This window comes from Streptomyces sp. NPDC051133 (genome assembly GCF_040682635.1).
GTDB lineage: Bacteria > Actinomycetota > Actinomycetes > Streptomycetales > Streptomycetaceae > Streptomyces.
Genome location: NZ_JBFBBK010000020.1, coordinates 1 through 57,671 on the forward strand (window position 1 = coordinate 1; position 57,671 = coordinate 57,671).

General features: G+C 73.0%; 50 protein-coding genes and 1 pseudogene (1 of these 51 running past the window's edge). 34 read left to right on the top strand and 17 right to left on the bottom strand.

Features of this window, described 5'->3' with window-relative positions; all coding sequences use genetic code 11:
- Positions 1–192 precede the first annotated feature (192 nt).
- Both AB0N17_RS21300 and AB0N17_RS21305 read left to right on the top strand, forming a co-directional pair.
- Entirely contained in the window at positions 193–1,560 is a 1,368-nt protein-coding gene (locus AB0N17_RS21300) for a nucleobase:cation symporter-2 family protein (protein ID WP_366012976.1), read from the top strand.
- A gap of 69 nt (positions 1,561–1,629) precedes the next feature.
- Entirely contained in the window at positions 1,630–2,259 is a 630-nt protein-coding gene (locus tag AB0N17_RS21305) for a TMEM175 family protein (protein ID WP_366012977.1), read from the top strand.
- 257 nt (positions 2,260–2,516) lie between these two features.
- On the opposite strand, the gene AB0N17_RS21310 is transcribed toward AB0N17_RS21305, so the two are convergent.
- Positions 2,517–3,314: a helix-turn-helix domain-containing protein gene (locus AB0N17_RS21310; protein WP_366012978.1), complete on the bottom strand. Its 798-nt coding sequence runs from the start codon at positions 3,312–3,314 to the stop codon at positions 2,517–2,519.
- Positions 3,315–3,409: 95 nt separating this feature from the next.
- Between AB0N17_RS21310 and AB0N17_RS21315 the strand changes: the two genes are divergently transcribed.
- The gene (locus AB0N17_RS21315; protein ID WP_366012979.1) at positions 3,410–4,264 is read left to right on the top strand and encodes an NAD(P)H-binding protein; all 855 of its coding nucleotides are present in this window, start codon (positions 3,410–3,412) and stop codon (positions 4,262–4,264) included.
- Here AB0N17_RS21315 and AB0N17_RS21320 read toward each other — a convergent pair.
- Positions 4,251–5,702 carry an MFS transporter gene (locus tag AB0N17_RS21320; protein WP_366012980.1) on the bottom strand — a complete coding sequence of 484 codons (1,452 nt, stop codon included), beginning with the start codon at positions 5,700–5,702 and terminating at the stop codon, positions 4,251–4,253. The two genes, AB0N17_RS21315 and AB0N17_RS21320, sit on opposite strands and share 14 nt — an antisense overlap.
- A 90-nt stretch (positions 5,703–5,792) precedes the next feature.
- Here AB0N17_RS21320 and AB0N17_RS21325 point away from each other — a divergent pair, with 90 nt between their 5' ends.
- Positions 5,793–6,194 (top strand): helix-turn-helix domain-containing protein, encoded by a 402-nt coding sequence (locus AB0N17_RS21325; protein WP_366012981.1) that lies wholly within the window; start codon positions 5,793–5,795, stop codon positions 6,192–6,194.
- Between the two features lie 12 nt (positions 6,195–6,206).
- Here AB0N17_RS21325 and AB0N17_RS21330 read toward each other — a convergent pair whose 3' ends face one another.
- From AB0N17_RS21330 to AB0N17_RS21350, 5 genes are all read right to left on the bottom strand, one after another.
- A complete protein-coding gene (locus AB0N17_RS21330) occupies positions 6,207–6,629 on the bottom strand; it encodes an acyl-CoA thioesterase (RefSeq protein ID WP_366012982.1) in 423 nt (140 codons plus the stop codon).
- A 53-nt stretch (positions 6,630–6,682) separates the two neighbouring features.
- Positions 6,683–7,342, bottom strand: a complete 660-nt coding sequence (locus AB0N17_RS21335) for a hypothetical protein (RefSeq protein ID WP_366012983.1) — start codon at positions 7,340–7,342, stop codon at positions 6,683–6,685.
- A gap of 113 nt (positions 7,343–7,455) precedes the next feature.
- Positions 7,456–8,055: a histidine phosphatase family protein gene (locus AB0N17_RS21340; protein ID WP_366012984.1), complete on the bottom strand. Its 600-nt coding sequence runs from the start codon at positions 8,053–8,055 to the stop codon at positions 7,456–7,458.
- Between the two features lie 35 nt (positions 8,056–8,090).
- Positions 8,091–9,251: a serine hydrolase domain-containing protein gene (locus tag AB0N17_RS21345; protein ID WP_366012985.1), complete on the bottom strand. Its 1,161-nt coding sequence runs from the start codon at positions 9,249–9,251 to the stop codon at positions 8,091–8,093.
- Positions 9,252–9,349: 98 nt separating this feature from the next.
- Positions 9,350–10,558 (bottom strand): pyridoxal phosphate-dependent aminotransferase, encoded by a 1,209-nt coding sequence (locus tag AB0N17_RS21350; protein WP_366012986.1) that lies wholly within the window; start codon positions 10,556–10,558, stop codon positions 9,350–9,352.
- An 81-nt stretch (positions 10,559–10,639) separates the two neighbouring features.
- On the opposite strand from AB0N17_RS21350, the gene AB0N17_RS21355 reads away from it, so the two are divergent.
- Complete coding sequence (locus AB0N17_RS21355; protein WP_366012987.1) at positions 10,640–11,266, top strand: winged helix-turn-helix transcriptional regulator; 627 nt, start codon at positions 10,640–10,642, stop codon at positions 11,264–11,266.
- A 78-nt stretch (positions 11,267–11,344) separates the two neighbouring features.
- Here the strand turns inward: AB0N17_RS21355 and AB0N17_RS21360 are convergent, their stop codons facing one another.
- The 3 genes from AB0N17_RS21360 to AB0N17_RS21370 are packed head-to-tail and all read right to left on the bottom strand — an operon-like array spanning position 11,345 to position 14,952.
- Positions 11,345–12,145, bottom strand: coding sequence for a hypothetical protein (locus AB0N17_RS21360; protein ID WP_366012988.1), 801 nt, complete (start codon positions 12,143–12,145; stop codon positions 11,345–11,347).
- Positions 12,145–13,407, bottom strand: coding sequence for a VWA domain-containing protein (locus AB0N17_RS21365; protein WP_366012989.1), 1,263 nt, complete (start codon positions 13,405–13,407; stop codon positions 12,145–12,147). The genes AB0N17_RS21360 and AB0N17_RS21365 overlap by 1 nt, the downstream gene beginning before the upstream one ends.
- Before the next feature lie 9 nt (positions 13,408–13,416).
- Entirely contained in the window at positions 13,417–14,952 is a 1,536-nt protein-coding gene (locus tag AB0N17_RS21370) for an IucA/IucC family siderophore biosynthesis protein (protein WP_366012990.1), read from the bottom strand.
- A gap of 87 nt (positions 14,953–15,039) precedes the next feature.
- Here AB0N17_RS21370 and AB0N17_RS21375 point away from each other — a divergent pair, with 87 nt between their 5' ends.
- Entirely contained in the window at positions 15,040–16,530 is a 1,491-nt protein-coding gene (locus tag AB0N17_RS21375; RefSeq protein WP_366012991.1) for an IucA/IucC family protein, read from the top strand.
- A 128-nt stretch (positions 16,531–16,658) separates the two neighbouring features.
- Here the strand turns inward: AB0N17_RS21375 and AB0N17_RS21380 are convergent, their stop codons facing one another.
- On the bottom strand, positions 16,659–17,483 hold the full coding sequence (locus tag AB0N17_RS21380) for a CAP domain-containing protein (protein ID WP_366012992.1): 825 nt from the start codon (positions 17,481–17,483) through the stop codon (positions 16,659–16,661).
- A 687-nt stretch (positions 17,484–18,170) separates the two neighbouring features.
- Between AB0N17_RS21380 and AB0N17_RS21385 the strand changes: the two genes are divergently transcribed.
- The 10 genes from AB0N17_RS21385 (at position 18,171) to AB0N17_RS21430 (ending at position 32,396) form a co-directional block, all read left to right on the top strand.
- The gene (locus AB0N17_RS21385) at positions 18,171–19,391 is read left to right on the top strand and encodes an MFS transporter (RefSeq protein ID WP_366012993.1); all 1,221 of its coding nucleotides are present in this window, start codon (positions 18,171–18,173) and stop codon (positions 19,389–19,391) included.
- Positions 19,392–19,832: 441 nt separating this feature from the next.
- Positions 19,833–23,549 carry an amino acid adenylation domain-containing protein gene (locus AB0N17_RS21390; protein WP_366012994.1) on the top strand — a complete coding sequence of 1,239 codons (3,717 nt, stop codon included), beginning with the start codon at positions 19,833–19,835 and terminating at the stop codon, positions 23,547–23,549.
- Positions 23,546–24,841 carry an ATP-grasp domain-containing protein gene (locus AB0N17_RS21395; RefSeq protein WP_366012995.1) on the top strand — a complete coding sequence of 432 codons (1,296 nt, stop codon included), beginning with the start codon at positions 23,546–23,548 and terminating at the stop codon, positions 24,839–24,841. The genes AB0N17_RS21390 and AB0N17_RS21395 overlap by 4 nt, the downstream gene beginning before the upstream one ends.
- Positions 24,838–25,785: a peptidase gene (locus AB0N17_RS21400; RefSeq protein ID WP_366012996.1), complete on the top strand. Its 948-nt coding sequence runs from the start codon at positions 24,838–24,840 to the stop codon at positions 25,783–25,785. The genes AB0N17_RS21395 and AB0N17_RS21400 overlap by 4 nt, the downstream gene beginning before the upstream one ends.
- Before the next feature lie 3 nt (positions 25,786–25,788).
- On the top strand, positions 25,789–27,582 hold the full coding sequence (gene asnB / locus AB0N17_RS21405; RefSeq protein WP_366012997.1) for an asparagine synthase (glutamine-hydrolyzing): 1,794 nt from the start codon (positions 25,789–25,791) through the stop codon (positions 27,580–27,582).
- Positions 27,583–27,608: 26 nt separating this feature from the next.
- On the top strand, positions 27,609–28,442 hold the full coding sequence (locus AB0N17_RS21410; protein ID WP_366012998.1) for a hypothetical protein: 834 nt from the start codon (positions 27,609–27,611) through the stop codon (positions 28,440–28,442).
- Positions 28,443–28,453: 11 nt separating this feature from the next.
- Positions 28,454–29,338, top strand: coding sequence for an aminotransferase class IV (locus AB0N17_RS21415; protein WP_366012999.1), 885 nt, complete (start codon positions 28,454–28,456; stop codon positions 29,336–29,338).
- A 45-nt stretch (positions 29,339–29,383) separates the two neighbouring features.
- Entirely contained in the window at positions 29,384–30,334 is a 951-nt protein-coding gene (locus AB0N17_RS21420) for an AEC family transporter (protein ID WP_366013000.1), read from the top strand.
- A gap of 59 nt (positions 30,335–30,393) precedes the next feature.
- On the top strand, positions 30,394–31,365 hold the full coding sequence (locus AB0N17_RS21425) for a TauD/TfdA family dioxygenase (RefSeq protein WP_366013001.1): 972 nt from the start codon (positions 30,394–30,396) through the stop codon (positions 31,363–31,365).
- Between the two features lie 116 nt (positions 31,366–31,481).
- Entirely contained in the window at positions 31,482–32,396 is a 915-nt protein-coding gene (locus tag AB0N17_RS21430) for a HipA family kinase (protein WP_366013002.1), read from the top strand.
- Positions 32,397–32,451: 55 nt separating this feature from the next.
- On the opposite strand, the gene aceB is transcribed toward AB0N17_RS21430, so the two are convergent.
- Both aceB and AB0N17_RS21440 read right to left on the bottom strand, forming a co-directional pair.
- Positions 32,452–34,077 (bottom strand): malate synthase A, encoded by a 1,626-nt coding sequence (gene aceB / locus AB0N17_RS21435; RefSeq protein ID WP_366013003.1) that lies wholly within the window; start codon positions 34,075–34,077, stop codon positions 32,452–32,454.
- A gap of 184 nt (positions 34,078–34,261) precedes the next feature.
- Positions 34,262–34,864, bottom strand: a complete 603-nt coding sequence (locus tag AB0N17_RS21440) for a nucleotidyltransferase family protein (RefSeq protein ID WP_366013004.1) — start codon at positions 34,862–34,864, stop codon at positions 34,262–34,264.
- A gap of 131 nt (positions 34,865–34,995) precedes the next feature.
- Between AB0N17_RS21440 and AB0N17_RS21445 the strand changes: the two genes are divergently transcribed.
- Entirely contained in the window at positions 34,996–35,310 is a 315-nt protein-coding gene (locus AB0N17_RS21445; RefSeq protein ID WP_366013005.1) for a DUF5955 family protein, read from the top strand.
- A gap of 36 nt (positions 35,311–35,346) precedes the next feature.
- Here the strand turns inward: AB0N17_RS21445 and AB0N17_RS21450 are convergent, their stop codons facing one another.
- A complete protein-coding gene (locus AB0N17_RS21450) occupies positions 35,347–36,030 on the bottom strand; it encodes a DUF6304 family protein (protein ID WP_366013006.1) in 684 nt (227 codons plus the stop codon).
- Positions 36,027–36,824, bottom strand: coding sequence for an IclR family transcriptional regulator (locus tag AB0N17_RS21455; RefSeq protein WP_366013007.1), 798 nt, complete (start codon positions 36,822–36,824; stop codon positions 36,027–36,029). Before AB0N17_RS21455 ends, AB0N17_RS21450 begins: the two co-directional genes overlap by 4 nt.
- Before the next feature lie 273 nt (positions 36,825–37,097).
- On the opposite strand from AB0N17_RS21455, the gene allB reads away from it, so the two are divergent.
- Both allB and alc read left to right on the top strand, forming a co-directional pair.
- Positions 37,098–38,438 carry an allantoinase AllB gene (gene allB, locus AB0N17_RS21460; RefSeq protein WP_366013008.1) on the top strand — a complete coding sequence of 447 codons (1,341 nt, stop codon included), beginning with the start codon at positions 37,098–37,100 and terminating at the stop codon, positions 38,436–38,438.
- Between the two features lie 47 nt (positions 38,439–38,485).
- Complete coding sequence (alc, locus tag AB0N17_RS21465; protein WP_366013009.1) at positions 38,486–39,601, top strand: allantoicase; 1,116 nt, start codon at positions 38,486–38,488, stop codon at positions 39,599–39,601.
- A gap of 65 nt (positions 39,602–39,666) precedes the next feature.
- Here alc and AB0N17_RS21470 read toward each other — a convergent pair whose 3' ends face one another.
- Positions 39,667–40,419 (bottom strand): SDR family oxidoreductase, encoded by a 753-nt coding sequence (locus tag AB0N17_RS21470; RefSeq protein WP_366013010.1) that lies wholly within the window; start codon positions 40,417–40,419, stop codon positions 39,667–39,669.
- Between the two features lie 103 nt (positions 40,420–40,522).
- Between AB0N17_RS21470 and AB0N17_RS21475 the strand changes: the two genes are divergently transcribed.
- The 7 genes and pseudogenes from AB0N17_RS21475 to AB0N17_RS21505 all read left to right on the top strand — a co-directional run bounded on the left by AB0N17_RS21475 (position 40,523) and on the right by AB0N17_RS21505 (position 46,948).
- Positions 40,523–41,338: an AIM24 family protein gene (locus tag AB0N17_RS21475; protein ID WP_366013011.1), complete on the top strand. Its 816-nt coding sequence runs from the start codon at positions 40,523–40,525 to the stop codon at positions 41,336–41,338.
- Positions 41,339–41,414: 76 nt separating this feature from the next.
- Positions 41,415–41,907, top strand: a pseudogene (locus AB0N17_RS21480) (dihydrofolate reductase family protein).
- A gap of 125 nt (positions 41,908–42,032) precedes the next feature.
- Positions 42,033–42,944 (top strand): DMT family transporter, encoded by a 912-nt coding sequence (locus AB0N17_RS21485; RefSeq protein ID WP_366013012.1) that lies wholly within the window; start codon positions 42,033–42,035, stop codon positions 42,942–42,944.
- Positions 42,945–43,030: 86 nt separating this feature from the next.
- A complete protein-coding gene (locus tag AB0N17_RS21490; protein WP_366013013.1) occupies positions 43,031–43,426 on the top strand; it encodes a ribonuclease domain-containing protein in 396 nt (131 codons plus the stop codon).
- Between the two features lie 296 nt (positions 43,427–43,722).
- A complete protein-coding gene (locus tag AB0N17_RS21495; protein ID WP_366013107.1) occupies positions 43,723–44,925 on the top strand; it encodes a histidine kinase in 1,203 nt (400 codons plus the stop codon).
- Positions 44,926–45,008: 83 nt separating this feature from the next.
- Positions 45,009–45,686: a response regulator transcription factor gene (locus tag AB0N17_RS21500; protein WP_366013014.1), complete on the top strand. Its 678-nt coding sequence runs from the start codon at positions 45,009–45,011 to the stop codon at positions 45,684–45,686.
- Between the two features lie 71 nt (positions 45,687–45,757).
- Entirely contained in the window at positions 45,758–46,948 is a 1,191-nt protein-coding gene (locus AB0N17_RS21505; protein ID WP_366013015.1) for a cytochrome P450, read from the top strand.
- A gap of 79 nt (positions 46,949–47,027) precedes the next feature.
- Here AB0N17_RS21505 and AB0N17_RS21510 read toward each other — a convergent pair whose 3' ends face one another.
- Entirely contained in the window at positions 47,028–48,050 is a 1,023-nt protein-coding gene (locus tag AB0N17_RS21510; protein WP_366013016.1) for a Gfo/Idh/MocA family oxidoreductase, read from the bottom strand.
- Positions 48,051–48,168: 118 nt separating this feature from the next.
- On the opposite strand from AB0N17_RS21510, the gene AB0N17_RS21515 reads away from it, so the two are divergent.
- From AB0N17_RS21515 to AB0N17_RS21550, 8 genes are all read left to right on the top strand, one after another.
- Entirely contained in the window at positions 48,169–48,918 is a 750-nt protein-coding gene (locus tag AB0N17_RS21515) for a GntR family transcriptional regulator (RefSeq protein ID WP_366013108.1), read from the top strand.
- Between the two features lie 166 nt (positions 48,919–49,084).
- Positions 49,085–50,089 carry a sugar ABC transporter substrate-binding protein gene (locus AB0N17_RS21520; RefSeq protein WP_366013017.1) on the top strand — a complete coding sequence of 335 codons (1,005 nt, stop codon included), beginning with the start codon at positions 49,085–49,087 and terminating at the stop codon, positions 50,087–50,089.
- Positions 50,090–50,169: 80 nt separating this feature from the next.
- Positions 50,170–51,174, top strand: coding sequence for an ABC transporter permease (locus AB0N17_RS21525; RefSeq protein ID WP_366013109.1), 1,005 nt, complete (start codon positions 50,170–50,172; stop codon positions 51,172–51,174).
- Complete coding sequence (locus AB0N17_RS21530; RefSeq protein WP_366013018.1) at positions 51,171–51,944, top strand: ATP-binding cassette domain-containing protein; 774 nt, start codon at positions 51,171–51,173, stop codon at positions 51,942–51,944. The genes AB0N17_RS21525 and AB0N17_RS21530 overlap by 4 nt, the downstream gene beginning before the upstream one ends.
- Before the next feature lie 116 nt (positions 51,945–52,060).
- Complete coding sequence (locus AB0N17_RS21535; protein ID WP_366013019.1) at positions 52,061–53,206, top strand: ROK family glucokinase; 1,146 nt, start codon at positions 52,061–52,063, stop codon at positions 53,204–53,206.
- On the top strand, positions 53,203–53,784 hold the full coding sequence (locus tag AB0N17_RS21540) for a sugar kinase (protein ID WP_366013020.1): 582 nt from the start codon (positions 53,203–53,205) through the stop codon (positions 53,782–53,784). Before AB0N17_RS21535 ends, AB0N17_RS21540 begins: the two co-directional genes overlap by 4 nt.
- Positions 53,785–53,881: 97 nt before the next feature.
- Positions 53,882–56,740: an SNF2-related protein gene (locus AB0N17_RS21545; protein ID WP_366013021.1), complete on the top strand. Its 2,859-nt coding sequence runs from the start codon at positions 53,882–53,884 to the stop codon at positions 56,738–56,740.
- Between the two features lie 587 nt (positions 56,741–57,327).
- Positions 57,328–57,671 carry the 5' portion of an SWIM zinc finger family protein gene (locus tag AB0N17_RS21550; protein WP_366013022.1) on the top strand. The gene runs 1,543 nt beyond the window's last position, so only the first 344 of its 1,887 coding nucleotides appear in the window; the start codon lies at positions 57,328–57,330; its stop codon lies beyond the right edge, outside the window.

Consider the following 57,671-nt stretch of genomic DNA (forward strand, 5'->3'; position numbering starts at 1 on the left):
GGTTTGGGGGGGTTACCCGGCCCCCCGGGGGGGGGCCCCGCGCCCCCGCCCCCGCCCCGGTACGGTCACCAGTCCCCACCCCCCGCTCGAGTCTCGTCGCCCCACCCCCGTCACGGTCCCGCACGACCACCCGCACCACCTCCATGAAACCCACGTCGCCCCACGACGTGTTACCCGCCCGGAGGAGCAGCCGTGGCCGCCCATCCCGTAGACGAAAAACTCCCCGCCCTCAAGATGGCGACGAGCGGCCTGCAGCACGTGGCCGCCATGTACGCCGGAGTCGTAGCCCCACCCCTGATCGTCGGCGCGGCCGTAGGCCTCTCCGGTACCGATCTGACCTTCCTCACCGGCGCCTGCCTGTTCACCGCGGGCCTCGCCACCTTCCTGCAGACGCTCGGCATCTGGAAGATCGGTGCCCGGCTGCCCTTCGTCAACGGCGTCACCTTCGCCGGTGTCGCCCCCATGACCGCGGTGGTCGCCTCCACCCACGACAAGTCCGACGCCCTGCCGATCATCTTCGGCGCGGTCATCGTCGCCGGTCTTCTCGGCTTCGTCGCCGCTCCGTTCTTCAGCAAGGCGATCCGTTTCTTCCCGCCGGTGGTCACCGGCTCGGTCATCACCCTGATCGGTGTCTCCCTGCTGCCGGTCGCCTTCGGCTGGGCCCAGGGGCCCGACCCCAGCGCCGACGACTACGGCTCGACGACCTACCTCGCGCTGGCCGGCGTCACCCTGCTGATCGTCCTGCTGCTGCGCCGCTTCACCCGCGGCTTCGTCAAGCAGGTCGCCGTCCTGCTCGGCCTGATCTGCGGCACCCTCGTCGCGATACCGTTCGGGGTCACCGACTTCAGCCCCGTCGCCCACGCCGACGTGGTGGGCTTCCCCACCCCGTTCCACTTCGGCGCCCCCCAGTTCCAGCTCGCCGCCATCCTCTCGCTGTGCGTGGTGATGGTGGTCTCGATGACGGAGTCCACCGCCGACATGCTCGCCCTCGGCGAGATCGTGGAACGCCCGGCCGACGAGCGGACGATCGCGGCCGGCCTGCGCGCCGACACCCTCGGCTCGGCGCTCAGCCCGCTGTTCAACGGCTTCATGTGCAGCGCCTTCGCCCAGAACATCGGCCTGGTGGCGATGACACGGATCCGCAGCCGGTACGTCGTCGCGACCGGAGGCGGCTTCCTGGTGCTGATGGGCCTGTGCCCGATGGCCGCCTCGCTGATCGCGGTCGTGCCCCGCCCGGTCCTCGGCGGCGCCGGCGTCGTCCTGTTCGGCTCGGTCGCCGCGAGCGGCATCCAGACCCTCATGCGGGCCGGCCTCGACCGGGACAACAACGTCCTGATCGTCGCCGTCTCCCTGGCGGTCGGCATCATCCCGATCACCGCGCCGGAGTTCTACCACGCGTTCCCGCAGACCGCGAAGATCGTCCTGGACTCGGGCATCTCCACCGGCTGTGTGACGGCCGTGGTGCTCAACCTGCTCTTCAACCACCTCGGCAGGAACCACGAGGCCCAGGACGTCACCCACCCGATGGAGGCGGGGGAGGAGATCGCCGCGGCACACTGAACCGGCGGGGCGGGGCGGGTACGGCAAACGCCGTGCTCGCCCCGCCCCGCGTGGTGCACGCTGGGTGTCATGAACGAGTCCGGCCGCGTCGAGGCCTTCAGCGACGGCGTGTTCGCCATCGCCATCACCCTGCTCGTCCTGGACATCAAGGTGCCCCGGGCGGGGGAACACGGCGGCCTGTGGCAGGCGCTGGGCGCCCAGTGGCCGTCGTACGCCGCCTACGTGGTGAGCTTCCTGGTCGTCGGCATCATGTGGGTCAACCACCACCAGCTGTTCAGCTACGTCGCCCGGGTCGACCGGACGCTGATGTTCCTGAACCTGCTGGTGCTGATGGTCGTGGCCGTCGTGCCCTGGCCTACCGCGATGCTCGCCGAGTACCTGCGCGAGGACACGGCCTCCCACGTGGCGGCGGCGGTCTACAGCCTGGTGATGGTCACCATGGCCCTCGCCTACCAGGCCCTGTGGTGGCACCTGACCCGCACCGGCCACCTCTTCGACGCCCGCGTCGACGTCACCGCGGCGCGGGCGACCCGCGCCCGGTTCGCCCTCGGCTCCCTCGGCTATCCCCTCACGGTCGGCCTGGCCTTCGTCTCCGCCCCGCTCACCCTGGCCGCACACGGCCTCCTGGCCCTGTACTACGGCTTCAACCAGGTGCCGGTCCCTCTCAGGAAGGACCCGGCCACGTCAGGAGGTTCGTGAGCAGCTCGGCCTGTTCGATCGCGTCGTCGAGGGCGTGGTGCGTGTGGCGGCGCCGGGACGGCGACTGCCGAGGCATGGTGCCCTTGGCCAGGCACTGAACTCGGCCAGGGTGACGCCCGGTTCCGCGCCCCGCTCCTTCAGCCGCTCCCGCGCCAGCCCGCCGACCGCCGGCGGCTCGGGCACGAAGTCCTCGCTGACCGGCCGCAGTCCACGGGAGAAGGTCAGCCGCTGCGGGGGCCGTGGCGCGCACCTGGTTCCTACGCCCGGGTACCGGCCCGGCAGGGAGTGGCCGCGGGCAGCCGGCCGGTGAAGTAGGCGCGGGGCGGGACGCCCATCAGGGACCGGAAGTCGGTCGTCAGGTGCGCCTGGTCGTAGTAGCCGGTGGCGGCGGCGAGGTCGGACCAGGGGGCGCTCGGGGCCCGCGTGACGACCGTGCGAACCCGGTCGATGCGGGCGTAGTGCTTCGGCGAGACACCGACGCCTTCCGCGAACAGGTTGCGCAACTGGCGCTCGCTCACGGCGAGTTCGCGGGCCACCTGGCGCACCTGCGCGGGTTTCCGGTCCAGCCGGACCGACAGCGCGTCGACCCCCGCCCGCAGCAGCGCCGTACGGGCGGGGTCCGCCGCGGCCGACAGCAGGGCGGGCAGCGCCTCGGCCAGCTGCGCGGACGCCTCGCGCGGGTCCAGCGGGCGCAGCGCGGCAGCGAGCCGGCGCGGTGTGCCGCCGGGCAGCTCCTCCAGCGGCACGGCCCGGCCGACCAGCGCGGAGGCCGGAACGCCCAGGAGGGGACGGGCGGTGCCGGGCGCGAGACGCAGCTCCACACACGAGAGGTCGGCCTTGCCCGGGTGGTAGGAGGCCCGCACCCGCGGCCCGACGGCCAGGACGTCACGCCGCCCGTCCGCGCTCACCCGGAGCACCACCCGGGTCTCGGCGGCGGGGAGCCGGACGAAGGTCTCCTCGGCCGGGCCGGCCGGGGACAGGGTCCGCACCCCCGTGATCCAGGGGCGCAGCACCTCGGGCGTGGTCGGACCGCGCTCGGCGGTGGCAGTCGGCATCCCTCAAAGGTAGCCGCGTCCCACCGGCCTCCGGGCGGCCGAACCGTGCCGGAATCTACAAGAAGCAGACGGCCCGGCGGGTCCACCGTGGAGCCATGATTCTGGTGACGGGTGCCACGGGCACCATCGGAGTTGAGGTCGTACGACAGCTCGCGGAGCGCGGCGAGGCGGTGCGCGCCCTGACCCGCGACCCCGCGAAGGCCCGGGTTCCCGAAGGGGTGGAGGCGGTGCGCGGTGACCTGCGCGACCCGGACTCCCTGCGGGCGGCGACGGCCGGCGTGACGGCCGCGTTCCTCCTGCGTCCGCCCGGTCCGGACGAGGGGCAGGACACCGCCGTGGTCGCGGCGGCCCGCGCGGCGGGGGTGCGCCGGCTGGTGAAGCTGTCCGCCGTCGGGACGGGCGAGCCCGCGCTCGGCCCCTTCGGCCGATGGCACGTGGAGGGTGAGCGCGCCGTGCGGGAGAGCGGGGCCGAGTGGGTGGTCCTGCGGCCGTCGACGTTCGCCTCGAACACGCTGAGCTGGGCCGGGGCGGTCCGGGCGGGGGAGCCCGTGCCCAACATGACGGGGGACGGCACGTCCGGCGTCATCGACCCGCGCGACGTGGCCGCGGTGGCGGTACGGGCCCTGCTCGACGGGCGGCACGCGGGACGGACGTACACCCTGACCGGGCCGGCGGCGATCAGCCTCCCGGACCAGGTGGCCGTCCTCGCCTCGGTGCTGGGCCGCCCGGTCACCGCCCGGAACCTCTCACCGGACGAGACCCGCGGCTTCCTGCGCACCGCCTGGGGATTCGACGACGCACAGGCGGAAGCCGTCCTGCTCAGCACCGCGTTCGTCCGGGACGGGGGCAACGCGGTGGTCACCGCGGACGTACCCGAGGTGCTGGGCAGGCCCGCCCGGGCGTACCGGGAGTGGGCGCAGGCCCACCGCGAGGCGTTCAGCGCGGGGTGAGGTCCCGGCGCGGGCGCAGCACCGCCGCCGCCAGGACCAGCGCCGCCACCGCGATCCCGGCCGCCACCCGGAACGCCAGCCGGTAGCCCTCCGCCGTGGCCGGGACCAGTTCCGCGCCCCGGTCGAGCAGGGCTCCGGTGCGGCACGCCGCCAGCGCGGTCAGGGCCGCCAGGCCCAGCGAACCGCCCACCACCTGGGTCGTGTTGAACAGGCCGGACGCCAGTCCCGCGTCCTCCGCGCGGGCGCCGGACATCGCCAGGCCGGTCAGTGCGGGCATCGCCGCGGCGAACCCGGCGCCGAGCAGCAGCATCGCGGGCAGCACGTCGGCGGTGTAGGAGCCGTCGGCGCCGGCGCGGCTCAGCAGGGCCATGCCGGCGGTGATCAGCCCCAGCCCCGCCAGCAGCACCCGGTAGGGACCGAACCGGGCCACGGTCCGCGCGGACAGGCCCAGCATCAGCAGGCCGATCACGACCGGTGCCGGGAGGAACGCGGTACCGGTCGCCAACGCGCCGTAGCCGAGCACCCGTTGCAGATACAGCGCGCCGACGAACTGGAAGCCGTACATCGTGGCGATCATCAGGACCTGGACCGCGTTGGTGCCGGTCAGCAGCCGGGAGCGGAACAGGCGCAGCCGCAGCAGCGGGCGGACGGCCCGGGCCTGGCGCAGGGCGAACGCCGTGAACAGGGCGAGGGCGAGGGCCGCGAGCAGCAGGGTGGCGGGCAGGGACGTGTCCCCGGCGCCGACGATCACGTACACGGTGAGCATCAGCGCGCCCGTGACCAGCGCGGCTCCGGGGTAGTCGGCGCCCTTGCCGAGGCCCTCGCCGCGCTCCGGGGGCAGGATCCGCACCGCTGACGTCCAGGCGGCCACGCCGATCGGCAGATTGATCAGGAAGATCCAGTGCCAGTTCAGCGCCTGGGTCAGGGCGCCGCCGAGGAAGGTGCCGAGGGCGCCGCCCGCCGCGCCGACCGCGCTGAACACCGCGATGGCACGGCCCTGTTCGCGCGGCTCCGGGAACAGCGCCACCAGCATGCCGAGCACCACGGCCGACGCCATCGCCCCGCCGGCCCCCTGCAGCGCCCGTGCCGCGATCAGCGTGGCCTGCCCGGTCGCCGTACCGCACAGCACGGAGGCGACCGTGAAGACGGCGAGCCCCGCCGTGAACATCCGCTTGCGGCCCACCAGGTCGCCCAGCCGGCCCGTCAGCAGCAGCAGCCCGCCGAAGGCGATCAGATAGGCGTTGACGACCCAGGCGAGGCCGGCTCCGCCGAAGCCGAGGTCGCGCTGGACCGCGGGCAGCGCGACCGTGACGACGGTGCCGTCCAGGACCGTCATCAGCGTGCCCGCGCACAGGACGGCGAGCGACGTCCAGCGGGAGTACGCGCGTGGCGGTGCCGCCGTCACCGGTGACGGACCGTTCTCGATGGTGGCCGACATGCTCCCCGTTCCTCCCGCATACCTTGGTGCACGACTTGTAACGGGGTTCATCGTGGGTGACCATGGGGTCCGGCGTAAGGAGGCAGTCCGATGTACCAGAGGAACACCGCTGTTACCGTCCAGGAAGTGAACGCGCACGCCTGCCCGGTCCGGGAAGTTCTTGACAGGGTGGCCGGCAAATGGAGCGTGCAGATCCTGGTCGCCGCCGCTCACGGACCCATCCGCTTCACCGAGTTGGAGCGCGGCATCGAGGGCATCAGCCGCCGCATGCTCACCCTCACGCTGCGCAACCTGGAGCGGGACGGCCTCGTGACGCGCACCGTGCACCCCACGGTGCCGCCGAAGGTGGAGTACGCCCTCACGCCCGTCGCCCACGAGCTGCACGAGACGCTGCAGCGGCTGACCGACTGGGCCGAGCGGAACCGGGTGTACATCGCCGAGGCCCGGGCGGCCTACGACGCCGAGCACCGCCCGGAGCCGCTCGACGCGTAGACCGCAGGGCGGCTACAGGCCGAACAGGGCCGGATCGGCGGCGAGTTCGGCGAACCTCTTGCCCGGGTCGGCGACCAGTCTGCGCTCCGTCAGGTCCAGCAGGCCGCCGACCGCGGTGATCTCGGCCGCCACGGTGCCGTCCGTCCTGCGGATCTCCTGCAGGACCCGGAAGGTCTTGCCGTCGCCCCACTCGAACGCGCACGTCACGTCGGCCTCGTCGCCGGCGAGCAGCTCACGCCGGTAGCGGATCGTCGTCTCCAGCGTCACCGGACCCACCCCCCTGCCTATCAGCTCGGTCTGGCTCACCCCGGCCGCCCGCAGCAGCGACCAGCGGGCGTGCTCCGCGTAGTTGAGATACACCGCCTGGTTGAGGTGGCCCTGCACATCGGTCTCGTAGCCGCGGACGGTCACTCGCACGGAAAACGGTTCGGTCACTGCTCGCCCTTCTCGTGTTCGTCTCTGACGGTCCGTCGATCCTGGCATGCCGCTCACACCCGGCGCGGTGAGGCCAGCAGATAGCGCACCCCCGTCCGCGGCTCGGTGCACTCGCCCGGCTGCCAGCCCGCGCCCTCCAGGGTGGCCGCGCAGGCCGCCAGCGTCCCGGGGTCCGGCGCGTACACGGCGACCGCCTCCGGCTGCGGGGTCGCCCGTACCCGGTAGCCGTCCGCGTCCGCTCCCTCCGGGCGGTGCCCCGCCGCCTCCAGGGCGAGCGCGGCGGCCCGCACCAGATGCGCCCGCTCCCAGCCGCACGGACGGTCCACGGCGCCGTCGGGGTTGGTCATCCGGCGCAGCTCCAGCAGCCCCTGCCAGGCGCTGTGCACCTCCCGCAGCCGCGCAGGACCCGACGCGGCCGGCTCCTCGGCACCGCCGGGCCGGGCCGCGAACACCCCGTCGTCCCCGTCCCCCCTGCCGCCCCCGGCCGCCCCGTCCGGCCGCGGCTCCCCGGTGGGGGGCCGCTCGGGCGGGGCCTCGCGTATCCGGTGCCCGGCGGGGGTGAGGAAGTGGTCGTGCGGCGGTCTCGGGTGGCGGAAGGCGAGCCCGCGTTTCACCAGTGCCGCGAGCTGCGCCTCGGTGCCGCGCAGCCGCCCGGTCACCGGGTCGGCGGCGTCGAGCACCCGCCGCTGGGCGGCGGTCGGCGGTCGTACCACGGCGGGCTCCCTCCCGTGCGGGGGCGGCGCCCGGGTCTGCCTCGCGCGGGCGGCTTCCCCGAAGCGTACGACCGGGGTCCGACAACGGGTCCGCGGCGGCCCGTGAGCCGTGGTCAGGCGGGCGGGCGGATGTTCCAGCCCGCCACCACCGGGCGGCTGTGCTCCGTGCCGAGCCGGCACAGCGTGCCCGTCGCCAGCTGGAACAGGGCGCCGTGCCGGGGTGCGAGCCCCAGGCGGCGGGCGGTCAGGACGCGCAGGAAGTGGCCGTGCGCGATGAGCACGACGATCCCCTCGGTGCTCGCCAGGGCGGCGTCGGCCTTGGCCAGCATCCGGTCGGCGCGCTCCCCGACCTGCTCCGGACTCTCGCCCGGATGGTCCGGCGGCCCGGGCACGACGCCGTCCGTGAACAGGAACCAGCCGGGCCGGCCGCGCTGGATCTCCGCCGTGGTCACCCCCTCGTAGCCGCCGTAGTCCCACTCCCGCAGGTCGGCGTCGACCCGGGCGTCGTGGACCCCGATCAGCTCGGCCGTCTCCCGGGCCCGCTGCGAGGGGCTGACGAAGGCGGCCCCGATCCGGTGCGAGCGGATCAGCGGCACCAGCCGGCGCGCTTCCTCCCGTCCGTGCTCGGTGAGGGGTACGTCGGTCCAGCCGGTGTGCCGTCCGGACCGCGACCACTCGGTCTCACCGTGCCGGACGAGAAAGAGGTCACTCACGTCAGCGCCCTTCCCGCTCGCCTGTCAGCACGGTGTCACACGGAGGCCGCCGCCCGCAGCACGGACTGCGCCAGACGGCCGTTCTCCGGGGCGGCGCCCACCCCGGAGGGGAAGGAGAACCGGCGCCGGGTGTAGGCGTAGGCGATGCCGTTCGCCGGGTCGGCGAAGCCCAGCGAGCCGGTCGCACCGCTGTGCCCGAAGGTGCCGGGGTCGAGGAACGGGTAGAGCGCGGGGGTGTGCTCGAAGCCGCGCGCGAAGTGGTTGTCGCTGCCGGTGACCAGGTCCGGGCCGCCCGGGGTGCGCAGTGCGCCGAACAGCGCCGCGGTCGCGGGGGTGAGCAGCGGAGGCCTGCCGTCGACGGTGCTGACGGCGGCCGCGAACATCCCGGCGACCCCGCGTGCGTTGCCCACCCCGCCCGAGGACGCCGGCCCGAGCGCCTTCACCCGGGGGTGATTGCCGAAGGCCACCAGATCGGTGGGCGCCGGCCCGTGCGCGTTGAAGGCGATGCCCCGGATGCTGTCCGCGGCCGCCGCCCGCTCCTTCAGCAGGACGGCCTCCTCCGGAGTCGGCAGCAGCGGCTGCACCTCCACCCAGCGCGGCTCCTGCGCCGCGGGCAGCCCCAGATAGTGGTCGAGCCCGTACGGCGCCCGGATCCGCTCCTCGTACAGCTCCCGGATCGTCCGGCCGGTCACCCGGCGCACCACCTCTCCGGTGAGGGCGCCGATGACGAACGCGTGGTAACCCCAGGAGGTGCCCGGCTCCCACAGCGGCTCGCGCCGCTCCAGCCGGGCCGCGATGAGCCGGTCGTCCGCCAGCTCCTCGACGGTGAAGGGCTGTTCGGCGTCGCCGACGAGGCCGGCCCGGTGCTCCAGCAGCTCGCCCAGCGTCAGCCGGTCCTTGCCGTGCACACCGAACTCCGGCCAGTACGACGCCACTTCGCGGTCCAGGTCGAGCGTGCCGTCCTGCACCAGCAGGGCGACGACGAGGTGCGCGGCCGCCTTCGCGAGGGAGTACAGGGACGTCAGCGAGTCGCCGTCGATGCCGTCGCCGCCCCACAGGTCCACCACGCGCCGCCCGTGCCGGTACACCACGAGCTGTGCGCCCGGATCGTCCCGTTCCCCGGCGAGCACCGCCGCGAACTCCTCGCGTACGCCCTCGAATCCGTCCGCCACCGTGCCGTGCACATCGATCGTCATGCGTGGTTCCCCCTGTCCGCCGAACACCGACGGGGATCGTCAACGGCTCGCGGTCGCGGTGCATTCCCGGTGGCTCACGCGTGTCGTGCCGGAACCGCCTACTGCCGGTATCCGCCCAGGAACCTGCCGATCCTCCCGATCGCCGCCTCCAGGTCGTCCGCGTGGGGCAGGGTGAGGATGCGGAAGTGGTCGGGGGAGGGCCAGTTGAAGCCCGTGCCCTGGACCACCTGGATCTTCTCGCGCAGCAGCAGGTCCAGGACGAACTTCTCGTCGTCGTGGATGGCGTGCACCTTGGGGTCGATGCGCGGGAACGCGTACAGCGCGCCCTTCGGCTTCACGCAGGACACCCCGGGGATCTCGTTCAGCTTCTGCCAGGCCACGTCGCGCTGTTCGTGCAGCCGGCCGCCGGGCACCGTCAGTTCCCGGATGGACTGGCGGCCGCCGAGCGCGGCCTGGATGGCGTACTGGGCGGGCGCGTTGGCGCACAGGCGCATGGAGGCCAGCATGGTCAGGCCCTCCAGGTAGTTCCTGGCGTGCTGCCTGGGCCCGGTCACCACCAGCCAGCCGGAGCGGAAGCCCGCCACCCGGTACGTCTTCGACAGCCCGCAGAAGGTGAGGACGACCAGGTCGGGGGCGAGCGCGGCGGCCGAGTGGTGCACGGCGTCGTCGTACAGGATCTGGTCGTAGATCTCGTCGGCGAACACCATCAGGCCGTGCCGGCGGGCCAGGTCGAGGATGCCCTCGACGACCTCCTTCGGATACACCGCGCCCGTCGGGTTGTTGGGGTTGATGATGACGACGGCCTTGGTCCGGTCCGTGATCTTCGACGCCATGTCGGCCAGGTCCGGGGACCAGTCGGCCTGCTCGTCGCACAGGTAGTGCACGGCCTTGCCGCCGGCCAGGGTCGTCACGGCCGTCCAGAGCGGGAAGTCCGGGGCGGGGATGAGGATCTCGTCGCCGTCCTCGACCAGCGCCTGGACCGCCATGGAGACCAGCTCGGAGACGCCGTTGCCCAGGAAGACGTCGTCGACGTCGACCTCCAGGCCCAGGTTCTGGTAACGCTGGGCCACCGCGCGGCGGGCGGAGAGGATGCCGCGCGAGTCCGTGTAGCCATGGGCCTGCGGCAGCATCCGGATCATGTCCTGGAGGATCTCCTCCGGTGCCTCGAACCCGAAGGCAGCGGGGTTGCCGGTGTTCAGGCGCAGCACACTGTGGCCCGCCTCCTCCAGGGCGTTGGCGTGCTCGATCACCGGACCGCGGATCTCGTAGCAGACCTCGCTGAGCTTGTTCGACTGCCGGAACTCCATACGCCCCTCCGCAAACTCGTGTTGCTTGGTTTTACCAAGTGGGAGCTTGGAAAGTCCAACAACGCGTCTAGACTGCGTCGCATGTCACCTCGCCGAAGCTACGACCAGTACTGCTCAGCAGCCCGCGCCCTCGACGTCGTGGGCGACCGCTGGACCCTGCTGATCGTCCGGGAGCTGCTGGCCGGCCCCCGTCGCTACACGGACCTGCACGCGGACCTGCCCGGCGTGAGCACGGACGTACTCGCCTCACGGCTGAAGGACATGGAGCGCGACGGGCTCACCACGCGGCGGCGGCTGCCCCCGCCGGTCGCGGCGTACGTCTACGAACTCACAAACCGGGGCCGGGCATTGCTGCCGGTGCTGCAGGCGCTGGGGACGTGGGGCGAGGGCGAACTGGGGGAGCGGCGGCCCACCGACGCCGTCCGCGCGCACTGGTTCGCCCTGCCGCTGCTGCGGGCGCTGGACGGCGAGGGCCTCGTCGAAGTCCGGCTGGAGGAAGGCGACTTCCACCTGCGCGTCGGCGCCGAGGAGGGGCCGGTGTACGGCGACGGCCCCGCGCCCGGCGACGCCGACGCGCGGCTCGCCCTGGACACCGCGACCTGCGAGGCCGTGGCCCGCGGCGAACTGTCTCTGGCCGAGGCGGTCCGTGCCGGCCGGATCGCCGTGACCGGCGACGGCGCGCCGGCCAAGTCCCTGCGGGAGCGGTGAGAGGTGGCCTCTTCGGTCAGGTGGGCGGCCGGGAAAAGGAGAAGGCCCGCCGGGAGGCGGGCCTTCGGACAGTGGCGGTCAGACGCTCGGCGGCACTCGGGACGGCCGTCCCGAGCCGCGCGTCAGCGCGTATCCGCCGATGCCGGCCAGCGCGGCCAGCACGCCGCCGATCGCGGTCCACACCCAGCGGTCGGACCACCACCCGGACGACCAGCCGTCGTCCGAGCCGAAGCTGGACAGCACCGCCGTCTTCGAACCGCTGCCGTCCTCACCGGACTTGACGGCGATCCCGGGAACCAGCGGCTTGCCCAGCGAGCCGTCCACCGCCGCCGCGCCGCCGATGTCCTTGGAGTCGGCGCGGACCTCGACGCCGACCGGCTTGCCGAGGTCGGCGGAGCCGAGGTCCACCACCGTCAGCCGGACGTAGTACGTGCCCGGCAGCGGGTCGTTGCCCCACGGCTCCGACCAGCCGCGCACCGTCCGCAGCACACACGCGAGGTCGACGCTGGGCGCGTCCTGCGCGGCCGTGCGGGTCGCCGCGCCGTACTGGCAGGCCTGGCGGCGCCGCAGCCCGTCGTACACGTCGATCTGCCACGTCTGCGCCCCGTGCGTGGCGGGCAGTTTCACCGTCGCCGCGACGGTGGGGCGCTGCCCGGTGTCCGCCGGGAACGACCAGTACAGGTAGTCACCGGCGGAGCCCGACGCGGTGGCCCGCTGCCCCTGCCGGATCTCCGTCGCCGTCCGGAAGGAGGTGCCCGCCCGGGTGGGTGCCGAGCCGTCGGCGGAGGCGCTCGGCGACGGGGAGGAGTCGGCTGCGGCCGGTCCGGCCGCGAGCCCGAGCGCCAGCAGGGCGGCGCCCAGCACACGTGTGATACGCATCAGTTCGTCCTCCAGACCGCGACCCGCCAGCGCGACAGCCAGCCCCACAGCAGACCCGCCACGAAGCCGGTCAGCACCAGCGCACCCAGCAGCCACCAGCCGCGGCCGAGGCCGAAGGAGGCCACGTCGTGGTGGCCCGACGGCCCGTCCACGACGTCCACGGTCAGCTCCAGCGGCAGACCCGGCGTGGTCTTCACCCCGGACGTGGCCGAGAAGGAGTTGGTGACCTGCAGACACACGGTCTCCGCGGGCGCCGCGTCGTCGTCGCTCTCCGGCTTCGGATAGCGCAGCCCTGTGGAGATCACGTCCGTACGGCCCGTGCCGGCGGCCTCACCGCGCACGATCTCCCGGCCGTGCACGGTCACCGCCCGCAGCAGCACCCCGTAGTCCGGGTTCACGGCACGGTCGTCGGCGACGCTCACCGACGCGCGCAGCTCCTTGCCGGGGGCGACGTCGACCTTGTACCAGCGCTGCTGCCCGAACTCCTCGCGGTCCGTGAACAGACCGGACTTCAGTGCCGGCGCCTTCTCGCAGGACGCGGCGCCGTTGGTGGCCACCGGCGTCACCACCGGATCGGCCGCCCGGTCCACCAACTGCCCGACACGGTCGCTGAGCTGCTCCTTGTGCCGGACGTCGGTGTAGGTGCCGCCGGTCGCGTCCGCGATGCAGCTGAGCTGGTCGCGGGTCTTGGCGTCCGGCACCAGGCCGAGGGTGTCGATGGTCAGGCCGATGCCCTTGGCCGCTATCTCGCGGGCCACCTCGCACGGGTCGAGCGGCTGGCAGGTGTCCTCGCCGTCGCTGATCAGCACGATACGGCGGGTCCCGTCACCGCCGTTCAGGTCGTCCGCGGCCTTCAGCAGCGCGGGCCCGATCGGCGTCCAGCCGGTCGGCTGCAGCGTGGCGACCGCCGTCTTCGCGTCGGTCCGGTTCAGCGGGCCGACCGGGTAGAGCTGCGCGGTGTCCTTGCAGCCCTCCTTGCGGTCGTTGCCGCGGTAGTTGGCGCCCAGGGTGCGGATGCCGAGCCGCACCTCCTGCGGGGTGGCGTCCAGCACCTCGTTGAACGCCTGCTTCGCCGCCGCCATCCGGGAGTCGCCGTCGATGTCCCGCGCCCGCATCGAACCGCTGACGTCCAGCACGAGTTCGACCTTCGGGGCGGTCGCCTGCGTCTCGTCGGCGACGGCCCCGCCGGGGAACGCGATCCCGGCCGCCAGGGCGGCGAGCAGAGCACAGACGCCCGCCGCCAGCCGTTGTCTTGTGATCATCGCCGGATCTTATTGATCAGACGGGCCGGGCTCCAAAACGAGCGGGTTCGGCAGGGCGGCCCACAGGTCGCCGGGCCGGCCGGGGGACAGGCGCATCAGGGTCAACGCCTTGGCGGGCAGCGGGCCTTCGCGCAGCGCGGTCAGGTCGGGGGTGTCCGGCAGGTGCGGTACGGCGGCGGCCAGGGCGCCGGCCAGGGCCGGTCCGGAGCCCGCCGTCCCGGCCAGAGCGCCCGCCACCAGGGAGCCGAACAGCTTGCGGCGCAGGGCGGTCTCGTCGTCCGTGACCAGCCGGCCGGTGAGGGCGGGAGGGGCGATGCCGTGGCGGGCCAGTCGGACGGGGCTGACGCGGACGTCGGCGAGGTCGCGGTAGACCAGGCGCCGGGGGGCGCCGTCCGGCCCGAGGATCACCAGCAGGTTCTGGCCGTGGGCCTCCAGGGCCACCCCGAGGTCGAGCAGCCGCAGCCCCACCGTGAGCGCCAGCCGGGCGAACGCGGCCAGCCACTCGGGGGAGCGGGGCAACGGGGTGAGGGCGAGGGCGGCCACCGGCAGGACGTGCTCGCCCGGCGCCGCGTACACCTCGGGCGACTCCCGCAGCAGCGCGGCCAGATCGGGGGAGTGCGCGGTGAGCGCGCCCAGCGTGCGGGTGACGTGCAGCAGGCCGCCGGTGTCCGCCGCCAGTCGGGCGGCGAGGTCGGAGAGCGGGGCGGCGGCCCGTACCGAGTAGGAGGAGATGTCCCGCACCGAGGACGTCAGCCGGGCGCTCAGCGCGGTCTTCACATGCGGACCGCCCGGCAGCGCCAGGGTGCGCAGCGAGAGCAGCGGACGGGCCGGGCGCCAGGGCTGCTGCGGCCGCTTCAGCACATGGGCCGCCTGCCACGGGTGCACCGGCACCAACCACCGGCCGCCGTCCCGCAGTTCCTCCGGCCAGTCCCCGCTCGCCAGGCACTCGCCGGCCGCCACCGGCACCGTCCCCAGCTCCACCACCGGCCGGTGCTCCGGCCCGTACGCCAGCTGCTCCGCCACCGAGAAGCCGGGCCGGGAGCGGCAGCCCGGGTGGAACGGATGCCCGTCGACCACCCGCTGCTCCCACTCCCAGTCCGGCACGCGGCCTCCGGCCGGGGGGACCGGCCACTCCTTCGGGTGATCCGCGCCGGCCCGGGACAGCGCCAGCGAGGCGACGCTGTCCGCCAGTTCGGCGGCGAACGCGGACGCGTGCGGCACCCCGAGCGCCGTCATCAGGCGCGCCGGATCTGCGTACCGCTCCCGGTCGAGGCGGACGCCGGTGACGTGGGCGCCGGTGGCGTAGGGGTCCGCGTGCGGCCCGTGCAGCGTCCGGCCGTCGGCGAGCCGCAGCGCGAGACCGTACGCCCCGCGCACCCTGCCGGTGATCCACGGCAGCGGTTCGTGGGCCAGCGCCCGCCACAGCCGGGTCAGCACGGCGGCGCGGGCGCCCGGCAGTTCCTCCGTGTACCGGGGCAGCGCGGCGGGCCGGACGGCCGCCAGCTCCTCGGCGACCCGGGCCTCGGTGGTGGGGGGACGGTGCACGGTCGGCTCCTCGGTTGCACGCGGGACGATTGTCGGGGACGACAGACATACTGGGCGCGACGACCCCCGACGAAACGAACGGATCGCGTGGACCTCACACCCCCCACCGACGCCGTCGGCCGCCGTGCCGACGCCTACGCGTCCGCGCCCCTGCTCAACTGCCTGCTGCGCGAGGTGGCCGAGCCGCTCCCGGGCCCCGGCGGCCGGCGGGTCCACCGGCTGCCCAGCGGGCGGCTGCTGCGGGTGCGCACCGGGCGCCGCCCCGCCGACCCCGAGCTGCGCGCGGCCGGGTCCTGGCGCCCCGTCGGCCACACCGAGCTGGTCAAACTGGTCGCCGAGGAGTTGCGCCGGCACACCGGGCTGCCCGGCGGCGACCTGCCCGCCGAGATGCTCGACAGCCGGGAGGCCGTCGCCGCGCTGCTCACCGCCCGCGCCCGGGCGACGCCGCCCGCCGACCCCTATCTGCGCTCCGAGCAGTCCCTGATCACCGGTCACCCCTGCCATCCGGCGCCCAAGGCGCGCGGCGGCGGCCCGGCCGCGGCCTGGCTGCCGTACGCCCCCGAGGCCCACGCGCGCTTCCCGCTGGTGCTGCTCGGCGTCCGCGAGGACCAGGTGGCCGAGGAGGGCGACACCCGCGCCCTGGACGCCCTCGGCACGGCCCCGCCCGGCTACCGGCTGCTGCCGGCCCATCCGTGGCAGCTGGACCTGGCCGGTCCGGAGCTGGCGGGGGCCTTCGCCGACGGACGCCTGCTCCGCCTCGGGGACACCCCGTTCGACACCTGGCCCACGGCGGCGGTCCGCACGGTGTACGAGCCCCGGCGCGACGTGTTCCTGAAGTTCAGCCTGGACGTCCGTATCACCAACGACATCCGCCGGCTGTGGCGCCACGACCTGCGCAGGCTGCGGCGCACCGACACCGCCGCCCGGCACGCCTTCGCGGCGATGGGCCCGCCGGCGGCCTGGCTGAGCGACCGCGGCTACCGCACCGCCGCGTTCGCCTTCGAGGAGCTGGCCGTGCTGGTCCGGGACGGGCTGCGCGGCCATCTGCTGCCGGGCGCGGGCCCGCTGCTCGCGGCCGGGCTGGCGGAGGGCTTCGAGGGCAGTCCGGCGGCCGCCACGGCCGATCCGGCCGCCTGGTGGGAGGCCTATCTGCGGCAGGTCGTGCCGCCCGTCCTCACGGCGTTCGACGACCACGGGGTGGTCCTGGAGGCCCACCTGCAGAACACGCTGGTGGCCGTGGACGGGGCCGGCCTGCCCGTGCAGGCGCTGTTCCGGGACGCCGAGGGCGCCAAGCTGCTGCCGGACGTCTCCCGGGCCGCCGGCTGGGAGCGGCTGGTGTACTGCCTGGTGGTCAACCACCTCACCGAGGTCGCCGCAGCCCTCGCCGACCTCCACCCCGGCCTCGTCCCCTGGCCCGCCGTCCGCCGGGAACTGGCCCGGCACGACCTGCCCGAGATCCCCGCCCTGCTCACCGCGCCGACCCTGCCCGGCAAGACCAACCTGCTGCTGCGCTGGACCGGCGCGGACGGCGCGGACGCCCGCTATCTGCCCCTGCCGAACCCGCTGGCAGGGACCTGAACCGCGCCCGGCAGGGCCAGACCGGCAATGGCCCGACCGACGGGGCCTGACCGGCATGGCCCGACCGACAGGGCCTGACCCGCACGGCCCGACCGACAGGGCCAGACGACAGGGCCAGACGACAGGGCCTAGCGGGCCGTGCCGAAGTCCTGGGTCCAGTAGCTGCCCGGCCCGGCGAACCCCACGCCGATCTCCTTGAACGAGCAGTTGAGGATGTTGGCCCGGTGGCCCGGGCTGTTCATCCAGCCCGCCATGACCTGGGCCGGGGTGCCGTAGCCGTAGGCGACGTTCTCCCCGTAGCTGCTCCAGTCGTACCCGGCGCCGGTGATGCGGTCGCCCGGGGACGAGCCGTCGGATCCGGTGTGCGACATGTTCCGGTGGGCCGCCATGTCCGCGCTGTGCGCCTGCGCCGCCTTGGTCAGCTCCGCGTTGACGGTCAGGGGCGAACAACCCACCTTGGCACGCTCGGCGTTGACGAGCTGCACGACCTGGGCGGTGACCCCGGACGCCGTGGCCGTGGCCTTCGGGGCGCTGGGCGCGGCGGAGGCCGGGGCGGCGGGGGTGGCGGGCCGGGGAACGCGGGTGCCGGGAGCGCTCGGCGCCGTGGTGGTCCTCGGCCTGGGGGCCGTGACCGTCTTCCTGGCGCTCGGGGCCGTGGCCGTCCTCTTGGCGCTCGTGCTCGGGCTCGGGTGCGCGGCGGCGGGAGCCTCGGGCGACGTGGTGGTCCGCGGGACGGCGGTGTGCTGGCCGTTGCGGTGGTGACGGTGGTGGTGCCGGTGGTGGTGCTGCCACCCCTGCGGGGACGCGCTCGCCGCTGCCGCGTCCGACCGGTCCGCCGTGCCGTACGGCCAGTTCGAACAGGCCAGGGCGACGGAGGGTACGCCCACGGCTGTGATGGTGACGGCGGCGATGACTATCCGCCGGTACTTCTGCGTCCTTCGATGCTTGCCCATGCGTGAACCTCACTCGGTGATCGCCGAGCGGTCATTGTCAGGACGGCCTCACAGCGAGCGCAAAGAGCCCTTCTACTAGCCTGCTTCGTAGGTGCCTAAGGCCCTTGTCAGGTGAGCGGAGACATGCCGACTTCGCGGTTGCGACGTTTGCTGGGTGCTGTCGCCCCGTCAGGAGTGCGCGAAGGGCGATGAATACGGCGGGGCAACGGGAAGGGTGCGGGCCGCCCGCCGAAGGGCCGGGCACATCTACGGCAAGACGGACAAGTCCTTTTTATCTCCCGGGCGGCGTCTACTAAGCGGCCCCCTTAGTCGGCGGCCCGGGCGTGAGGGATGTCACCCGCCGGGCGTGCGCCCTGTCCGTCGACGCCGTGCGTACGAGTGATCGAAAGGCCGGGCCGGGATGTCCGGGCCGTCCCGTCTCGTGCCGGTCCGCAATTTCTTTCCCTCCCTTTTACAGAGAAACCGGATTCTGCATGCAGGTATTCGAATGTGATCGGCGTCACATGTTGATTTTCTGGACAGGGTGCCCCGGCCGCCGATTCGATGGACCCCGTGAGGCCGACGATCTCGGCCTCGGGTTACGGGGGAAATTCCCGAATCTTGTCGTTGGCAATGGCGCTGAACGAGAGGTAGGGGCGTGTCAGAGATCCTGACGTGCGCACAACCGATAAAAGATGCGGCAGGCACGTGCTGAGCCGACTTCTTCCACCGAAAGGACCAGCTCGTCTGCTCGCCGGCGTCACGCTGGTGCACACCATGGGGCAGGGGCTGTGGCTGGCACTCAACGCCATCTATGCCACCAGTGTCCTGCGGCTGACTCCTGGGCAGTTCAGCATCGGCGTGGGTACGGCCGCCGGTGTGGCCCTCGCCGTGAGCACTCCGGCCGGACATCTGGCCGACCGCCTCGGCCCCCGCTCGGTGCAGATCTGGTCGTTCATCGCCCTCGGGCCGCTGACCGCCGCACTCCTCGCCGTCCACGGCTTTGGCATGTACCTGTTGGTCGTGTCCGTGCAGGCGTTGGCGTACAGCGCGAGCCGCAGCGCCCGGATGGCCGTGGTGGCCGGCCTGGTCCCGCCCGAGCAGCGCGTCCATGTACGCGCCTACCTCCGGGCGACCAGCAATGTCAGCGTCTCGGTGGGCGCCGTCCTGGCCGGTGTGCTCCTCGCCGTGAACTCCGCCACGGCGTACAAGGGAGCCGTCGTCTTCAACGCCGCCACGTACCTGGCGACCGGTCTGCTCTCGCTCCTTCTTCCCGCCGTCGCGCCGCAGCCCGCCCGCACCGGTCCCGCCCTGATCGTGCTGCGCGACCGGCCCTACCTGACGTTCGTCGTCCTGGACGGCCTGTTGTCCATGCACAACGTGCTGCTCGAGGTCGTCCTGCCGATCTGGGTGCTGCACCACACCGCGGCGCCCCGCTGGATGGTCGCCGCGATCCTCGTCACGAACACGGTTGCCGTGGTCCTGTTGCAGGTGAGGGCGGCGCGCGGCACGGACGAACCGGCCGGGGCCGCCCGTGCCTCCCGGTCGGGCGCCCTGTGCCTGACACTCGCCTGCGCGGTCTTCGCGTTCACCGGCCGGGTCTCCTGGCTCCCCGCCTCGGCCCTGTTGCTGGCCGGCGCCCTGGCACACGTCCTCGGCGAGATCCGGCAGTCCGCGGGAAGCTGGGGCATGGCCTTCGGACTGGCCCCCGACGATGCTCAAGGTCAGTACCAGGGCACCTACGCCATGGGCTCCGACCTGGGCAAACTGGTCGCGCCCGCCCTCTTGACCTGGCTCGCCGTCGAACACGGCGCGATCGGCTGGATCGCCATGGCGGCCGGCTTCGGCCTGGTGGGAGCCGCCATGCCGGCCGTCGCCGCCCGGGCCGGACGCGGCAGGCGACCCGAACCCGACCCCGTGGCCGCCTGAGCGCCCCACGGCCCGGCCGCCGGTCCCCGCGTCGGTGACCTGACCGAAGGTTTTCCGCGCCATCGGTCTGCCTTGTGCGGATTTCGGCAGCCCGGTGCCGCACGTCCTCGAACCGCGCCTGCGGCGGCATCCTGCGCGCGGAAATGACCTGCGAACCGGACGGTGGAACACGCCCGCGCGCCTCCGGAATCGACGGCTGCCCCATCACTTTCTGCACAACGTATTTCTCATTCAAATGAAGCGGTGATTTCCCGGCGCCCGACGGGTCCGTGGAAAAACGGAAACCCATGAGTTCGGACGCTATTCGAACGTGACGTAAGGATCAGGTTGATGGCGGATACATCTGCCGCCTCGTCCCCCGTGATATCGGCGGATGAGGCCCCTGCCCTGCAACTTCCCGTCCGGGATGGGGCACATCGCACGGGGCGGACAGAGGCGCCCATGACGTACGCGTGGACGTACGACCGCGCGGAGGGCCTGGCCGCCCTCGCCGACCGAGGTGGTGTCGGGATCGCGGACCTCCTCCACGCGGCGTTCGCGGTGCTCGTGCACCGTTACAGCGGCCAGGACGACTTCGCGCTGGCACGGGCCGGCGGCCCGGCCGGCGCGCCCCCGCAGCGCCCGGTGGGCGTGCGGGTCCGGCTCGCACAGGACGAGACGCTGTGCGCCCTGGCGTCCGCCTGCGGCGACCGGTACCGCCGGCTGGCCGCCGCCGGCGCCGCCCCCGTGCCGGCCGGGCTCGGAAGCGGCCTGCGGGTGGGCTACGCCGACCACGACCGCGCCGGTGACGCACCCGCCGGCTTCGCCCTGTTCCTGGAAAGTGAGGCGAGCGGCGCCGGCCTGCGCCTCATGCTGCGCTACGACGCTGCTCTCTTCACGGACGCGCTCGTCTCCCGGATGGCCGCGGGTCTCGACGCCCTGCTCGCGGACGCCGTCCGCCGCCCCGACGCGGTGGTCGCCGACCTCCGCGTCCTGTCCGAGGCCGAGACCCGGCATCTGGTGGACGAGCTCAACGACACCGCCCTCGCCTACCCCCGCGACCTCCCGCTGCACGCCCGGGTCGCGGCCCAGGCGGCACGGACCCCCGACGCGGCGGCCGTCGAGTGGCAGGGCACGTCGCTGACCTACCGGCAACTGGCCCGCGAAGCCGACCAGCTGGCCCGCGCCCTGATCGCCGCCGGGACCGCACCGGGCTCCCGCGTCGGCGTCTGCCTGCCGCGCACCCACCGCCTGGTGGTCCTGCTCCTGGCGGTGCACAAGGCCGGGTGCGCCTACGTGCCGCTGGATCCCGCGTACCCCGCCGACCGGCTGCGCGCCATCGCCGCGACCGCCGACATGGGTGCCGTCGTGTACGACGGCACCACCCCGCCGCTCTGGCTCGACGACACGGGTGCGTGCGCGCTGCCGCTCGCCGAACTGCGGGAGAAGGCGTCCGGCGCGGACGACGCTCCCCTGGACCTCGCCGTACCCGCGACCGCCGCCACCCACCTGATCTACACGTCCGGTTCGACCGGCCTGCCCAAGGGCGTGGTGATCAGCCACCGCAACGTCGGGGCCCTTCTGGCGTGGGCCGAGCAGACGTACGGCGCGGAGGACCTGGCCCGGGTACTGTTCTCCACCTCGCTCAACTTCGACCTCTCGGTGTTCGAACTGTGGGCACCCCTCACCCGCGGCGGCTGCGTCGTCGTCGTCGACAACGTCCTGACCCTCACCGAGGAGGAGGGACTGCGGCCGACTCTGGTCAACACCGTGCCGAGCGCCGTCAACGTGCTGCTCCAGCGCGCGGCGGTGCCGGCCTCGACACGGGTGCTGAACGTGGCCGGGGAGCCCCTGTCCAAGGAACTCGTCAACGCCGCCTTCCAGAAGACCGGCATCGGACGGCTCTTCAATCTGTACGGCCCCTCCGAGGACACCACGTACTCCACCGCCAAGTGCTTCACCGGCCCGACCTCCACCGCCCCGGCCATCGGCCGCCCTCTCCCCAACACCGTCGCCTTCCTGCTCGACGGACACGGACGGCTCGTACCGAAGGGCGCGACGGGCGAACTCCACCTGGGCGGCGACGGGTTGGCCGACGGATACATCAACGATCCGGAGCGCACCGCCGCCGCGTTCGTGCCCGCCCCGGCCCACCTCCGGGCAGGCACCGACGGGCGGCTCTACCGCACCGGTGACCTGGCCCGCTGGACCGAGGACGGTGAACTTCGCTTCCTGGGCCGCGGGGACCACCAGGTGAAGGTGCGCGGCTTCCGGATCGAACTGGGGGAGATCGAGGCGGTCCTGCGGGAGGCGGTCGGCCTGCGCGACGTCGCCGCACTCGCCGTCCCCGTCGGTGACGACACCCGGCTGGTGTGCTACGTGGGCCGTGACGGCGAGACCGTGTCCCGCACGGCGATGACCGAGCGGTTGCGCGCCAGGCTCCCGCACTACATGCAGCCCGCCAAGATCCTCGTGGAGGACCGGCTGCCCCGGCTGCCCAACGGGAAGGTCGACCGCAAGGCGCTGGCCGCGCGAGACCTCGACTGGGGCGGCCGGTCCACGTCCGACGTCTCGGACGGCGACCCGGACGACGCCGCGGTCGCCCGGGTCTGGACCGAACTGCTCGGCCTGCCCCGCCCGACGGCGGACCTGGACTTCTTCTCCGTCGGCGGCCACTCCCTGCTCGCGAACCTGCTGGCGGCCCGGCTGTCGGACGTGGCGGGCCGCGCGGTCCGCGTCGCCGAGGTGTACGAGCACCGCACGCTCGCCGACCAGGCCGGACTCCTTCGCCGCAAGCGCGCCCAGTCGCCCGAGGGGCCCGGCGAGGGCGGTACCGCCGGCACACTGGACGCCGTGGCGCGGACGCTGCGGGAGTCCGGCCTCGGCCACGGAGTCCCCGGCGCCGGTATGGCCGTCCACCTGGACGGCACCACGGAGTTCACCTATCACGGCGTGACGGACGAGCGCACCCTGGCACCGTACGGGGCGCAGACCCGGCAGCGCGTCACCTGCCTCACCAAGCCGATGCTCGCCTTCGTCGCCCTGCGCCTGGCCGACCGCGGTCTGGTCGGCCTGGACGAGCCGCTGCACGAGGTGCTGCCGGAGGCCTTCCGGCGCCGCGACGGCGGCACCGTGCGGGTCACCCTGCGCCACCTGCTGTCCCACACCAGCGGCGTCGACGACTCGTACGAGGTCTGGCACGACACCGACCTGCCCGGCCTCGACGCCTACATCGGCACCCTCCGCGGATACGGCCAGCTGTTCGAGCCGGGTGAGGTGTTCGCGTACTCCGCGGTCGGCACCTCCGTCGTCGCCGCGCTCGTCGAGAAGCTGCTCGGCATGCCCTGGCGCCGCGCCGTCAACGAGCTGATGCTCACCCCGCTCGGGATCGAGCCGATCCCCGAAACCCTCACCGAGCAGGGCCACTACCGGGGCACCGTCTCGGACGGGTTCCTGTGGGACGAGGGCGCCAAGCGCTACGTGCCGCACGCCCCGCCCCGGCAGACGATCGCCGACGACGCCGCCGGCTCGTTCTCGGTCTGCCTCACCGTCGAGGAGGTGGCGCGCATCGCCGCGCTCGCCCTCGGCGACGGCGTGACCCCCGACGGGCGGCGGCTGTTGTCCGCGGACCTCGCCCGCCAGATGCGCACCCCGCAGATCCCCGTCCCCGGCCACCACTTCATGCACGCCTGGGGCCTGGGCTGGCTGATGTTCGGACCCACCGCCTTCGGGTTCAACTCCAACGGCAGCGGCCACCACAACTTCGTCCAGATCTTCCCCGAGACGGGATCCTTCCTGGTCCTCCTCGCCAACTCCTACCCGGCGTTCGGCCTCTACGAGGACCTCCTGAGGGTCCTGACCGGGGACGGACTGATCCGTACCGGCCGGCCCTTCACCATGGCGCTCGACGACTGCGTGGGCACCTACGCCTCCGACGGCTACCTGCTCCAGGTCACGCGCGGCCCGGAACACCTGCGCTACGCCTACTCCGAGCGACAGCCCGACGGCGCCTGGCGGCGGCTCGACGAGGGAGACCTCGTCCTGTCCGGCGCCGGCGGGTTCAGCTCCATGTCGGAGAGGAACGTCCTGGCCGGCTCCATCTCCTTCATCCCCGCCCCCGGCACCGACACCCCGGCCTATGTCCGCATCGGGCAGCGATTCGCGAGGAAGACGCCATGACGAGCGAGCACATCCCCCGAAGCGGCGAAACCGCCCCCCGGCACGTGGTGTTCGTGACCTGGAAGGCCGGCAACGCCCCGGCGTTCGAGGCGGCCCGACGGCTCGGCCACCACGTCACGCTCATCCGCTCCCTGTCGATGGAGCGGTCCCAGAACATCGACTTCGAGTCCTCCCCGTACACCAAGTACGTCGACCGGGTGCACGTCCTCCACGACGCCACCGACCTCGACGCCCTGCGCCGATGCGTCCGGGCCGTCCACGAGGAACGGCCCGTCGACGGCTTCGTCGCCACCGTCGACGCGCTCGTCGTCCCGGTCGCGGTGATCGCGGAGGAGATCGGTGTGCCCTTCACCGACGCGCGCGCCGCCGCGGCCGCCAAACAGAAGGACCGCTGCCGCGACATCCTCGCGGCGGCAGGCCTGGACAGCACCCGGCACGCGGTCGTCACCGGCTTCGAGGAGGCCGCCGCGTTCGCCGCGGGCACCGGATACCCCGTCGTCGTCAAGCCCGCCCGCGGATCGGGGAGCGAAGGCGCCCACGTCGTCAACGGTCCCGGCGAACTGCGTGAGGTCTTCGCCGCGACCCCGCGCAACGCCGCTTACCGGGCGGGCATCCTGATCGAGGAGTATCTGCGGGGACGTTTCGTCTCCGCAGAGATCGGCCTCGCCCAGGGCCGGTTCCTGCGCCTGGCGGTCAGCGAGCGGTCCACCTGGGACCGCCACGAGGCCCTGGAGACCGGGACCACCATCCCCGCCGGCATCACCGCCGAGGAGCACGACCGCGTCATGGAGTACGCCGAAGCGGTCGTCGGCGCACTCGGCCTGCGGCTGGGCGTCTTCCACGTGGAGATGATGATCGGTGCGGACGGACAGCCCCGGCTGATCGAGCTCAATCCCCGCATCATGGGGTCCTGCCTGCCCAACCTGTTCCGGCTCGCCGGCGGCGGCGACATCTTCGAACTGCTCGTCCGCGTCCACCTGAACGAGCGGATCGAGCGCGGCCCCACGGAGTTCACCCACTACGCCACGGTCCGGTGGTTCGGCGCCGCGCACGCCGTGCCCCGTCCGGACCGGGTGCCCGGTCTCGGCTGGGCCACCGCCGAGTACGGCGACAGCCTGCACGCCCTCACCGTCCGGTTCCCGGACGGCGACATGATCCCGCCCTGCCGCGGCAACCTCGGCAACTTCGGGGAGGTGCAGGTCGTCCACGCCGACCGCACGGTCTCGATACGGATCGCCGAGGACATCGTCCGGCGCACGGCCGACCTGCTCGGCATGGAGGTCACCAGGTGACACACGCGACCGCTTTCTACCAGCACACCCGTGCGCAGCTCGCCCGGCTCGGCCTGCCGGACGGGGACGCCCCCGCCACGGCCGGCTCCGGCGGGGCGTTCTCCGACGGCGCCCACTACCGCATCGAGGTGCCCACGGTGAACTCCGTGGAGGCAGCCGAGACCCTGCTCAGCGAGAGCCGCCGCCGCGGCTTCACCATCAACCGCATCACCGAGACGCGCGGCATGTACCGGCACACCGCCCGGGCGATCGGCGACTACGTCGCCCTCGGCGAGGAGTACGGCGCCCAGATCCTCATGTCCGTCGGCCCCCGGGCCGGCTACGACATCGGCGCCAGCGTGCAGACGCCGGAAGGCTCCCGGATCGGCTACCGGCTGCGTGGCCAGGAACAGATCGTGCGCGCCGTGGAGGACGTCAAGCGCGGCATCGACCTCGGCGTACGCGGGTTCGTCGTCTACGACGAGGGCCTGCTGTGGGTGCTCGGGCGGCTGCGGCACGCCGGGGACCTGCCCGCGGACATCCATCTGAAGGTCTCGGCCCACTGCGGACAGGGCAACCCGGCCGCCGCGCAGATGCTCGAGATGCTCGGCGCCAACAGCTTCAATCCCGTGCGCGACCTCAGCCTGCCGATGATCGGCGCCCTGCGCCAGGCGGTGGCCATTCCGCTCGACTGCCACGTGGACAACCCGCGCAGCTCCGGAGGCTTCATCCGGACCTACGAGGCGCCCGACATCGTCCGGGTCGCCGCGCCCGTCTACCTCAAGACGGGCAACAGCGCGCTCGACGGCCACGGCACCAGCCCCTCCCCGGCCCAGCTGGAGGACATCCTGCGGCAGGTCGAGATCGTCACCGAGTTCCTCGGCCGCCACTACCCGGCCGCGCGGCAGAGCGGCGCGGAGTGCGCACTGCAGCCCGTCGGGGCCGCCCTGCGGACGGAGGCCTGACCGATGTGCCGCATCTACGGCTCCTTCGGCGGCGCGACGATCGGCCCGCGGGTGTGGGACACGGTCGCGGACGCGATGCGCGAGGGCGGCCCGGACGACAGGGGCCGGCGCAGCGGTGAGGGCTGGACGCTGGGCAACAACCGGCTCGCCGTCCAAGGCGTCGCCGACGGACGGCAGCCGTTCGAACGCCCCGGCCTGACCTGCGTGTTCAACGGAGAGATCTACAACCACCGGCAGCTGCGCTCCGAATTGGCGGCCCGGGGGTACACCTTCCAGGGGGACTGCGACGGCGACGTCCTGCTGCCGCTGTACGAGGTGTTCGGCGACGCCTTCGTCAGCCGCCTGGAGGGCATGTTCGCCATCGCGGTGGTCGACCGCCGCGACGAGCCGTGCCTGAAGCTGTTCACGGATCACGCCGGCATGAAGTCGCTCTACTACTACCTCTCCGGCGACGGCAACCGGCTGTGCTTCGCCTCCGAACTCCGGGCCCTGAGCCGCCTTCCGGACTTCCCTGACACCCTCGACCCGCTCGCCGTGGACCGCTACCTCGGCGGCCGGGCGGTCTGGGGCCCCGGCACCGTCCACACCCGGGTGCGCACCCTGAAACCGGGGACGACCCTGCGCTTCGCCGACGGACGGATGACGGTCACCCACACCCCCCTGGCCGAGGAACCCGCCGACGGACCCGGCGGGGACGCGACCGTCGCCGCCGCGGCGGCCCGGCTCGACGAGATCCTGCGCGACGAGATGAGCCGCATGCTCGACGCGGACGTCCCGGTCTGCGTCATCACCAGCGGTGGCCTCGACTCCAGTTACACCACCGCGCTCGCCGCCGACCTGTCGCCCGACGTCGCCTCCTTCAACATCGCCTACCGCGGCGAATGGCCGGCCGACGAACGGCACTTCGCCGAGGAGGTCGCCCGCCACTGCGGGACCCGGCACCACCAGGTCCTGCTCGACCCGGCAGGTTTCCCCGCGTTGATCGAGCGGTTCGTCCGTCACCTCGACCAGCCGAACAACGCCCCGCACAGCCTCAGCACCTTCGCGCTGTTCGAAGCCGTGCACCAGGCCGGGTTCAAAGTCGCGCTGACCGGTGACGGCGCCGACGAACTCTTCGGCGGCTACGCCCGCTTCGTCAAGGCGGCCCAGGACGACTCCGTGACCTGGCACCGCGCGTACCAGGACACCATGGCCGCCGTCCACCGGGCGACCCTGGACCGCCTCTACACCCCGGAGTACCGCTCGCTCGTCGAGGAGGCGGGCGGCTGCTTCGGCGACGCCATAGGCGACGACCTCGACGAACGGGTTCGCTCCGCAGAGCGGAGCAAGCTCGAAACACTGCTGCGGTACGACCAGTTCGAGCGGTTCCCGTACTACATCCTGCGGCGGGTCGACCACCTCGGCATGGCCCACTCGGTGGAGGCCCGCATCCCGTTCCTCCAGCCGTCCGTGATGCGGCTGGCGCACTCGCTGCCGGCCCACGTCAAGGTGGCCGACGGGATCGTGAAGGCACCCGTCGCGCAGGCCGCGCGCCGCTGCCTGCCGCGCAGCGTGATCGAGCGGCCCAAACAGCCCTTCACCCTGCCGATCACGGCGATGATCAAGCCGGGGGAGGCGCTGTACGACATGATCGGCGACCTCCTCCTCGCGCCGCGCGCCCGCTGCCACGACTACGTCCGCGCCGGCGCCGTCCGCGACCTGTTCCGCGCCCAGACCGAGAACCCGGCCGCGGACGCCGCCGAGCCCCTCTGGTCGCTCCTGGTGCTGGAGACCTGGCTCTCCGCGCGCGCTTCCTGACCACCCCTCACACAGAAGGCACCTTCATGACCGACACCCACGCGGGCACGCCCGCCGTCACCTCATTGCTGGCCGGCGTCACCAAGGACGACATCCGCCGCGACCCGTTCCCGCACATCGTGATCCGCAACGCCCTGCCGGCGCAGCTGTACGACGCCCTGGCGACGTCCATGCCCAGCGCCGAGTACATCGGCGAGCGCATCGGGAAGCCGATCACCTCCAACGAACGCTACAACTACATGTCCGAGCACATCCTGGGCGACGCGACGACGGCGCAGGTGTGGAAGGACTTCGTCACCTACCATGCCTCCCCGGCGTTCTACGAGGAGTTCCTCGACCTGTTCCAGGAGGACCTGCTCGCCAATCTCCCGGACGCCGAGAAGGGCATCGGGCGCCCGCTGCGGGAACTGCGCGTGGGACGGCGCAACCGGGACGGCTTCGAGACCCACGACATCCTCATGGACTGCACGGCGGTCATCAACTCCGCGGTGACCGGCAGGCCGTCGTCCTACCGGGGCCCGCACGTCGACAAGCCGTACAAGCTCTTCGGCGGCCTGTTCTACATGCGCCTGCCCGAGGACGACGCCACCGGCGGCGACCTGGTGCTGTACCGGTACGGCACCGAGGCGCACAAGTTCTACACCAGCGCCTCCGAGTACGGGGACAACCGCTTCGACATCGACCCGAAGTACGTCGAGGAGGTCGCCACCGTCCCGTACGAGAGCAACACGCTGGTGATGTATCCCATCAACCCCCTCGCACTGCACGGGGTGTCCGTGCGCGCGGTGACCGGGCACCAGCGGCGTTTCGTCGCGCTCGTCGGAGACCTGCAGAACCCGCTGTTCGACCTGGCGCTGTGAGGGAGACCGCCATGATCCCCTTCGACCGGCGCACCGGGACGATCTGGTACGACGGCGCCACGGTGCAGTGGGCCGACGCCACCCTGCACGTCCTGAGCCACGGACTGCACTACGCCTCCAGCGTCTTCGAGGGCATCCGCATCTACGGCGGCACCCCGTTCATGCTGACGGAACACCTCGCACGGCTGCGTGCGTCGGCCCGCATCCTGGACTTCGACCTGGAGTACGACGACGCCACACTGCATGCCGCCACCCTGGACGTGGTGGAGCGGGCCGGCATCACCGAGGGCTACATCCGCGTGAACGCCTGGCGCGGCTCGGAGGTCATCCAGACCGCCGCGCTCAAGACGTCCGTGCACACCTCGATCGCGGCATGGGAGCTGCCGGCGGGCTACTACGCGGCGGCCGACGCCCTGGACAAGGGGATCGCCCTGACCATCGGGCGCTACCGCAGACCGTCGCCCGACTCGGCGCCGGTGAAGAGCAAGGCGGCCGGCAGCTACATGATCGGCACGGTCTGCAAGAACGAGGCGCTGCGGGCCGGTTTCGACGACGCCCTGCTGCTCGACGACCGCGGCAACTTCGTCGAGGCCACCGGCGCCCACCTGTTCTTCACCAAGGACGGCGCGCTCCACACTCCGACGACCCGCAGCACGATCGACGGGATCACCCGGGCCTGTGTCCTCGCACTCGCGGAGCGGGCGGGCATCGCCTGCACCGTGGGCGACCTGCGGCCCGCGTTCGCGGGCGAGGCCGACGGCGCGTTCGTCTGCGGGACGGCCTGCGAGATCCTCCCCGTGTCCCGGATCGACGAGCACCGTTATGACCTCGGCGGAAACGAGGTCGTCCGGACATTGATCAACGGCTACCGGCACCTTGTCACGGGTGCGCGGTAGGGAACGAGGCCCCTTCGCGGGAGCCGTGACAGCAAGGGCACATGCATGGGAGCGGTTGAGGCGCTGGGGAAGCTGGCGCCGGTTGTTCTGGCCTTCGGGTGCGGGGTCCTCCTGGCGAGACGGAAGGTGGTCCCGGCGGAGAGTTCCAAGGTCTTCGCCGACTACGCCTTCCTCTTCGCCGTCCCGTGCTACCTGTTCGGCAACATCTACCGCAGCGACCTCGGCGCCCTCTTCGACTGGCGGGCGATCACCGGCTACGCGGCGGCGGCGGCTCTCGCGGTGGTCCTCATCGGCGTGCTGGCCTGGGCGTGCGGCGTCCGGGAGCCCCGTGGGATCGCCCTGCGTGTCATGGCGGCGGTCCAGGTGAACACGGCCTACTTCGCCGTACCCGTGTTCATCATGCTCTTCGGGAACGCCGCGCCGATCTTCCCGGTGCTCCTGTTCCAGGTGTGCGTGCTGTCCCTCGTCATCATCTCGGTGATGGAACTGGGCCGTCCGGACCGTCGTGGGAGCCGGGGCCGGCAGCTCGCCGCCGCGGTGGTCGCCTCGCTGCTCACGCCGGTGGTCATCGCCTGCAACGCGGGCATCGTGCTCAACCTGCTGTCCGTGCGGCTGCCCCACGCCGTCCTCGACAGCTTCGCCTTCGTCGGCGACAGCGCCTCACCGGTGGCACTGTTCGCGCTGGGACTGCACCTCGGCGGCTCCGGGCTGACGGTGCGGGGCACCTCCCTGGAGGAGGTGTCGATCATCGTCTTCAAGTGCGTGGTCTTCCCCGTCCTGACGTTCGCCGTGGCCTGCTACGGCTTCGGGGTGCACGGCGACTGGCTGCGCTACCTGGTGCTGATCGCCGCGATGCCGGCCCCGCAGAACCTGTTCATCTTCGCCCAGCGGTACGAGGTGGGCGTCGACATGTCCGCCGCCCTCGTCGTCAAGAGTTCGGTCGTGGCGCTGATCCTGCTGCCGCTGCTGCTGCAGTGGGCGGCCCACCGGCCCTGACGGCCGTGCCCCTCCCGCCCCCCTGTCGAGTCCCTCAACGAACTGTGAAAGGCACAGCCATGTCCGAGACCCTCCGTCCCCCGCGGCCCACCAGGATCACCGTCCGGCGGGTGGCCGGCCGGATCGGTGCCGAGATCTTCGGTGTCGACCTGCGCGAGGAGCTGGACGACGCCACCGTGGCGGAGATCCGCCAGGCCGTCCTGACCCATCGCGTGGTCTTCTTCCGCGACCAGGACATCGACCACGCCCGGCACGTCGCCTTCGGCCGCCGCTTCGGCGCACTCACCCGCCGCGCCGGAAAGAAGCACGGCGTCCACCCCGAGGGCCACCCCGAGATCCTCACCGTCGACCCGAAGGCCGACACCGAACGCTACGGGGCCGACTTCGAGGAGCACTACCGCCGTAAGTGGGTCTCCCCGATAGCCGGCTGGCACAGCGACCTCACCCAGGCCGTCAACCCTCCCGACCTGTCCATCCTGCGCGCCGAGAAGACGCCGGAGTTCGGCGGTGACACGCAGTGGACGAACACGGTCGCCGCCTACGAGGGCCTGTCTCCCGCACTGCGGGAGTTCGTGGACGGCCTCACCGCGGAACACGCCTTCTTCACCGCGGTGCATCTGCGCCACTCGGACGAGCGGGACCGCGGGATCCTGGGAATGTACTGCGAGGACCCGCAGGTCGCCGTCCATCCCGTCGTGCGGGTCCACCCGGAGACCGGTGAGCGGGCCCTGTTCGTGAGTCCCGGTTCGACCACGCGCCTCACGGGATTCTCCGAGCTGGAGAGCCGCCACATCCTGGAGCTGCTGTTCCAGCACCTGACGAGCGCCGAGTACACCGTCCGCTTCCGCTGGGAGCCGAACAGCATCGCCTTCTGGGACAACCGCAGCACCTGCCACTTCGCCCCCACGGACTTCGCCCACCTCGACGTCGACCGCGTGATGCACCGGGTCACCGTCCTCGGCGAACCCGCCAAGGGCCCCGACGGCTTCGTCTCGCAGCAGGTCACGGGCGAACCCCTCGCCGCCTGGTAGCCGGTTTCCCGGGACCCACGTGCGCCGGCCGGCCGCACCGGCGAGCGTGGTGTCCCGCGTCCGCGCGACGGCTCGGGTCTTCTTCTCCGGCTGCCACGCCTGGGTACCATGCTCACGTGTTGAGAGAGGTCGCCGCGACCCGCTACGTCGCACCCCTGCGGTCCGGCGGCTCCGTGCCCGGAGTCATGGAGGCCGACGACCTCGGCACCTACGTCGTGAAGTTCACGGGGTCGGCGCAGGGGCACAAGGCGCTGGTCGCCGAGGTGATCGTCGGGGAGCTGGCCCGAGCGCTCGGCCTGCGCTTCCCCGAGCTGGTCCTCGTCCACTTCGACCCCGCCGTCGCCGCGGCCGAGCCGCACCAGGAGGTGCGGGAGCTGCACAGCACGAGCGCGGGCGTGAACCTCGGCATGGACTATCTGCCGGGCGCGCGGGACTTCACCCCGGAGATCGCGAAGACCTTCCCGGTGGACCCGCTGGAGGCGGGCCGGATCGTCTGGCTGGACGCGCTGACGGCCAACGTGGACCGTACGGTGCACAGCTCCAACCTGATGGTCTGGCCCACGCTCGGCACCGTGCCCGCGCGGCTGTGGCTCATCGACCACGGCGCCGCCCTCGTCTTCCACCACCGCTGGGACACCACGACCCCGGGCAAGCGGTACGACTTCCGGCACCACGCCCTCGGCCACTACGGCCCCGACGTGCGCGCCGCCGACGCCGAACTGGCCCCGCGCGTGACCGGCGAGCTGCTGCGGCGGATCGTCGCCGAGGTCCCGGACGCGTGGCTGGCCGAGGACGCGGGATTCGCGGCCCCGGACGACGTCAGGGCCGCCTACGTCGACTACCTGCTGCAGCGCGTCCGGCTCTCGGCGGACTGGCTGCCCACCGACTTCCCGAGCCGCGAGGAGCTGGCCGCCGAGGAGGCCGCCCGCGCGCGAAGAACGCAGGCGGGCCGCCCGGACTGGCTCAAGCAGGTCCCCGACCTGCACGGCAAGCCGGCGGCGGAACGGGACTGGTCGGCGCACCTGGGCTGAACGCGCGCGGGCGGCCCCGGGATGCTTCCCGGAGCCGCCCGCGTCGCCGTGGGCTTCAGCCCCGGAGCTGCTCGTACGCCGGCAGGGTGAGGAAGTCGGCGTAGTCGTCGTCCAGGGAGACCGTCAGCAGCAGGTCGTGGGCCTCCTGCCAGTGGCCGGCCGCGAAGGCCTCCTCGCCGATCTCCTTGCGGATGGCGTCCAGTTCCTCGGCGGCGACCTTGCGGGCCAGCTCGGGCGTGGCCCGGTCGCCGTTCTCGAACTCGACGCCCGCGTTGATCCACTGCCAGATCTGGGAGCGGGAGATCTCCGCGGTGGCCGCGTCCTCCATCAGGTTGAAGATGGCGACCGCGCCGAGCCCGCGCAGCCAGGCCTCGATGTACCGGATGCCGACCTGGACGGCGTTGACGAGACCGTTGTACGTCGGCTTCGCGTCCAGCGAGTCGATCGCGATCAGGTCGGCCGCCGCGACCCGGACGTCCTCGCGCAGCCGGTCCTTCTGGTTCGGCTTGTCGCCGAGGACCCGGTCGAAGGACTCCATGGCGATCGGCACGAGGTCGGGGTGGGCCACCCAGGAGCCGTCGAAGCCGTCGTTCGCCTCGCGGTCCTTGTCGGCGCGGACCTTCTCGAAGGCCACCTTGTTCACCTCGGCGTCCCGGCGGGACGGGATGAAGGCCGCCATGCCGCCGATCGCGTGCGCGCCCCGCTTGTGGCAGGTGCGGACGAGGAGTTCGGTGTACGCCCGCATGAACGGGGCGGTCATCGTGACCGCGTTGCGGTCCGGGAGGACGAACCTGGCGCCGCCGTCACGGAAGTTCTTCACGATGGAGAACAGGTAGTCCCAGCGGCCGGCGTTCAGCCCCGCGGCGTGGTCGCGGAGTTCGTAGAGGATCTCCTCCATCTCGTACGCCGCCGTGATCGTCTCGATCAGGACGGTCGCGCGGATGGTGCCCTGCGGGATGCCGACGTAGTCCTGCGCGAAGACGAACACGTCGTTCCAGAGGCGGGCCTCGAGGTGCGACTCGGTCTTCGGCAGGTAGAAGTACGGGCCCTTGCCGAGGCCCAGCAGCCGCTGCGCGTTGTGGAAGAAGTACAGGCCGAAGTCGACGAAGGCACCCGGGACGGCGCGGCCGTCGGCGTCGACGAGGTGACGCTCGTCCAGGTGCCAGCCGCGCGGGCGCATGACGACCGTCGCCAGCTCCTCGTCCGGGCGCAGGGCGTAGGACTTGCCGGACTTCGGGTCGGTGAAGTCGATGTTCCGGGTGTAGGCGTCGATCAGGTTGACCTGGCCGAGGATCACGTTCTCCCAGGTGGGCGCGGAGGCGTCCTCGAAGTCGGCGAGCCAGACCTTCGCGCCGGAGTTGAGCGCGTTGATGGTCATCTTGCGGTCGGTGGGGCCGGTGATCTCGACGCGCCGGTCGTTCAGCGCGGCCGGGGCCGGGGCGACCTTCCAGGAGTCGTCCGCGCGGATCGCGGCCGTCTCGGGGAGGAAGTCGAGCGTTGAGGTGCGGGCGATCTCGGCGCGGCGCTCGGCCCGGCGGGCGAGGAGCTCGTCACGGCGCGGGGTGAACCGCCGGTGCAGCTCCGCCACGAAGGCGAGCGCCGCGTCCGTGAGGACCTCTTCCTGCCGGGGCAGGGGCTCGGCGTCGACGATGGCCAGCGGGGACGGCGCTGGTGCGGACATGAGCTGTCACTTCCTTCAGCGGTGGCACCGGGTGCCTAGCGGCACGTATAGGACGAACAGCGCCCGCTGTGCGGTCAGGCGCTTCTGAACAGTGGATAGTAGTTTCCTCATCGTGGAACTTCAATGGTTTGTTGATGTCGAGATTCTCTGAGTCGAGGCAAGGTGGCGCCCAGTGCCACCCCGTTCACTCAAGGTGGCGCAGGTCGGCCTCGGTGTCGATGTCGTACGGCTCGGCAACGTCCGAGCACTCCACGAGCCGGATGTGCGCCGCGTGCTCCTTCAGATAGGCGCGGGCCCCGCGGTCCCCGGTGGCCGTCGCCGCGATTCCCGGCCAGTGCGCCGCGCCGAAGAGCACCGGATGCCCGCGCACTCCGTCGTAGGCGGCCGAGACCAGCGATTTCTCGTCCGCGTAGGCGCCGAGTACCCGTGCCACCGCCGCCGGCCCGATCCCCGGCTGGTCGACGAGGCTCACCAGGGCCGCGCGCGCCCCCGTACCGGCCAGCGAGCCCAGCCCGGCCCGCAGGGAGGAGCCCATGCCCTCGGCCCAGTCGGGGTTGTCCACGAGCACACAGCCGTCCAGGCCGGCGCGTGCGCGGACCTCGTCCGCGCGCGCGCCGAGGACGACATGGATCCGGCCGCAGCCGGCCGCGCGCAGCACGCCGGCCGCGTGTTCGACCAGAAGGTGCCCCCGGTGCTCCAGCAGCGCCTTGGGACGCCCGCCCAGCCGTCTGCCCCCGCCGGCGGCGAGCAGCAGCCCGGCGACCTCCTCGCGATGGTTGTCCGTCATGCGTCCTGCATACCTGACGCGGCCGGCGGCGGCCCGTTTCCTTGGGCTGAATTTCGGTCCGCGCTGTGGCGCTCCCGGACGGCGTGGCGTTTACTGGCCCGCGCACGACGGCGTGTCAGGGGGGGAGGGCTGTGTTGCGGAGCTTGGGGCAGAGACCGGTGACCGGCAGTGACGAGGACCCGAGAGTGGCGGAACTGCGGACCGCGGTGTCCCGGCTGCGCCGCGAACTCGCCGCGCTGCCGTCCGAGTTCCCCGACCGGGCCATCGCCGAGGACGAGCTGGCGGCCCTGGCGGCGATGGCCACCGGCGGCCGCCCGGAGACACCCCGGCTGCGCCGCTCCCTGTTACTGATCGCCGGGGCGATCGGCTCGGTCAGCGCGCTCGCCCGGGGCCTGAGCGACGTACGGGAGGCGGTGGACCTCTTCGGGGAGCCGCCGCGGACGTGACGCCCCGCGCCGGGCCGCCGCGGCGGCGTCACCCGGTCACGGAAACGTGCCCCGGTACCCCTGGCCCGGAGCCCGGTGCTCGAACTGCTCGCACAGCCAGGTCTCCTGCACCAGTTCGGTGCGTGCCTCCCAGGTCTCCATGATCCCGTGCGCGCCGAACTTGCCGTCGACCCGCCCGTAGGCGTCCTTGGCGCCGCGGAAGCAGGCCAGATCGGCCATCAGGCCGTGCCCGACCGGATGGTAGTCCGACCAGGCGCACGCCACGCACGCCCTCATCCGCGTCCCGGCCGGCAGCCGGCGCTGCAGGTCGCACAGGGCGTCCTCGAAGTCTGCGGGGACCGTCGCGCTGCGGTACGCCTCCCCGTCGAGCCGCAGTTCCAGGGAGAGCGTCTCCGCGCCCGGGCCGCATCGCCCGCCCGCCGGGTCCGCCGGCCGGAGCGCGCAGTGCAGCGTCCCCTCGCGCACGCCTTCCCCGTCCCGCTCGACGGGGAACGGCACCTCCCACTCCAGGAGGCAGGAGCACAGCGCCCCGGCGGAGAACGAGAACATCCCCTCGGGCGGCTCCCCGTCCACCGCGCGGAGGCCGTCCATGGTGACGCCCTCGAAGCGGACGCCCCGGACGGTCGTACGGATCAGCTCCCGGCCGTCGGACTCGAAGACGACGTCCTCGCCGCCGTGCCGGTCGGTGAAGCGCCCGGGCCACCGGGCCCTCCCGCTCACCCGGGGTTCTGGCTGACCAGCGCCGCCGACAGCTCGGCCGCGATCCCCTGCAGCACCGGCACGATCTTCTCCGTCGCGGCCTCGGTCACCCGTCCGGCCGGCCCGGAGATGGAGACCGCCGCCGCGGTGGGGGAGTCCGGGACGGACACCGCGAGGCAGCGCACCCCGATCTCCTGCTCGTTGTCGTCGACGGCGTACCCCGCGCGCCGCACCTCCGCCAGCGCCTCAAGGAAGCCGTCGGGCGTGGTGATGGTCTTCTCCGTCGCGGCCGGCATCCCCGTACGGGCGAGCAGGGCGCGCACCTCCTCGTCGGGCACGCTCGCCAGCAGCGCCTTGCCCACGCCCGTGGAGTGCGGCAGCACCCGCCGGCCCACCTCGGTGAACATCCGCATCGAGTGCTTGGACGGCACCTGCGCCACGTACACGATCTCGTCGCCGTCCAGCAGCGCCATGTTCGCGGTCTCGCCGGTCTCCTCGACCAGCCGCGCGAGGTAGGGCCGCGCCCAGGTGCCGAGCAGCCGGGACGCCGACTCGCCGAGCCGGATCAGCCGCGGGCCGAGCGCGTACCGCCGGTTCGGCTGCTGACGGACGTAGCCGCAGGCGACCAGCGTGCGCATCAGCCGGTGGATCGTCGGCAGCGGCAGTCCGCTGGTCGCGGACAGCTCGCTCAGTCCGACCTCGCCGCCCGCGTCCGCCATCCGCTCGAGCAGGTCGAAGGCACGCTCCAAGGACTGGACCCCGCCCCCGGCGGAGGGCTTGGCGGAGTCGGTGGTGCTGGCGCTGGACGTCGGCACGGCGCGTTCCTTTCGGGACAGGCAGGAGGTGAGAAGCCTACCCGGCGGTCGGTTGACTCCCTGCTTGTACGTAGCTACGTTCTGCTTGCTGGAATTCTAATTCCGCTTTGTGGAAACGTCCAGACCGGATGCGGACGGCTCGCTGCCCAGAAGTGTGCCTCTTGACGGCGGGCAAGGGGGAGTGAAGACTCCTTCAACAGAACGTTGAAATCCGTTACGTGGATGAACATCCCGTTTCCTGGGCGTAAAACGGCGGTACAGAGAGGGGTTCGGGTGTCCGACGCTGAACTGGTCCTGCGCTCGACGCGCGTCATCACTCCGGAAGGGACACGGGCCGCCACGGTCACCGTGGCCGCCGGGAAGATCACGGCCGTTCTGCCGTACGACGCCGAGGTCCCGGCCGCGGCCCGGCTGGAGGACGTCGGCGACCACGTCCTGCTGCCCGGCCTGGTCGACACCCACGTGCACGTCAACGACCCGGGCCGCACCGAGTGGGAGGGCTTCTGGACCGCCACCCGGGCGGCGGCGGCCGGCGGCATCACCACGCTGATCGACATGCCGCTCAACTCCCTCCCGCCGACCACGACCGTCGAGCACCTGCGGGTGAAGCAGGACGTGGCCCGGGACAAGGCGCACATCGACGTCGGCTTCTGGGGCGGCGCGCTGCCCGACAACGTCAAGGACCTGCGCCCGCTGCACGACGCCGGTGTCTTCGGCTTCAAGGCGTTCCTGTCGCCCTCCGGCGTGGACGAGTTCCCGCACCTCGACCAGGACCAGCTCGCCCAGTCCCTGGCGGAGATCGCCGGCTTCGACGGCCTGCTGATCGTGCACGCCGAGGACCCGCACCACCTGGCCGCCGCCCCGCAGCACGGCGGCCCCAAGTACGCCGACTTCCTCGCCTCCCGGCCGCGCGACGCCGAGGACACGGCCATCGCGGGCGCCATCGCCCAGGCCAGGCGGCTGAACGCGCGCGTGCACATCCTGCACCTGTCCTCCGGCGACGCGCTCCCGCTGATCGCCGCCGCCCGCGCGGACGGCGTCCGGGTCACCGTGGAGACCTGCCCGCACTACCTCACCCTGACGGCCGAGGAAGTGCCGGACGGCGCGAGCGAGTTCAAGTGCTGCCCGCCGATCCGCGAGGCCGCCAACCAGGACCTGTTGTGGCAGGCGCTGGCCGACGGCACCATCGACTGTGTGGTCACCGACCACTCGCCGTCCACCGCCGACCTGAAGACCGACGACTTCGCCACCGCCTGGGGCGGCATCTCCGGCCTCCAGCTCAGCCTGTCCGCCGTGTGGACCGAGGCCCGCAGGCGCGGCCACGGCCTGGAGGACGTGGTGCGCTGGATGTCCACGCAAACCGCCGGCCTGGCGGGCCTCGGTGCCACCAAGGGCGCCATCGCCCCCGGCCACGACGCCGACTTCGCCGTCCTGGCCCCCGACGAGACCTTCACCGTCGACCCGGCGCACCTGCAGCACCGCAACCGGGTCACCGCCTACGCCGGCAGGACCCTGTACGGCGTCGTGAAGTCGACCTGGCTGCGCGGCGAGCGCATCGTCGACGCCGGCGAGTTCACCGAGCCGAAGGGCACGCTGCTCGCCCGCCCCCAGTGACCCACCCCCCGAACCGGCCGACTCCCAGAAAGGACCCCCTGATCACCGTGACGGCGATACCTTCCTTCACCGGCGACGCGAACCCCTACGGAGGCGGCGACCCGTACGCGGACTACCGCACCGCCGACTTCCCGTTCACCCAGTACGCCAACCTCGCCGACCGGCAGCTCGGCGCCGGTGTCATCGCCGCCAACGACGAGTTCTTCGCCCAGCGGGAGAACCTGCTGGTGCCCGAGCCGGCCGAGTTCGACCCCGAGCACTTCGGGCACAAGGGCAAGATCATGGACGGCTGGGAGACCCGGCGCCGGCGCGGTGTCTCCGCCGAGCACCCCTGGCCGACCGCCGAGGACCACGACTGGGCGCTGGTCCGCCTCGGCGCGCCCGGGGTGATCCGCGGGATCGTCGTCGACACCGCCCACTTCCGCGGCAACTACCCGCAGGCGGTCTCCGTCGAGGGCGCGTCCGTACCCGGTTCGCCGTCCCCCGGGGAACTGCTCTCCGCGGACGTGAAGTGGACGACCCTCGTCCCGCGCACCGCGGTCGGCGGCCACGCGGCGAACGGCTTCGAGGTCACCGCCGAGCAGCGCTTCACGCACCTGCGCGTCAACCAGCACCCCGACGGCGGCATCGCCCGGCTGCGGGTGTACGGCGAGGTCGCCCCGGACCCGGCGTGGCTGGAGGTGCTCGGCACCTTCGACGTGGTCGCGCTGGAGAACGGCGGCCGGGTCGAGGACGCCTCCAACCTCTTCTACTCACCCGCCACCAACACCATCCAGCCGGGCCGCTCCCGCAAGATGGACGACGGCTGGGAGACCCGCCGCCGCCGTGACCAGGGCAACGACTGGATCCGCTACCAGCTGGTCGCCCAGTCGCAGATCCGCGCGATCGAGATCGACACGGCCTACCTGAAGGGCAACAGCGCGGGCTGGGCCTCGGTCTCGGTCAAGGACGGCGAGGACGGCGAGTGGGTCGAGGTCCTGCCGCGCACCCGCATGCAGCCCGACACCGATCACCGCTTCGTGCTGGAGCAGCCGGCCGTCGGCACGCACGCGCGTGTCGACATCTTCCCCGACGGCGGCATCTCCCGCCTGCGCCTGTTCGGCTCCCTGACGGAGGAGGGCGCGACCCGGCTCGCCGCCCGCCACCAGGAACTGGGCGGCTGACCTCCCCCGCACACGCGCGTGGGGCGCACCGGCCTGGACAGCACCGGTGCGCCCCACGTGTCATCTCAGGCCGCGTGCCCTCCGTCCACCGCGAACTGGGCACCGGTGACGTACGCGGCCTCCGGTCCCGCCAGATACGCCACCATCGAGGCCACCTCGTCCGCCGTGCCGAACCGCCCCAGTGCCGTCATGGCCGCCTGCGCGGGGGCGTAGGGGCCGTCGGCCGGATTCATGTCGGTGTCCGTCGGCCCGGGATGGACCACGTTCGCGGTGATGCCGCGCCCGCCCAGCTCCCACGCCAGCGCCTTCGTCAGCCCCACCAGCGCCGCCTTGCCGGTCGCGTACAGCGTCCCGCCCGGCCCCGGCACCCGCTGGGTCATGCAGGTGCCGATCGTGACGATCCGCCCGCCGTCCGCCATCCGTGCGGCCGCCGCCTGCGAGGCCAGGAACACCCCGCGCACGTTCACGGCGAGGACCCGGTCGACGTCTTCCAGGGTGAACGTCTCAAGCGGGCCCAGCAGCCCGACCCCCGCGTTGTTCACCAGCACGTCGAGCCCGCCCAGCTCCCCGGCCGCGCGGTCCACCACGCCCGCCGCGTCGGCCGGGTCCGCCAGGTCCGCGCGCACGGCCACGGCCCGGCGCCCCAGCGCCCGCACCGCCCGTACGACCTCCTCGGCCGCGTCCTTCCCCTGCACATAGGTCACCGCCACATCGGCGCCCTCCCGGGCGAGCCGCAGTGCCGTCGCCGCGCCGATGCCCCGGCTGCCCCCGGTGACCAGGGCCTTCCTGCCGGTCAGGTTCTCGTGAGTCGTTGTCATGGCTCCATCCCACCGGCCGCGGCGCGGCCGTGCTGGCGGCGAACGGACACGAAGATGCCGGGGGTCCGGAACTCTTCGCTCCCCCTCCCGCGTTCTTCCCCTCGTGACCCTTCAGCAAGAGATCGTCGGCAACGCCATGCAGATGGCGGTCGTCAACCTGCACCCCGGCCAGACCGTGTACTGCGAGGCCGGCAAGTTCCTGTTCAAGACGACGAACGTGACCATGGAGACCCGCCTGTCCGGCCCGTCGGGCCAGGGCAACGGAGGACAGCCGGGCGGCGGTGGCGGCATGGGAGGCATGCTGCGCCAGGCCATGGGCACCGCCATGCAGGTCGGCCAGCGGATGCTCGCGGGCGAGTCGCTGGCGTTCCAGTACTTCACCTCCCAGGGCGGTCAGGGCACGGTCGGCTTCGCGGGCGTGCTCCCGGGCGAGATGCGCGCCCTGGAGCTGGACGGCACGCGCGCGTGGTTCGCCGAGAAGGACGCCTTCGTGGCCGCCGAGTCCACCGTGGAGTTCGGCATCGCCTTCGCGGGCGGCCGCACCGGCATGAGCGGCGGCGAGGGCTTCGTCCTGGAGAAGTTCACCGGGTACGGCACGGTGATCATCGCGGGCGCGGGCAACTTCATCGACCTGAACCCGGCGGACTTCGGCGGCCGCATCGAGGTGGACACCGGCTGCGTGGTCGCCTTCGAGGAGGGCATCCAGTACGGCGTCCAGCGTGTCGGTGGCCTCAACCGGCAGGGGATCATGAACGCCGTCTTCGGCGGCGAGGGCCTGTCCCTGGCCACCCTGGAGGGCAACGGCCGGGTGATCCTGCAGTCCCTCACCATCGAGAGCCTCGCCAACGCCCTGAAGAAGGCCCAGGGCGGCGACAAGCAGGGTCCGACCGGCGGACTGTTCTCCACCCACTCCGGCTGAGAGGGATGAGTTCCGGGCGGCCGCGGGGTCCTGCCTGACGACAGCAGACCCCGCACCCGGAAAGAGGGCACCCGTCATGGGCAAGCTCGTCTCCACCCTCCTCGTCACCCTCGACGGCGTCCACCAGCCGCCCGGCGGCCCCAGGAGGACACCTGCGGCGGCTTCACCCACGGCGGCTGGAGCTTCCCGTACGGCGACGACGACTTCGGCCGGTTCGTCGTCGAGGGCTTCGACCGCGCCGGCGCCTTCCTGCTCGGCCGCCGCACCTACGAGATCTTCGCCTCCTACTGGCCGCGGATGACCGACCCGGCCGACCCGATCGCCTCCCGACGGACGGCGAGCTGCAGATCCACGGCAGCGGCGCGATGGTCCGCTCGCTGGTCGATCTCGGGCTCCTCGACACCCTGCACCTGCTGACCTTCCCGGTCGTCCTCGGCACCGGCCGCCGCGTGTTCAGGGAGGGCACGGCCCCCACCCGCTTCCGGCACCGCGGCGGGCGCGTCACCGGCACGGGCGTCTCCCTGCAGACGTACGACCTGGCGGGCCGCCCGGAGTACGGGTCCTACTGACCGCCCGACGCCCGGCGCGCGGCGAAGTCCCTGGCCGCAGACCGTCCCCGCCGGTACGGTGATCGCGCCCCGTGCGAGCCGCCGACGTCTGCGCACCCCTCCGGACAGCCGAAAGAGCCGCTCGCATGTCGTCGATCGCCGTACCGGGCGCCGCGCTCGCACCGCGCCGCGCCTGGCACACGGATCTGCCCGTCCTGCTCGTCGCGGTGTGCTGGGGCGCCAGCTATCTCGCCGCGAAGGAGATCACCACCGCCCAAACCGTGCTCGCCGTGCTGGTGGTGCGGTTCGCGCTCGCCCTGCCGGTCCTGGCCGTCGCCGGCCGGCGTGCCCTGCGCGCGCTCACCGGCGCCCAGTGGCGCGGGGCGGCCCTGCTGGGCCTGGTGCTGAGCGGGATCTTCCTGCTGGAGACGTACGGGGTGGTGCACACCTCGGCCACCAACGCCGGTCTGATCATCAGCCTCACCATGGTGTTCACGCCGCTCGCCGAGGCGGCGGTCACCCGCACCCGGCCCACCCCCGCCTTCCTCGGCGCGGCCGGCCTGTCGGTGCTCGGCGTCGTCCTGCTCACCCAGGGCGGCGGCTTCACCCGGCCCTCGGCCGGCGACCTGCTGATGCTGCTCGCCGCGCTCGCCCGCACCCTGCACGTCCTCGCCATGTCCCGGATCCGGGCCCTGCGAGGTGCCGAGGCGCTGCCCCTCACCACGGTCCAGCTGGGCACGTCCGTCGGTGTCTTCGTCCTTCTGTCGGCCGCCGGCGGCGGTCCGGCTCCGTGGGCGGTGGCGGCCGGCTTCGGCGCGCGGCAGTGGGCGGGGCTGCTGTTCCTGTCCGTGCTGTGCACGGTGTTCGCCTTCTTCGTGCAGATGTGGGCCGTCCGCCGTACCTCCCCCTCCCGGGTCGGCCTGCTGCTCGGCACCGAGCCCCTGTGGGCCGCGGCGGCCGGGACCCTGCTGGGCGGGGAACGGCTCGGCGCGTTCGGGCTGGCGGGCGGCGCGGTGGTGCTCGTGGGGGCCGCGTGGGGACGCCGGGCGGCAGGTTAACTCCCTGAAAACTCCTCGTTCTTGACAGGAAAACCTTCAACTTTGTCGTTGACATGCCAACGTCTACGCGCGTCATCATGGACGGCATGAGATTCCCCCCACGCACCCCACGCATCGGCGCCGCGGCCGTTCTCCTGTCCGCCCTCCTCGTCGGCGGCACCGTCTCCGCCGGCACGGCGGACGCCGCGGCCTCGTCGGTCGGCGGCATCTGCTACGGAGCCCTGCCGTCTCAGGCCCACGACACCCTGAAGCTGATCGACCAGGGCGGCCCCTACCCGTACGCGCAGGACGGCACCGTCTTCTCCAACCGTGAGGACGTGCTGCCCGGCCGGCCGTCCGGCTACTACCACGAGTACACGGTGAAGACCCCCGGCTCCTCCACGCGCGGCGCCCGGCGCATCGTCACCGGCCAGGAGACCCAGGAGGACTACTACACCTCCGACCACTACGCCACGTTCGATCTGATCGACTTCGGCTGCTGAGCCGCCCGACCGGATCAGGGAGAACAGCGCCACCCGTGTGACACGGAGAGACTCGCCCCGCGGCCGCCCCCCACCCCGGACCGCGGGGCGAGCCGTGTCCGCCGGACGTCCACCCGGACGCCCGCACCGGCGGACCGCGCCGCCCGCCCCGCGCCGAAGGTCCACGGTGCCGCGACTTCGGTAGCCGATCCCGGGCGCGGGGCGGCCACGGACCCGCGTTCCGCATAGATTTGCCGACCGTGAACGAGGACAGGCCGCACCGGCCCACCGCGCCCGGGACCGAGCTGCGCCGCTGGATGCTCCCTTCGGCCCTGGCCGGAGAGCTGGACCCGGACCCCACGGGCCGGCGCCCCCGCCGCACGGCCCGGGACTGGGCCGTCGACGTGTGCTGCTTCCTGCTGGCCCTGCTGCTGTTCCTGGGGATCACGGCGTCCCTGGTGCCCCACCCCGACGTTCCCGGGGCCCTCGTGGTGGTGGACGTGGTGCTCGGCGCCCTGTCCTGCCTCGCGGTCTGGCTGCGCCGCCGGTGGCCGGTGGGCCTCGCCGTCGCCATGATCGTCGTCGGGTTCCTGTCCGACACCTCCGTCGGCGCCGCGGTGATCGCCCTGTTCACCGTCGCCGTGCACCGGCCGTTCCGGTACGTCGCCTGGATCGGCGGCGCCGACCTCGCCCTCCTCCCCCTGTACTACTGGTGGCGCCCGGAATCCGGCGTGCCCTTCGCGGGCGCCGTGGTGTTCGCGGCGCTGCTCACCGTCTCCGTCGTCGGCTGGGGCATGTTCGTCCGCTCCAAGCGGCTGCTCGTGCTGAGCCTGCGGGACCGCGCCCACCGGGCGGAGACCGAGGCCCGCCTGCGCGCCGAGCAGGCACAGCGGCTGGCCCGCGAGGAGATCGCCCGCGAGATGCACGACGTGCTCGCCCACCGGCTCACCCTGCTCAGCGTGCACGCCGGCGCCCTGGAGTTCCGCCCGGACGCGCCCCGCGAGGAGGTCGCACGGGCCGCCGGGGTCATCCGGGAGAGCGCCCACGAGGCGCTGCAGGACCTGCGGGAGATCATCGGCGTCCTGCGCACCGGCGGCCCCCACGACGCGGCCGGCGGCCGGCCGCAGCCCACGCTGGCCGCCCTGGACACCCTCGTCGCCGAATGCCGGGAGGCCGGCATGGAGATCACCCTCGACCACCGTGTCGCCGACCCCGCCGCCGTCCCCGCCTCGGTCGGCCGCACCGCCTACCGCATCGCCCAGGAGGCCCTGACCAACGCCCGCAAGCACGCCCCCGGCAGCGCGGTCACGCTCCGCCTGACCGGTACGCCCGGCGACGGTCTCACGCTCACGCTCACCAACCCGCCCCCCGGGACCGAGGCCCCGCCCGTCCCCGGCTCCGGGCAGGGCCTGATCGGCCTCACCGAACGCGCCACGCTCACCGGGGGCCGCCTGCACCACGGCACCACGGCCGACGGGGGCTTCGAGGTCCGGTCCTGGCTGCCCTGGGACCAGGCCTGACGGGCCGTGCCCGGCCCCGGCAGCGTGCGAGGTTCGCGGCAAAGGCCCCCGCACCGCCCGCGCGGGCATGATTACGTGAGTCCATGACTGGGACGCCGATCAGACTCCTCCTCGTAGACGACGATCCGCTGGTGCGGGCCGGGCTGGCGCTGATGATGGGCGGGGCCGAGGACATCGAGATCGTCGGGGAGGCCGCCGACGGCGGCGAGGTCGGGGAACTGGTCGCGCGGACCCGCCCCGACGTCGTCCTCATGGACATCCGGATGCCGTCGGTGGACGGACTCACGGCCACCGAGCGGCTGCGGGCGCGGGCGGACGCGCCGGAGGTCGTGGTGCTCACCACCTTCCACGCCGACGAGCAGGTCCTGCACGCCCTGCGCGCGGGCGCCGCCGGGTTCGTGCTCAAGGACACCGCGCCCGCCGAGATCGTCGACGCGGTGCGCCGGGTCGCGGCCGGGGAACCGGTGCTGTCGCCCGCCGTCACCCGCCAGTTGATGCGGCACGCGGCCGGAGCCGCCGCCGACTCCCGGCAGGCCCGCGCGCGGGAGCGGCTCGCCGCCCTCAACGACCGCGAACGGGAGGTGGCCGTGGCCGTCGGCCGGGGCCTGGCCAACGCCCAGATCGCCGGCCGGCTCTTCATGAGCGTCGCCACCGTCAAGGCCCATGTCTCGCGCATCCTCGCCAAGCTGGGCCTGAACAACCGCGTGCAGATCGCCCTGCTGGCCTACGACGCCGGACTGCTCGACGAGACCGGGCACTGAGCGGGCCGCCCGTACGTTGTCCTTGCACCGGGAGACGCCCGGAGGCCTCGGGGGAGTCCGGAAGGGGAGCGATGGACAGGCGACGGGTGATCGATCTGGGGGAGTTCGCGGACGAGCTGCGCCGCGACCCCCACCCGGTGTACGCCCGGCTGCGCGAGCGGGGCCCCGTGCACCGGGTCCGGCTGCCGGGATCGGACGAGAACTACGAGACCTGGCTGGTCGTCGGGTACGAGGAGGCGCGCGCCGCCCTCGCCGACCCCCGGCTGGCCAAGAACGGTGCCGAGATCGGTGCGACGTTCCTCGACGAGGAGCTGATCGGCAAGCATCTCCTCGCCGTCGACCCGCCCCGGCACACCCGCCTGCGCTCCCTGGTCACCCGCGCGTTCACGATGCGCCGGGTGCAGCGGCTGCGCCCGCGGATCCAGCGGATCACCGACGACCTGCTCGACGAGATGCTGCCACGCGGCCGCGCCGACCTCGTCGAGTCGCTCGCCTTCCCGCTGCCCATCACCGTCATCTGCGAGCTCCTGGGCGTGCCGGACATGGACCGCGCGGAGTTCCGCAAAATGTCCAACGAAGTGGTGGCGCCCACCAGTTCGCAGACGGAGTACGACGCGGTCGTCCGCCTCGCCGAGTACCTCACGCAACTGATCGAGGACAAGCGCCGCGCCGCCCCCACCGACGACCTGCTCAGCGACCTGATCCGCACCACCGCCGAGGACGGCGACCGGCTCTCCCCGGACGAACTGCGCGGCATGGCCTACCTGCTGCTCGTCGCGGGCCACGAGACCACGGTCAACCTCATCGGCAACGGCGTCCACGCCCTCCTCACCCACCCCGGTCAACTCGCCGACCTGCGCGCCGACATGAACCTCCTGGACGGTGCGATCGAGGAGATGCTGCGCTACGAGGGCCCGGTGCAGAGCGCCACGTTCCGGTACGCGGCCGAGCCCCTGGAGATCGCCGGCACGCCGATCGAGCAGGGCGACCATCTGGTGGTCGGACTCACCGCGGCCGGCCGCGACGCCGCCCGCTGGGACGACCCGCACCGGTTCGACATCCACCGCGACGCCCGTGGCCACCTCGCCTTCGGCCACGGCATCCACTTCTGCCTGGGCGCACCGCTCGCCCGTCTCGAAGGCCGCATCGCCGTGGGGACGCTGCTGGAGCGGGCTCCCGGCCTCGCGCTCGACGGCGAGCCGGGCGAGTGGCTGCCGGGCATGCTGATGAGAGGGATGCGCGGCCTTCCGGTGCGCTGGTGAGCAGCGGCCCCGGCACGTCGTACGACGGCGGTTCGCGCTCCGGGCGTCAGTCCCATGAGGACCGTCCGCGCTCCGGGCGTCAGTCGTACGACAGCCGTCCGCGGTCCGGGATCTCCGCCAGCCGGACGGGGCGGTGCTCCCGCCGGGAGATCTCGCAGGCCTCGGCGATCCGCAGCGCCTGGAGGGCCTCGCCGCCGTCGCACGGGTTGGGCCGCCCGCCGCGCAGCACCTCGACGAAGGCGCACAGCTCGGCCTCGTAGGCGGCCCCGAACCGCTCCAGGAATCCCGTCCACGGCTTGTCGGCGGGTGGCGGGCCGGTCGGCTCGGTGGACGCGACGGGCGTGCGGTCGTCGAGGCCGACGACCACGGTGTCGGCCTCCCCGGCCAGCTCCATGCGGACGTCGTACCCGGCGCCGTTCAGCCGGGTCGCCGTCGCCGTCGCCAGGGTGCCGTCGTCCAGCGTGAGCAGCGCCGCGCCGGTGCCGACGTCACCGGCCTCGCGGAACAGCGCGGGGCCGCCGTCGGAGCCGGTGGCGTACACGTCGGTCACTTCACGGCCCGTCACCCAGCGCAGCACGTCGAAGTCGTGGATCAGCGCGTCCCGGAACAGCCCGCCGGACAGCGGCAGCCAGTCGGCCGGGGGAGGCGCCTGGTCGCAGCTCAGGGCCCGCACGGTGTGCAGCCGCCCGAGCCGTCCCGAGCGCACGGCCTCCCGGGCCCCGGCGTACCCGGCGTCGAAGCGCCGCTGGAAGCCCATCTGCAGGATCGTTCCGGCCGCCTCGACCTCGGCGAGCGCCTGCAGCGTGCCCGGCAGGTCGAGGGCGATCGGCTTCTCGCAGAAGACCGGCAGCCCCGAGCGGGCCGCCCGGCCGATCAGCTCCGCGTGGGCGGACGTCGCCGTGGTGATCACCACCGCGTCCACACCCCACCGGAAGATCTCGTCCACCCCCGGCGCCGCCGTCTCGCCCAGCCGGTGCGCCAGCTCCTGTGCCCGGGCCGGATCCGCGTCCGTCAGGATCAGGGATCCGACATCGCGGTGGCGGCTGAGCGTCCTCGCATGGATGGTGCCGATCCGGCCCGTACCGATGACCCCGATGCGCATGGAAACAAAGTGAGGCGGAACCCGGCCCCGTGTCAATGCGCATGTCCGGACAACCGGACTACACAACTTCCCGTCAACCGATCACGCGGCTACGCTCGAGCCCGTGCCGAAACCAGATGTGGACCCGACCGTCGCGCTCGACCTCCGCGTGGACCGTAGCTCCCCGGTGCCGCTGTACTTCCAGCTCTCCCAGCAGCTGGAGGCCGCCATCGAGCGCGGCAGCCTCACCCCGGGCAGCCTGCTCGGCAACGAGATCGAGCTGGCCGCGCGGCTCGGCCTGTCCCGGCCGACCGTCCGCCAGGCCATCCAGTCCCTCGTCGACAAGGGGCTCCTCGTCCGCCGCCGCGGCGTCGGCACCCAGGTCGTGCACAGCCAGGTCAAACGTCCGCTGGAGCTGAGCAGCCTCTACGACGACCTGGAGGCGGCCGGCCAGCGCCCCGCGACGAAGGTGCTGGTCAACACCGTCGTCCCGGCCTCCGCCACGATAGCCGCCGCGCTCGGCGTCGCCGAGGGCGGCGACGTCCACCGCATCGAGCGGCTGCGCCTCGCGCACGGCGAGCCGATGGCGTACCTGATCAACCACCTGCCGCCCGGCCTGCTCGACCTGGACACCGGCCAGCTGGAGGCGACCGGACTGTACCGGCTGATGCGCTCCGCCGGGATCACCCTGCACAGCGCCCGCCAGTCCATCGGGGCCCGCGGCGCCACGGCCGCCGAGGCCGAGCGGCTCGCCGAGGCCGAGGGCGCCCCGCTGCTCACCATGCAGCGCACCACCTACGACGACACCGGCCGCGCGGTGGAGTTCGGCGACCACACCTACCGGCCCACGCGCTACTCCTTCGAGTTCCAGCTTCTCGTGCGGTCCTGACGCCCGCCGCCCGCTCGTCGCAATGTCCGGACAATACGACCGAGGTGGGCCCCCGGTCGTGTCAGGTGTGTTCCCCATGTTCGATACTGGAGCGTTTGGGGCCGCCGAGGAGTGACGCGTCGGCCCCTCGCGCACGTCACGCACACAGCAAGAAGGGCACGGCCTCGTGGCACGGTTTCGGACCTGGGCAGTCATGGCGCTCGCAGGGGCACTCTCGGTGTCCCTGGCGGGCTGCAGCAGCACCGGCGGCAAGCGGGCCGAGGACGCCCGCAAGGCCGCTGCCGCCCAGGGCAGGTCGGCGGTGAACACGCCCCGCTGGACCTTCGCGATGATCACCCACTCGGGGGACGGCGACACCTTCTGGGACATCGTGCAGAGCGGCGCCGAGCAGGCCGCCGTCAAGGACAACATCAAGTTCCTGTACTCGCACGACGACGAGGCCCAGCAGCAGGCGCAGCTGGTGGACGCGGCGGTGGACAAGAAGGTCGACGGGATCATCGTCACCCTCGCCAAGCCGGACGCCATGAAGGCCGCCGTCGCCCGCGCCGAGAAGGCCGGCATCCCGGTGGTCACGGTGAACTCCGGCTCCGAGGAGTCCAAGGCCTTCGGCGCCCTCACCCACATCGGCCAGGACGAGACCGTCGCCGGCGAGGCCGTCGGCGACGAGCTGAACAAGCGCGGCCGGAAGAAGGCCCTGTGCGTGCTGCACGAGCAGGGCAACGTCGGCCACGAGCAGCGCTGCGACGGCGTCGCCAAGACCTTCCGCGGCACGCTCCGCAAGCTCTACGTCAACGGGACCGACATGCCGGACGTGCAGTCCGCGATCGAGGCCAAGCTCCAGGCCGACCCGTCCGTCGACTCCGTCGTGACCCTCGGCGCCCCTTACGCCGACACCGCCGTGAAGGCGAAGGACGACGCGGGCAGCAAGGCCGAGGTCGACACCTTCGACCTCAACGCGAAGGTCGCGGCCGGGCTGAAGGACGGCACCCTCGGGTTCGCCGTGGACCAGCAGCCGTACCTCCAGGGCTACCAGGCCGTCGACCTGCTGTGGCTGTACAAGTACAACGGCGACGTCCTCGGCGGCGGCAAGCCGGTCCTCACCGGCCCGCAGATCGTCACCAGGGACCAGGCGTCCGCGCTGGCCGAGTACACCGAGCGGGGCACCCGGTGAGCGCGGCCCTCGACGACACGTCCCTCGGCGACCAGGCCCCGGACGACACGGCCCCGGACGACACGGCCCCTGACGAAAGGATTCTGCAGACCTCGCCGCTGCGAAAGCTGCTCTCCCGGCCGGAACTGGGCTCGGTGGTGGGCGCGCTCGCCGTCTTCCTCTTCTTCGCCTTCGCCGCCGACGGCTTCCTGCACGCCTCCAGCCTCAGCACGGTCCTGTACGCCTCCTCGACCATCGGCATCATGGCCGTACCCGTGGCGCTGCTGATGATCGGCGGCGAGTTCGACCTCTCGGCCGGTGTCCTGGTGACGTCCTCGGCGCTGGTCTCCTCGATGTTCAGCTACCAGATGACGGCGAACACCTGGGTCGGCGTCGGCGTCTCGCTGCTGGTCACGCTGGCCGTCGGCGCGTTCAACGGCTTCATGCTCACCCGCACCAAGCTGCCGAGCTTCATCATCACGCTGGGCACCTTCCTGATGCTGACCGGCATGAACCTCGGCTTCACCAAGCTGATCGACGGCACCGTCTCCACCAAGACCGTCGGCGACATGGAGGGCTTCGCCGGCGCCCGCGCCGTCTTCGCCTCGACCCTCACCCTCGGCGGCGTCGACTTCAAGGTCACCATCCTGTGGTGGCTGGGCCTGGTCGCCCTCGCCTCCTGGATCCTGCTGCGCACCCGCGCCGGCAACTGGATCTTCGCCGTCGGCGGCAACCAGGACGCGGCCCGCGCGGTCGGTGTCCCGGTCGCCAGGACCAAGATCGGCCTCTACATGGGCGTCGCCTTCGGCGCCTGGGTCTGCGGCCAGCACCTGCTCTTCTCCTTCGACGCCGTCCAGTCCGGCGAGGGCGTCGGCAACGAGCTGATCTACATCATCGCGGCCGTCATCGGCGGCTGCCTGATCACCGGCGGCTACGGCAGCGCGATCGGCTCCGCCGTGGGCGCCCTCCTCTTCGGCATGACGAGCAAGGGCATCGTCTTCGCCGAGTGGAACCCCGACTGGTTCAAGTTCTTCCTCGGAGCGATGCTGCTCCTCGCGACCCTGCTCAACACCTGGGTCAAGAAGCGCGCGGAGGCGAGCAAGTGACACCACTCGTCGAGCTGACCGACGTCAGCAAGCACTACGGCACCGTCCGCGCCCTGGAGGGCGTCTCGCTGGAGGTCCGCGCGGGCGAGATCACCTGTGTCCTCGGGGACAACGGCGCGGGCAAGTCGACGCTGATCAAGATGATCGCGGGTCTGCACCGGCACGACGGCGGCACCGTGCGCATCGAGGGCGAGGAGACGACCCTCTCCTCCCCGCGCGAGGCCCTGGACCGCGGCATCGCGACCGTCTACCAGGACCTGGCCGTCGTCCCGCTCATGCCGGTATGGCGCAACTTCTTCCTGGGCTCCGAGCCGCGCAAGGGCGCCGGCCCCTTCCGGCGCCTGGACACCGACCTCATGCGCCGCACCACCCGGGAGGCCCTGCTGCGCATGGGCATCGACCTCAGGGACGTCGACCAGCCCATCGGCACCCTCTCCGGCGGCGAACGCCAGTGCGTGGCGATCGCCAGGGCCGTCCACTTCGGCGCGAAGGTCCTCGTCCTGGACGAGCCGACGGCCGCACTGGGCGTGAAGCAGTCCGGTGTGGTCCTCAAATATGTGGCGGCGGCACGGGACGAGGGCCTGGGCGTCGTCTTGATCACCCATAACCCGCACCACGCGTACCTGGTGGGGGACAGGTTCGTGCTCCTGAGGAGGGGCACGATGGTGGGCAATTACACACGGGACCGCATCACGCTGGACGAACTGACCCAGCAGATGGCCGGCGGCTCCGACCTGGACGCGCTGCGCCATGAACTGCGGCGCGGTTAGGGGCGCGGGGAACCGCCCGGTCCACCACGGCGCACGCCGCACCCGGCGCCGGTCGGGCACCCCCGCCTCCCGCCCCGCGCCGCACTCGGTGTGAGCGTGCGGCAGAATCGAGCCCGATGAGCACCTACCGCGACCTCACGGCCCCCATCGGCTCCCGCCGAGCCCCCGTGCTCCGCACAGTGGGTACCAGGGAACGCCGGTCACATCTGACTGCCCCCCGTGTCCCCACCGTCGGCATCGACATCGGCGGCACCAAGGTCATGGCGGGCGTCGTGGACGCCGACGGCAACATCCTGGAGAAGCTCCGCACGGAGACGCCGGACAAGTCCAAGAGCCCCAAGGTCGTCGAGGACACCATCGTCGAACTGGTCCTGGACCTCTCCGACCGGCACGACGTGCACGCGGTCGGCATCGGCGCCGCCGGCTGGGTCGACGCCGACCGCAACCGCGTCCTGTTCGCCCCCCATCTGTCCTGGCGCAACGAGCCCCTGCGCGACCGCCTCGCCGGCCGCCTGTCCGTGCCGGTCCTCGTGGACAACGACGCCAACACCGCCGCCTGGGCGGAGTGGCGCTTCGGCGCCGGCCGCGGCGAGGACCACCTCGTCATGATCACCCTCGGTACCGGCATCGGCGGCGCCATCCTGGAGGACGGCCAGGTCAAGCGCGGCAAGTTCGGCGTCGCCGGCGAGTTCGGCCACATGCAGGTCGTGCCCGGCGGCCACCGCTGCCCGTGCGGCAACCGCGGCTGCTGGGAGCAGTACAGCTCCGGCAACGCGCTCGTCCGCGAGGCCAGGGAGCTGGCCGCCGCCGACTCCCCGGTGGCCTACGGGATCATCGAGCGCGTCAAGGGCAACGTCGGCGACATCACCGGCCCGCTGATCACCGAGCTGGCCCGCGAGGGCGACGCCATGTGCGTGGAGCTGCTCCAGGACATCGGCCAGTGGCTCGGCGTCGGCATCGCCAACCTCGCCGCCGCCCTCGACCCGTCCTGCTTCGTCATCGGCGGCGGCGTCAGCGCCGCCGACGACCTGCTGATCGGCCCGGCCCGGGACGCCTTCAAGCGCCACCTCACCGGCCGCGGCTACCGCCCCGAGGCCCGCATCACCCGCGCCCAGCTCGGGCCCGAGGCCGGCATGGTGGGCGCGGCCGACCTGGCCCGGCTGGTCGCCCGCCGGTTCCGCCGGGCCAAGCGCCGCCGGGTCGAGCGGTACGAGCGCTACGAGCGGTACGCCCAGGCCCGCCGCGACCGGGACAGCGCATGACCCCGTCCCTGCCCCACCAGGCCGACCCGCCGGACGAGCCACGCCGCCCCGCCGAGGACCCGCGCCACAAGGCCAGGCGCCGCGCGCTCACCCTGCTGATCATCGTCCTGCTCATCGGCGTCCCCGCCGGCTACCTGGTGATCTCCGCCAACCAGAGCCGCAACAGCGGCAAGGACAAGGAGGCGAAGTACTCGGCGACCGGCCTCACCCCGGGCTGGCCGTCGAAGGTGCAGCGCCGGCTGTACCAGGTCACCGTCCCGCACCCGGCCGACTACATCGCCTACTACGAGACGAACAACTGGAAGACCAGCCGTCTGTACGTGCAGTTCCGCACCAACCCCGCGGGCCTGGACGGCTTCCTGCAGACGATGGGCGCCCGCCGGGACGAGCTGAAGAAGGACGACATCACCATCAGCTCCCGCGACCAGAAGGTCAGCGGCTGGCACTTCACCGGCCCCGGCCCCTGGTGGGGACTCACGCACCGGCAGAAGAACCCCGCGCCCACCCAGGACGTGGTGGTGAACCTGGCCGACCCGAACTATCCGATGGTGTACGTCGTCTCCCGCACGGTGCCGTGAGTCCCGGCCCCGGCCGGTGTCCGGGGCCGATTGTCAGACCCCGCCCGTAGAGTCGAAGACGTCTGATCCGACACACGGGCGGGAGGTGGCAGGACGTATGAGCGGTGGCACGGCCGCGGTGGCCGGGCGCACGGCAGGCCCCGGCGACGGCGGGAGCGCGGTCCCGGTGCGCCTGGCGTCCGTCTACCTGCCCGCGCCGCTCCCGCGCGAGGGCCGGATCGCCTTCTGGGACCCCGACGGCGGCCCGCTGCCCACCGAGCCCTCCGCCGCGGCTGACCCGGCCGGGCTGACGGTCGTACGACGGCACGGCGCCGGCGTGCGCCGCCGCCAGGTCCCCGCGCTGACACTGCCGCTCGCCGAGGCGCTGCCGCTGCTGGTCAGGGCCCGCCGCGACCCGGCCGCCCACCCGGCGACGGCCTGCTGGGGCGCCGCCGCCCTGCACGCGCTGCGGCTGGTCGCCCGCGGCCGGCTGCTGCCCGGCCTCACCCCGTGCGGCCACGACGCCTGGCGGGCCGGTCCCCTGGAGCCCGACGACATCGCCCACCTGCGCGCGGTGGCCGCCGCCCTGCCCCCGGAGGGCCACGCCGTGCCCCTCCCGGACCCCGGCCCGCTCCGGCTGCCCGAGCCGGAGGCCCTGATCCGCTCGTTCGTGGACGCGGTCGCCGACACCCTGCCCCGCACCCCGGCCGCCCCGCACACCTCCGGCCGCCCCTTCGCCGCCCGGGAGCCGGTGGCCCTGCCGCAGGCCCACGAGTGGGCCGCCGAGGTCGCCGCCGGGATGGACGCGGGCGTGCGGATCTCGCTCCGCCTGGACCTGTCCGCGTACGACGTCTTCGACGCCGGCGCGCACGACGGCGCGCGTGCCGCGGGGGCCGCGATCGTGCAGGTGCACAGCCTCGCCGACCCCACCCTGGTGGCCGACGCGGCGGCCCTGTGGGCGGGCGAGGCCGACACCGCCCTCGGCCCCCGCGCGCGGGTGGACGCCGCCCTCGCCGTGCGGCGCGCGGCCCGCGTCTGGCCGCCCCTGGACCGGCTCGCCGAGCAGGACGTACCGGACGTGCTGGCCCTGTCCGAGGAGGAGCTGGGCGAGCTGCTCGGCGTCGCGGCCGGCCGGCTGGCCGCCGCCGGGGTCGCCGTGCACTGGCCCCGGGACCTCGCCCGCGACCTCACGGCCGCCGCCGTGGTCCGCCCCGCCCCCGGCTCCGCGACCGACGGCACAGGCTTCTTCGAGAGCGAGGACCTGCTCCGGTTCCGCTGGCAGCTGGCCATCGGCGGAGACCCGCTCAGCGAGGCCGAGATGGACACGCTCGCCGAGGCCCACCGCCCCGTCGTACGGCTCCGGGACCGCTGGGTGCTGGTCGACCCGGCCCTCGTCCGCAAGGCCCGCAACCGCGAACTCGGCCTGCTCGACCCGGTCGACGCGCTCTCCGTCGCACTCACCGGCACCGCCGAGGTCGACGGCGAGACCGTGGAGGCCGTGCCCGTCGGCGCGCTGGCCGCCCTCCGCGACCGCCTCACCGCCGGCCTGCGCCCCGCCGACCCTCCCGCCGGCCTCGCCGCCACCCTGCGCGACTACCAGCTGCGCGGTCTGGCCTGGCTCGACCTCATGACCTCCCTCGGCCTCGGCGGCTGCCTCGCCGACGACATGGGCCTCGGCAAGACCGTCACCCTGATCGCCCTGCACCTGAAGCGCGCCCGCCCCGAGCCGACCCTCGTGGTCTGCCCGGCCTCCCTCCTCGGCAACTGGCAGCGGGAGATCACCCGGTTCGCGCCCGGCGTCCCCGTCCGCCGCTTCCACGGCCAGGACCGCACCCTGGACGCCCTCGACGGCGGCTTCGTCCTCACCACGTACGGCACCATGCGGTCGGCGGCGGCCCAGCTGGCCGCCCACGCCTGGGGCCTGGTCGTCGCCGACGAGGCCCAGCACGTGAAGAACCCCTACTCGGCCACCGCCAAGGCGCTGCGCACCATCCCGGCCCCCGCGCGCGTGGCGCTCACCGGCACCCCGGTGGAGAACAACCTCTCCGAGCTGTGGGCCCTGCTCGACTGGACCACCCCCGGACTCCTCGGCCCCCTGAAGTCCTTCCGCGCCCGGCACGCCCGAGCGGTGGAGAACGGCGAGGACGCCGAGGCGGTGGAGCGCCTGGCCCGCCTGGTCCGCCCCTTCCTGCTGCGCCGCAAGAAGTCCGACCCCGGCATCGTGCCCGAGCTGCCGCCCAAGACCGAGACGGACCACCCGGTACCGCTCACCCGCGAACAGGCCGCCCTGTACGAGGCGGTGGTGCGCGAGTCGATGCTGGCCATCGAGACCGCGCAGGGCATGGCCCGCCGGGGCCTGGTCCTGAAGCTCCTCGGGGCCCTGAAGCAGATCTGCGACCACCCCGCGCTGTACCTGAAGGAGGATCCGCGCGCCGACCGGCTCCTGACCCGCTCCGGCAAACTCGCTCTCCTGGACGAGCTGTTGGACACCCTCCTCGCCGAGGACGGCTCCGCGCTCGTCTTCACCCAGTACGTCGGCATGGCCCGCCTCATCACCGCCCACCTGTCCGCCCGTGCCGTCCCGGTGGACCTGCTGCACGGCGGCACACCCGTGCCGGAGCGCGAGCGCATGGTCGACCGCTTCCAGGGCGGCGAGACCCCGGTCCTGGTGCTGTCGCTGAAGGCCGCGGGCACCGGTCTCAACCTCACCCGCGCCGGCCATGTCATCCACTTCGACCGCTGGTGGAACCCGGCGGTCGAGGAACAGGCCACCGACCGCGCCTACCGCATCGGCCAGACCCAGCCCGTGCAGGTCCACCGCCTGGTCACCGAGGGCACGGTCGAGGACCGCATCGCCGAGATGCTCGCCGCCAAGCGCGCCCTCGCCGATGCCGTCCTCGGCTCCGGTGAGGCGGCGCTCACCGAGCTGACGGACCGCGAGCTGTCCGACCTCGTCTCCCTGCGGAGGACCTCATGACGGCCGGCCCGGACCGCCCCGCCGACGCCGCCCGCCGCGCCCTGCGGGCCGCACGGGAGAGGACCGAGTCCGCCGAGGAACCGGTCTGCGACGAGAGCCCTGCCGAATCCCCGGACGACAGCACACCGCGGCGCCCCGGGGACGCGGCACGCGCGGCGCTGCGGGCCGCGCTGTCCGCGGGCAGGGGGGACGCCGAAGCGCCGGAGGGGGAATCGCCGGAGGGGGCCGATGCAGGGGCGCGCGGTGAGAAGAAGGCTGCGGCGGAGGGTGCATTCGCGTCGCGGGGCGGGGGAGAGCGTTCGGCCGAGGCCGGTCCTGCGCTGAGGGGCGGTGAAGTGGCTTCGGCGAGGGGTGATTGCGCGTCGGGGGGCGGTGAAGTGGGTTCGGCGGAGGGTGTGTCCGCGTCGGGGGGCGGTGAAGTGGGTTCGGCGGAGGGTGTGTCCGCGTCGCGGGGCGGGGGAGACACTGTGGCGGCCCGCGATTCCGGGCGTCGGGTCGGTGACGGGGCTTCGTGGGTCACCGGTCGGGGGCGGGGAGCCGGTGACGCACCGCAGTCCGCCCCCGCCCATGCCCCCGCCCTCGCCTCCGTGCGGCAGGGCGACGGTGACGCGCCGCAGGCCGGCCCCGCCCCCGCTCCTGCCTCCGCCTCCGCCTCCGTGCGGCAGGGTGACGGTGACGCACCGGCGGGCACCGCCTCCCCGGCCGCCGATGCCGGTGTCCCGGCCGCTGTCCCGGCCGCCACGCGGCCCTCCGCTCCGACGGGTGCCCGCCCCGCCGACGTCGCCAGGGAAGCACTGCGTGCGGCCCGGCGCGAGGCCCAGCGGGCCGAGACGGAGGAGTCCGAAGCGGCCCGACGGCAACCGCGTGAGCGGAGCCGGGCCGGCGCCTCCCCGGCGTCGCGTACCCCGTCCGCCTCCGGGTCGGACTCCCG

Coding starts and splice junctions, on each gene's coding strand:
- AB0N17_RS21315 (WP_366012979.1), top strand. CDS start 3,410: ATGATTCTGGTGACGGGTGCCACGGGCACCATCGGAGTTGAGGTCGTA.
- AB0N17_RS21380 (WP_366012992.1), bottom strand. CDS start 17,483: ATGGGCAAGCATCGAAGGACGCAGAAGTACCGGCGGATAGTCATCGCC.
- AB0N17_RS21535 (WP_366013019.1), top strand. CDS start 52,061: ATGAGCACCTACCGCGACCTCACGGCCCCCATCGGCTCCCGCCGAGCC.
- AB0N17_RS21490 (WP_366013013.1), top strand. CDS start 43,031: ATGAGATTCCCCCCACGCACCCCACGCATCGGCGCCGCGGCCGTTCTC.
- AB0N17_RS21410 (WP_366012998.1), top strand. CDS start 27,609: ATGACCGACACCCACGCGGGCACGCCCGCCGTCACCTCATTGCTGGCC.
- AB0N17_RS21470 (WP_366013010.1), bottom strand. CDS start 40,419: ATGACAACGACTCACGAGAACCTGACCGGCAGGAAGGCCCTGGTCACC.
- AB0N17_RS21345 (WP_366012985.1), bottom strand. CDS start 9,251: ATGACGATCGATGTGCACGGCACGGTGGCGGACGGATTCGAGGGCGTA.
- AB0N17_RS21425 (WP_366013001.1), top strand. CDS start 30,394: ATGTCCGAGACCCTCCGTCCCCCGCGGCCCACCAGGATCACCGTCCGG.
- AB0N17_RS21390 (WP_366012994.1), top strand. CDS start 19,833: ATGACGTACGCGTGGACGTACGACCGCGCGGAGGGCCTGGCCGCCCTC.
- asnB (WP_366012997.1), top strand. CDS start 25,789: ATGTGCCGCATCTACGGCTCCTTCGGCGGCGCGACGATCGGCCCGCGG.
- AB0N17_RS21500 (WP_366013014.1), top strand. CDS start 45,009: ATGACTGGGACGCCGATCAGACTCCTCCTCGTAGACGACGATCCGCTG.
- AB0N17_RS21310 (WP_366012978.1), bottom strand. CDS start 3,314: ATGCCGACTGCCACCGCCGAGCGCGGTCCGACCACGCCCGAGGTGCTG.
- AB0N17_RS21305 (WP_366012977.1), top strand. CDS start 1,630: ATGAACGAGTCCGGCCGCGTCGAGGCCTTCAGCGACGGCGTGTTCGCC.
- aceB (WP_366013003.1), bottom strand. CDS start 34,077: ATGTCCGCACCAGCGCCGTCCCCGCTGGCCATCGTCGACGCCGAGCCC.
- AB0N17_RS21540 (WP_366013020.1), top strand. CDS start 53,203: ATGACCCCGTCCCTGCCCCACCAGGCCGACCCGCCGGACGAGCCACGC.
- AB0N17_RS21415 (WP_366012999.1), top strand. CDS start 28,454: ATGATCCCCTTCGACCGGCGCACCGGGACGATCTGGTACGACGGCGCC.
- AB0N17_RS21355 (WP_366012987.1), top strand. CDS start 10,640: ATGTCACCTCGCCGAAGCTACGACCAGTACTGCTCAGCAGCCCGCGCC.
- AB0N17_RS21485 (WP_366013012.1), top strand. CDS start 42,033: ATGTCGTCGATCGCCGTACCGGGCGCCGCGCTCGCACCGCGCCGCGCC.
- AB0N17_RS21320 (WP_366012980.1), bottom strand. CDS start 5,702: ATGTCGGCCACCATCGAGAACGGTCCGTCACCGGTGACGGCGGCACCG.
- AB0N17_RS21495 (WP_366013107.1), top strand. CDS start 43,723: ATGCTCCCTTCGGCCCTGGCCGGAGAGCTGGACCCGGACCCCACGGGC.
- AB0N17_RS21440 (WP_366013004.1), bottom strand. CDS start 34,864: ATGACGGACAACCATCGCGAGGAGGTCGCCGGGCTGCTGCTCGCCGCC.
- AB0N17_RS21365 (WP_366012989.1), bottom strand. CDS start 13,407: ATGATCACAAGACAACGGCTGGCGGCGGGCGTCTGTGCTCTGCTCGCC.
- AB0N17_RS21360 (WP_366012988.1), bottom strand. CDS start 12,145: ATGCGTATCACACGTGTGCTGGGCGCCGCCCTGCTGGCGCTCGGGCTC.
- AB0N17_RS21545 (WP_366013021.1), top strand. CDS start 53,882: ATGAGCGGTGGCACGGCCGCGGTGGCCGGGCGCACGGCAGGCCCCGGC.
- AB0N17_RS21325 (WP_366012981.1), top strand. CDS start 5,793: ATGTACCAGAGGAACACCGCTGTTACCGTCCAGGAAGTGAACGCGCAC.
- AB0N17_RS21505 (WP_366013015.1), top strand. CDS start 45,758: ATGGACAGGCGACGGGTGATCGATCTGGGGGAGTTCGCGGACGAGCTG.
- AB0N17_RS21420 (WP_366013000.1), top strand. CDS start 29,384: ATGGGAGCGGTTGAGGCGCTGGGGAAGCTGGCGCCGGTTGTTCTGGCC.
- AB0N17_RS21510 (WP_366013016.1), bottom strand. CDS start 48,050: ATGCGCATCGGGGTCATCGGTACGGGCCGGATCGGCACCATCCATGCG.
- AB0N17_RS21395 (WP_366012995.1), top strand. CDS start 23,546: ATGACGAGCGAGCACATCCCCCGAAGCGGCGAAACCGCCCCCCGGCAC.
- AB0N17_RS21350 (WP_366012986.1), bottom strand. CDS start 10,558: ATGGAGTTCCGGCAGTCGAACAAGCTCAGCGAGGTCTGCTACGAGATC.